Source organism: Aeromonas sp. FDAARGOS 1410 (assembly GCF_019048745.1).
In the GTDB taxonomy this organism is placed as follows: domain Bacteria; phylum Pseudomonadota; class Gammaproteobacteria; order Enterobacterales; family Aeromonadaceae; genus Aeromonas; species Aeromonas jandaei.
Genome location: NZ_CP077401.1, coordinates 650172 through 707138, shown reverse-complemented (window position 1 = coordinate 707138; position 56967 = coordinate 650172). Strand labels below are relative to the sequence as shown.

Sequence of the window (56967 nt, the reverse complement as noted above, 5' to 3'; positions counted from 1 at the left end):
AGCGGGCCGTCATCGGCCGGAATATCGTGCTTGAGACCGCCCACCAGCGCCTTGGCCACCGGCTGCGGCACCGAGGTGACAAACTGCAGCCACCAGGCGGAGAGACGCGGACTCAGAAACGGGATGGGAATGATGGGACAGCGTTTGCCGATATGGGCGGCGAACTTCTGCAACTGCTGTTGATAGCTGAGCAGTTCTGGGCCGACCGCATTGAAGATGCGACCATCCACCTCGTCGGCTTCCACCAGCCCACCCAGATAGTGCAGCAGGTTGGACAGCGCAATCGGCGGCGTGCGCGAGCGCACCCATTTGGGCGTCACCATCAGCGGCAGGTTGAACACCAGATCCCGCATCACCTCGAACGCCGCCGAGCCCGGGCCGATGATAATGCCTGCGCGCAGCTCCACCGTCGGTACGCCGGATTCACGAAACAGCTCGCCACAGTGGCGGCGGGAGTTGAGATGGCGACTGTTGCACTGCTCCGGCTGGATTGCCCCGAGATAGATGATGCGGCGCACCCCGGCGGCGCGGGCGGCGGCAGCAAAGTTCTTCACTCCCTGCTGCTCCAGCCGGTGAAAATCGGCCCCCGCCCCCATGGCATGCACCAGATAAAAAACGGTATCGATGCCCGCCAGCGCAGGCAGCAGGGTGATGGGCTTGAGGCTGTCGGCGAGGCGAAACTCGACCCCCTCAGGCAAGCGGCAGGGACGGCGCGCCCCGGCAATCACCCTGTAGCCCAACGTTTGCAGGTGAGGCACCAGATAGGAGCCTATATAGCCCGCCGCCCCCATCACCAGACAGTTTCTCATCCTATCTCCCCTTTCCATTGTCGTCCCGGCCACCGGGCTGGCAACCTGAATGCCCATCATCCAGCCTCACCGTCACTTTGCAACATGGAACTAACAATTCTGCCTGTTAGTCCGATTTGGTGTTAATCCCGGTTCATTCTCTGGTCGATAACTGACCAGATGTATAGCGCCGAGGGCGAAGATATGCGCATCGATCACTACGACCTCCAAGGGGAGGTGCAATACCGGCAGCAACAGGCGCAAGCCCGCAAGGTGCGCAGACTGGGACCGGTCACGCCACAGGCCAATGGCGTCAACGGGACGGCCGCCACACCGTCATCCGGCGAGCAGCGAACTACCCTGATGCAAGCCAGTGCCCTGACGCTGCAAGCCAGCAGCCGGAGCAATACCCAGACTCCCCCGCAGACGACAGCCGCACCAGCCAAAGCGGAGGGGAGTAAATATCAGGAGGAGAACGGCGTTCCCAACGACGGGCTCGACAACCACCAGCGGCTTATCAAGCTGATGATCGAGGCGATGCTGGGCCACGAAATCGAGCTGCCGGATCCGATCAAACCGACCGACCAGAGCGCGGAGGGGGTGAACTCCCCGACGGGCGACGGCAGTCAACCCGCCGCCGAACCGGATCAACTGGTGGAAGTAACCGACAGCCTGCTGCAAAAGGAGCAGCTCAACGTAGTCGCCTCGGCCAGCATAGAGACTCAGGATGGCCAGAGCCTGCAACTTGATCTCGGTTTTGTACTGGACTGGCGCCAGCTCGATATCAGCAAGCGCCGCACTACCCTCAATGCCCTCAAGGATCCGCTGGTGCTCAGTCTGGATGGAAAAATCGCCGGCCTGACCGACGCCCGGGTCAAGTTCGACATTGATCAGGATGGCAAAGAGGATAGCCTGCCGGGCTTGAGTGAAGGCAGCGGCTTTGTGGCGCTGGATCGCAACGGCAACGGCACCATAGACGATGGCGGCGAGCTGTTCGGGGCCCGCTCCGGCAACGGTTTTGGCGAGCTGGCAACCCTGGATGAGGATGGCAACGGGGTGCTGGACGAGCGGGATAGCCAGTTCTCGGCGCTGCAGTTCTGGCAGCCGGAGCAATCCCCCATCGCCCTGGTGGAGCTGGGGATCGGCGCCATCCTGCTCCATCCCCTCGACACCCCCTTCAACCATCTGGGGGAAAGCGGCAATCAGGGGGTGCTGCGCCAGTCCGGTCTCTATGTGACCGAGCAGGGCAAGGGAGGCTGGGTGCAGCAGGTCGACCTGCGGGTCTGACCCCTGCACCCGCATGGCAAACCCGGTCGCTGACGAAGCGCGCCAGCGACCGCTTCACCATCAGCGACAAGAGCCTGACTCAGTTCAGCTCGGTGGGGTCGATGTCGAGGCTCCAGCGTACCCGCTTGGTCTCGGGCCACCCCTCCAGCTCCTTCACCGCCCAATCGAGCAGCTGGGCCAGTGGAGCCCGGTTCGGCCCCTGCACCAGCAACTGCATGCGGAACTTGCCCGCCTTGCGCTCCATAAAACCGCTGATGGGCCCGAGCACCTGAACATGGGGATAGCGGGCGCTGCGCAGGGTATCGGCGAGACGAGCGAGGAACAGCTGCACCTCGTCACGGCCGTTGGCCTCGGCCCGAAACAGTCCCTGATAGCTGAAAGGCGGCAGCCCCAGCAGGCGGCGCTCTTTCAGCGCCGTATCGGCGAAGTGGCCGTAACCGTTCTGGGTCAGATCCTGCAGCAGGGCGTGCTCCGGATGGTGGCTCTGCAGCACCACCAACCCGGGTTTGCTGGCACGACCGGCACGGCCCGCCACCTGGGTGTAGAGCTGGGCCAGCTTCTCGGCGGCGCGAAAATCGGCACTGAATAGCGCGCCATCCACATCCAGCAGTCCGACCAGCGTCACATCCGGGAAGTGGTGGCCCTTGGCCAGCATCTGGGTACCGATCAGGATCTTGTACTTGCCCGCCTTGATGTCACCGAGGTGGGTCTCCAACTCCCCCTTGCGACGGGTGTTGTCCCGATCGATACGCACCACCGGATATTGCGGGAACACGGTGCTAAGCAGCTGCTCCAGCTGTTCGGTGCCAACCCCGGAGCCGATCAGCTCGTTGCTGCCGCACTCGGGGCAGTGATGGGGCAGCGGGCGCACGCTGTCGCAGTGGTGGCAGTGCAGCCGTCGCCCGGCCTGATGCCAGGTGTACCAGGCATCGCAGCGCTCGCAGGCGGCGCTCCAGCCACACTGGTGGCAGATCAGGGCCGGGGCATAGCCGCGGCGGTTGAGAAACAGCATCACCTGGTTGCCCGCCGCCAGATGCTCCGCCATCAACTGCTCCAGCTGAGGGGAAAGCCCGGCCTGCAGTCGCACGTTCTTGATATCCAGGATCACCTGACGGGCGGTCTGGGCATTGCCGGCGCGGCGAGTCAGGGTGAGATGGTGATACTTGCCGCTGCGGGCGTTGTGCAATGTCTCCAGCGACGGGGTGGCCGAGCCAAGCAGGATGGGGATCCCGGCACGATGAGCCCGCATCACCGCCAGATCCCGCGCGTGGTAGCGAAAACCGTCCTGCTGCTTGAAGGAGCCGTCGTGCTCCTCGTCGATGATGATGATGCCGAGGTTGTGAAACGGGGTGAACACCGCAGAGCGGGTGCCGATCAGGATGGCAGCGCCGCCGTCGCGGCAGGCAAGCCAGGCATCGAGCCGCTCCCGATCGTTCATGGCCGAGTTCATCGCCACCACCGGCACGTTGAAGCGGCGCCGGAAGCGGTTGATGGTCTGCGGGGTGAGGCCGATCTCCGGCACCATCACCAGCGCCTGCTTGCCCGCCTTGAGCAGCGGCTCGAGGATGCTCAGGTAAACTTCGGTCTTGCCGGAACCTGTGATGCCGTCCAGCAGGAAGGCACCGAACTTGTCGCTCTGGCTGGTAACGGCAGAAACGGCCAGCGCCTGCTCGCCGTTGAGGCGCAGCCCCTCCCCCGGTTCAAAACGGGCAGCCCAGTCGCCGTCGTGACTCGGCTCCAGCGAGCGCTTCTCCAGCAGCCCCTTCTTCTCCAGCGCAGTGAGTGCGGCGCTCTGGATCTCCTCCTGCTTGAGGGCGGAGGGGGTCTGCGGCCCCTTGCGCAGCAGAGCGAGCGCCTGCTGCTGCTTGGCTGCCCGCTTGAGTTCATTGAGATCGATGGCCATGCCGGCCTCGGTGGCAAACCAGAACTCCAGCTCGCGATAGGCGGCCGGCTCCCCCTTGCGCACCAGCACCGGCAGGGCGTGCGGCAGCACCTCTCCCAACGGGTGCTGGTAGTAACTGGCGCTCCAGTTCATCAGCGCCAGAATGTCGGGCCCCAGCACGGGGGCGCTATCCAGCACCCGCTTGATGGGTTTGAGCTTGTTACGCGGCACCTGGCTGTCGGCCGGGTGCTCCACCACCAGCCCGACCAGGGTTTGCGGGCCGAAAGGGATCTCGACCCGACAACCGGGAGCAGGTAACGGCAGGGGGGAGAGATAGTCGAAATGACGGCGTAGCGGCACCGGTACAGCCACACGAACCAGATCCAGCGTTTGGGAAGAATTCACCAGAGGTTGCCTATTTTTTCTGCGAAGCCACTTGCCTGATCTCAGGCATTTCCTATATTATTCGCAGCCTTTGAAACTGTGTTCAACAATCGTGTGGTGTCCGACAAGAGATCGGATGGCGACACGGCCTATTACTTTGAGGTTGTCCATGAAAGCTGGTATCCATCCTGACTACGTAGCCATCACCGCCAAGTGCTCTTGCGGTAACGTCATCAACACTTTCTCTACCATCGGTAAAGATCTGAACCTGGACGTGTGCTCCGAGTGCCACCCGTTCTACACCGGCAAGCAGAAAGAAGTTTCTAGCGGCGGCCGCGTAGACAAGTTCAACAAGCGTTTCGGTGCGATGACTTCCAAGAAGTAATTCTACTTCTGACGAATTCTGAAAAAGACGCCTTATGGGCGTCTTTTTTGTTTCTGTGGTCTTCCAATCATTCACGTTTTTCGCCAGTCAGGCTCAGTGCCCACGCTCGCGCACCCTGCGCAGATAGACATATCCCTCCCCCGGACTCCCCCAGCGCGCCTTGCCCGCCAGATCATAAGCCCGATCCAGCAGTCTGACACTGTTGGGACCAATCCAGACATGCTGCACCAGCGTGCTGGCGCCACCGAAATCGGTAGCGCAGTGACCAACCCGGGTATGACCGGCATATTCACCGGATGGCGTGCGGCTCAACCAGATCTCGCAGCCACGACGCAGAGATAGTTGCTGGGGGGTGAGGCTATCGAGCAATTCCGGGTTGTGCCAGGCGCCGGCAAAGTCGGTGGCCCGCGGCATGGTCAGTTCGGCCATCAGAATGCGTCCGTCAGGACTGGGGGAGAAACGATAGATCCGCTGGCGGAAGGGGCGAACGGCCCGCAGGGTCAGATACTGCTCGGCATAGACCCAGCGATAGCCCTGATAGCCACGCCAGATCTCCACCAGACGCAGTTCAGCGCTGGTAAAGCGATCGTCGTATCGCGCCTGCTCCTGGCTCGAAAAATCACCGCTGAACCAGCTGAGCAGCGGCTCCATGCCGGAAATAGTGGCCCGGGACGATACTCCTGCCGATACCAGACAGGAGCAAAATAGCCCGAATACGGCCACCAGCAACTTTGTCATCGAATCCTTCCGAATCATCATAGTGGCGGCGATTATATGAGCGAAGCTGTTCAATAACAGCCATTACGATCAAATCATTGCCACTCTGGTGAAAAAACCTCGCAAGGATGCCCGCCCGATCACTAAACCCGGTATTTCGCGACCGCCTGATTCAGCAGCTTGGCCTGCTCGTTCAGCCCCTGACTGGATCTGGCATTCTCCGCCGCCATGGCGCTCGACTCCTGCGCAATGTCGCGGATGTTGTTGACGTTGCGATTCACCTCGTTGGCAACCAGGCTCTGCTCCTCGATCGCCGCCGCAATCTGGGTGCTCATATCCATGATGTGGGTAACATCCTGAGTGATCTGCTCCAGCAGCGCCCCCGCCACGTTGGCCTGATCGGAACTGCGACTCCCCTGCTCGCGGCAGGTCGCCATCACCTCGACGATACTGCCGGTCTGCTTCTGCAACGAGCTGATGATGCCGGCGATCTCCTGAGTCGATTTCTGGGTGCGAATGGCAAGGCTGCGCACCTCATCCGCCACCACCGCAAAACCGCGCCCCTGATCCCCCGCCCGTGCCGCCTCGATCGCCGCGTTGAGGGCCAACAGGTTGGTCTGCTCGGCAATACCGCGGATGACGTCCAGCACCGAGCCGATGGTCTCGCTCTCTCTTTGCAACTGACCAACCTCGCGGGATGAGTGCTCGAGATTGTCAGCCAGCAGACGGATCTGGTCGACGGTGTTCTCCACCGCACTGCGCCCCTCCATCGCCTTGTTGTTGGTCGCCTGGGCATTGTTGGCGGCCTGCTCGGTGTTGCGGGCGATCTCCTCTATGGTGGAGCCCATCTCGGTCGAGGCGGTGGCCACCATGTCGGTCTCCTGCAGCTGACGAGCCGCTCCCTCACTGGTACGTTTAACGTTGTCCGAGAGGTGATCTGCCGCCTCCGTCAGGGTATGCACGCTCTGTTTCACATCGCCAATCAGGTTGCGGAAGCCGCCCAGCATCACATCAAGATTCCCCGCCAGTTGAGCCATTTCATCGGCTCCCTGCAGCTCGATCTTGAGGCGCAGGTCATTATCCTGACGAATGCGATTGACGGTATCATTTACCCGGCTAATGGGACGATCGATACTGCGACCCAGCAGCACGCTCATGACACCTATCAGTACGATGATCACCCCGCCACACATCAACATCAGGGTATTGAGGCGAGCAGTCTGCTGATCCAGCTCACCGGCGATATGCTGGTCGACGGCAGAGAACACCTGCTCGGTCTGATGAACCAAGCCCCGCATCTGGTTGCGCAGCCCTTCATCCTCATTCAGCCCCAGCACCTGCATACCCTGCACCAATGCAACAAAGTCCTGCCGGTACTGTTCACTCGCCTGCTCCAGCTTGCCGCGGTCGGCTTCCGGCAAGGCGGCCAGACTCTGCTGAAAACTCTTGTGCAGAGTCTGGAAACGGTCGAGATACTGGACATCTGATCGCAGCATGAAGTCTTTCTCCGCCCGTCTCAGCTGCAGCATGGTGATGAGCAACCCCTGCTGATCCAGCTTTTTGAGGCCATCTTCCACTTCATGCACGGCAGTCCGCAGCTTGCCATAGAGCCCATCCTCCGGCCCAAGACCAATCTTCTGCTGCTGGGCAACCAGCTCCAGAAACGCCTTGCCGTAAGCCGCCATCTGCTGATCCAGCCTGGCCAGATCGGCATGCACCGCAGCCAGGTTGTCGTCACGGCCCAGGGTCTCGTCCAGCTGGTGGAACTGCGTCATGACCTCATTGAAATGGTTAACGAAGCTCAGATCCTTGCGCAGCAGGAAATCCTTCTCGGCCCGCCGCAAATTGAGCATGGCGATCTCCAGCCCGTCCACATTGCGCTGGGCTTGTGTCAGGCTGCGGGTAACCTGGCTCGAATAGATAAAGAGGCCGCTCAGTACCATCATGGCAATGGCAACCAGTACGGTATTCAGAATCAACTTATGACGGATCAGCACGATGCACCTCTCACCTGTACGGATGAACTGCATTGAGCTTATGCGGAAAACGTTATCCCTGTGGCTGTTCAAGGAATATTCATTGAAATGCCGGTCTCACTCCTTATACTGGATCCACCTGTTTCCAGCCGTGGATTTGACACTATGGAATACAACACTTCAGAACTGTGCGACATCTATCAGGACATGGTGGATGTGCTCGAACCCATGCTTTGCTCCTTCGGCGGCCGTGCCTCTTTCGGCGGCGTCATCACCACCGTCAAGTGCTTCGAATCGAACGGTCTCATCCGTGAACTCGTCAAAGAGAACGGCGTTGGCCGGGTGCTGCTGATCGATGGCGGTGGCTCCATGCGCCGCGCCCTGATCGACAGCGAAATCGCCACCACTGCCGCTGAAAACGAGTGGGAGGGGATTGTCTGCTACGGCTGCGTCCGCGAAGTCGATATCCTCGAAGATCTCGACATCGGCATTCAGGCGCTGGCGGCCATTCCGGTCGGCGCCGATAGCAAGGATGTGGGGGAAACGGATCTGCCGGTCAATTTTGGCGGAGTCACCTTCCTGCCTGACGATCATCTCTACGCCGATACCACAGGGGTGATCCTCTCCCCCGAGGCACTCGACATCGAGTAAGCCAGCAGCATGATGACGGGAGCAACTGCTCCCGTTTTTTATGCCCGCAATTTGCCGAAACCGGGACAAAAAAAGAGGGCCAGATAAACTGGCCCTTAACTGGAAGCAATGTGAGCAATGTCGTGCCTTCACAAGAAGTCCATCACGTTGGAACGGATGAGGCCTTTCCCGGAAAACAAGTTAACGATAATCATTCTCATTTAATTGAGCAAGCTTTATTTGCCAATCAGGCAAAAAAATTGGCCACCGCTAAGGGTGGCCAATTTCATCAGGCTTGTCGGACTGCGGATTGCAACCCGGGCAATCCTGCCTCTCCAACCAGCTTGCGACTGAGATAGCGCAGCAGCACGCCGTAGAGCGGCACGAACAAACCAAGGCTAATCAACAGCTTGAACACATAGTCCACGGTCGCGATCTCGACCCAGTGCTCCGCCATGAAGGGGTCTGTCGTGCGCCAGAAGGCCACACTGAAGAAGGCGATGGTATCGACCATGTTGCCAAACAGGGTGGAAGCAGCTGGCGCCACCCACCAGTGCTTGAGCAGACGCAGGCGGTTGAATACCACCACGTCCATAAACTGGCCCACCAGATAGGCCATAAAGCTGGCCAGCGCGATACGTGCCACAAACAGGTTGAATTCAGCCAGATGGCCAACCCCCTGGAAGCTCCCTTCAAAAAAGAGTACGGAGAGCGCATAAGAGATGGCCAGTGCCGGCAGCATCACGGTCTGGATAATCTTGCGCGCCAGACCGGCACCGAAGATCCGCACCGTCAGGTCGGTCGCCAGAAAGATAAACGGGAAGCTGAACGCGCCCCAGGTGGTGTGAAAACCGAAGACGGTGATGGGCAGCTGAACCAGATAGTTGCTGCTGGCAATAACGAGGATATGGAACAACGACAGGCGAACGAGCGCCGTTTGGTACTGCTCAGGGGTCAGATTCATCTTGTGACCTTTTTGGTTAATGGGGTTAGGGAACCCATATCGCCACCATTGGCGATAATCGAGGGGCGAGATTATACGCCCCAAAACCGATAGTTCAATCTTTATGCTGTCTGGCAAGCCAGAGCAGCGTCTCCCGATCTTCAGGACGTACCGCCTCCAACCAGCAGCCGCTGTAGTGCTCAAACTCCAGTCTGAACTGGCTCCCCTCGAAATCCAGCAACCAGCTATGGCGATCGGCACCGACATCCCGCTCCAGTGGATGCAGCTCCCACGCCTGCAGCAGCGCCCCGGCCAAGGCCGGAAAGGTGTCCCAGTCGAGAGCGGAGCACGCCAGCATTACAACTCCGGCATCGCTATCTATCTGTTTGATCTGCCATCTCATTCCAAATCTCTCAGCTGCTGCAGGAGAGCTCGCCACCGCAATACCATGCCGGTTGCGGGGTAGCGAGATCCTCATATTCGGGTTGTTCATCATAGGGGCGTTGCAAAGCGGCAAACAAGCGCTCGAACGGCTGCATATCGCCAGCCTCGGCAGCATCGATCACCTGCTGGGCCAGCGCATTGCGCAGCACATATTTGGGATTGATGGCATCCATCCGCGCCTTGCGCACGGCATCTTCGCTTTCTTCGCGCACCAGCCGCTCCCGGTAACGAGTCAACCACCCCTGCCACGCAGCGGGGTCGGCTAATAACACCAGCAAGGATGCCGGCCATGCCCCCTCTCCCGTCACCTCACCGAGACGGCGCAGGAACAGGTGGTAATCTACCTTATGGGCCGCCAACAATCGGAACAACTCTCGGAAAAGCGCCGGGTCATCCTCCTCCCACACCGCCAGCCCGAGTTTGGCCCGCATCAGTTCGGAGTAGTGCAGCATCAGCTGCTGTTCGTACTGGGCCAGCGCAGCAGCCAGCGCATCACCGTCTACATGGCCAGCCAACGCCTGCGCCAGCTTTTGCAGATTCCAGTAACCGACCGCCGGCTGCTGATCCAGCGCGTAACGACCCGCCGGATCCGAGTGGTTGCAGACAAAATCGGGCACATAGGCATCGATAAAGCCGTATGGCCCGTAATCCAGCGTCAGGCCGAGCAGCGACATGTTGTCGGTATTCATTACCCCGTGACAGAAGCCCGCCGCCTGCCATTTGGCAATCAGCCGCGCGGTGCGGCACACCACTTCGGCAAACAGTTCGGCACCACTCTCCTGTTCGGGGAAGTGGTGGCGCAGCAGATAATCGATGAGCGGCGGGATCTTCTCCCCCTGCCCGCTCCAGGCGAAATACTCGATATGGCCGAAGCGCAGATGACTGGGGGCGGTGCGCAGCACGGTCGCTCCCGTCTCCACCTGTTCGCGGTAAACGGGCTCCTGGCTGCCCACCAGCACCAGCGCCCGGGTGGTCGGTATGCCGAGGGCATGGAGCGTTTCGGAGGCCAGATACTCGCGAATGCTCGAGCGTAATACGGCGCGGCCATCGCCAAAACGGGAGAAAGGTGTCTTGCCCGCTCCCTTCAGATGGAGATCCCAGCGCTGGCCATCTAGCGCCTGTTGCTCACCCAGCAGCAGCGCCCGGCCATCGCCAAGCCGTGGGCTATAGCCGCCGAACTGATGGCCGGCATACACCTGCGCCACCGGCTGCATGCCGGGCAGCAATTTCCCTTCGCCACAGCAGGCGATCCAGTCAGACTCGCTGACGCCTCCCAACCCCAGCTCTGCCAGCAAAGCGCGGTTGAGGTGAAGTAGCCGGGGTTGTTGTAGCGGCTGGGGCACCACAGGTTCACAGGCCCAGGGCAGTTCGCTCGCAAAAGTGTTGATCAGCTTCATGGTTGTGCCATTCATCCCTGAGTATGCTCGTGTCACTCTTTATACTGCCGTCAGCAGGCTGTCCGCCAACCGGCAATCCTCATTTGTTCAATTCAAGGAGAAGAAGATGCAAAAGTGGCTATATGCCCTGCCCCTGCTGGCTCTGGCCTGGGTTCATCAGGTCAAGGCAGCCGATATCGAAGCGGGCAAGACCAAAGCGGCCGTCTGTGCCGCCTGTCACGGCGTGGAAGGCAAGGCGATGATCCCCAACTACCCCCATCTGGCCGGACAGAATGCCGCCTATCTGGTGAAACAGCTGAAGGCTTTCAAGGATGGCAGCCGCAAAGAGCCCCTGATGGTTCCCTTTATGGCACCGCTCACCGATGCGGATATGGAGAATCTGGCAGCCTATTACGCCAGCCTCAAGTAATCTGCTGCGCCCGACTGTCGGGCGCCTCCCAGTTGGCGAAGCATCCATTCGGCCGTGCTTCGCCAAGCTTGCTTACCGCCGGCAATAGTCGATGATCAGGTCCATAAAGGCTTCACCGAAACGTTCCAGCTTGCGGTGACCGACGCCGTTGACCGCCAGCATTTCCTCCTCGGTCATCGGCATCAATTGTGCCATCTCCACCAGAGTGGCATCGTTGAATACCACGTAGGGCGGCACCTCTTCATCTTCGGCAATCTGCTTGCGCAGGGCGCGCAGCTCCTTGAACAGCCGCTTGTCATAGTTGGCATTGTCGAGCAGACCGTTGCGCTTCTCCTTGCGGCTGGAGATAGGCTGCAAGCGGGGCACTGCCAGCGCCAGCTTCACCTCGCCACGCAGCACCGGACGGGCCGCTTCGGTCAGTTGCAACACCAAGTTGCGGGTAATGTTCTGGGTCAGTAGCCCCTTGTGGATCAGCTGTCGGATCACGCTCATCCAGTATTCGTGGCTCTGATCCTTGCCGATACCATAGGTCGAGAGCTTGTCGTGGCCGTGATCCTTGATGCGCTGGTTCAGCGACCCGCGCAACACCTCCACCACATAACCCACCCCGAAATTCTGTCCCACCCGCCAGACGCAGGAGAGCGCCTTCTGGGCATCTTCGGTGCCGTCATAGCTCTTGGGCGGATCGAGGCAGATATCGCAGTTGCCGCACGGCTTGTCGTTGTACTCGCCGAAGTAGTTGAGCAGCACCTGACGGCGGCAGGTCTGCGCCTCGGCAAAGGCCGCCATCACGTTGAGCTTGTACTGCTCCACCTGCAGCTGCTGAGGATTCTCGATGTTGTCGAGCAGGCGGCGCACCCGACCGATATCGGCAGGATCGTAGAGCAGCAACGCCTCGGCCGGGGTGCCATCACGACCGGCGCGACCGGTCTCCTGATAGTAGGATTCGATGTTCTTCGGGATGTCGTAGTGCACCACGAAGCGCACATTGGGCTTGTCGATGCCCATACCAAACGCCACCGTCGCCACCACTATCTCGATATCATCCTTGAGGAAGGCCTCCTGCGTCTGCTGACGCAGCTCGAGCGGCAGACCGGCATGGTAGGGTGCCGCCTTGCAGCCGTGACGGGATAGCCGCTCGGCCACCTCCTCCACCCGGTTGCGGCTGGAGCAGTAGACGATGCCGCAGTTGCCCTTCTGACTCTGGACGTAGCGCAGTAGCTGCTCGGCCGCCTTGAACTTCTCCACCAGGCTGTAGCGGATATTGGGGCGATCGAAGCTGGCAGTGTGGATAAAGGGATCGCTCAGTTCCAACCGGTGCAACATATCGCTGCGGGTCGCCTCATCGGCGGTGGCGGTCAACGCCACTACCGGCACCTGCGGGAACCACTGCTTGAGCCGGCCCAGCGCCGCATATTCCGGTCGGAAGTCATGGCCCCACTGGGAGACGCAGTGCGCCTCGTCGATGGCGAACAGCCCGAGCGGCAGCTCGGCCAGCCGGTCCATAAATTCGTGCTGCAGCAGTCGCTCGGGGGAGACATAGACCAGCTTGATCTCGCCGCGACGCATGGCAGCGAAGTTCTGGATCATCTCCTCCCGACTCAGGGCCGAGTTGATGTAGACCGCGGCCACGCCGTTGGCTCGCAGGCTGTCGACCTGATCCTTCATCAGTGAAATGAGGGGAGAGACCACCACCCCGAGCCCGGGTCGCAACAGTGCTGGGATCTGGTAACAGAGCGACTTGCCACCGCCGGTGGGCTTAAGCACCAGCGCATCGCGCCCCGCCACGATCTGCTCGATAATCTCGAGCTGACCCGGCCGGAACTGCTGATAGCCGAAGACCGCCTGCAGCAGGGCAAGCGGACTCTCTGGCTGAGGATCTGGCAGGGTTTCGGCAATCGCGGTCATGGGCTCTCCTTTGGGGTCGCCATTCTAAAGCAGCCGCCGCCCACAATAAACCTGCCATTGCGACTGTTAAAGAACTGTTGCAGACTGGCTGGAGCTTTTACTCTGCTTTGCAAACAGGAATCGGATTCAAGGAATGAAACAGATGCTCAAGAAGATGGCGCTCAGTGGCATTGCCAACCTGTTCGCCGAAAAGATGCCCTTCAACAAGCTGATCGGCATGCAGGTGACCCACTACGACTTCGACCGGGTGGAGCTGCGCATCAAGATGGAGGAGAAGCTGATCGGCAACCCCTTCCACAACATCCTGCACGGTGGCGTCACAGCAGCTCTGCTCGACGTGGCGGGCGGCATGATAGTCGCGGCCTCCTGCATCGACGATCTGGAGGATTTCTCCCCCAGTTATCTCAAGGAACGCTTCTCCCGCCTCGGCACCATAGATCTGCGGGTGGACTATCTGCGGCCGGGGCGCGGCAACGAGTTTATTGCCACCGCCCACATCATCCGGGCCGGCAGCAAGGTCGCGGTAGCCCGGATGGAGCTGCACAACGAAGAGGGCACCCATATCGCCTTTGGGACCGGCACCTATCTGGTGGGCTAAACGCCATTAATGCATAAAAAGCACTCTGCTAATCCACTTTTAATCATTAGATTCCCTACCCCCTCTGGCTAAAGCAGGTCCATACTCATAGTCGGGATTGTGTGCAGAGGGAGGATTGCAGGTGATGAGTGCGAAACTGGCCATCAAACCATCCAGAGCCTTGTTGACACAGCTCGAGTCCATGCTCGACGAGGTGCAGACACCCGAGTGTCGCCACTGGTTGGAACAGGAGCTTGAGGGGTATTCTCTCTCCTCACCCCTGCCTTGGTATCGCATCGTCCCCTGTCGGCAACGCGGTCACTTTCTGGACCTGAAGACTGGAAAATATTTGACCTGTCACATCAACAGTCAAACGCTAAGCCAACGCGATCTGGCCCAAATTCAGTTCATTTATGCCCGTGAACCCGCCGCCCACTATTTGCTGCAACGCAATTCCGGTATTGAGCCCTGGCCAGAACAGCTGCTGGAAGATTATCAGGAGCAGTTGATCCCCGGCCACCTATGCCTGCAAGCCTGGCATGAGCCCGTGATTTCATTACGTGAACAACTGATGGAGGGAATCGAACATTTTATTTGTGAGTACCCCAAACACGCGGCCTTGCTGCCCCAACACAGTTTAAAGGCTTTGCGGCATCAGCACTGGCATATCTGAACAAGCGCCTGGCGCGCAAGGAGGGCACCATAGACAAGAACCATAACGAGATTGCCACAATCTAGAGTGCCGGAGTCAGAATAGACTCCACCAATGGGCCACCAAGCGGTGGCCCTTTTAATATCCGTGGTTTTGCTTCGGCCCCGAATACAGCAAGTGAGATCACTTGGCCAATTTTCAGGTCGGCAGGTCGGCAGGTCGGCAGGTCGGCAGGTCGGCAGGTCGGCAGGTCGGCAGGTCGGCAGGTCGGCAGGTCGGCAGGTCGGCAGGTCGGCAGGTCGGCAGGTCGGCAGGTCGGCAGGTCGGCAGGTAAAGTGAAGCGAGAAAGCAGAAAGACGCAATGCAAAAAGGCCGCTCTATTGAGCGGCCTTTTCAAATTTGGTCGGTGTGAGAGGATTCGAACCTCCGACCCCTTCGTCCCGAACGAAGTGCGCTACCAAGCTGCGCTACACACCGATGTCTGCGGGACGGGAATTTACCGAAAGGGCCGACCCGACACAAGCCTTTTTTGCATTTAAAGGGAAAAAAAGTGCCGTTCGCTCAACTATTCAACACTCGTCGCCCCCGTTTACCGAAATGCAGCCGGATGGTGACATTCCGCTAACTCTGCCTCAAGGCAAGCGCAGCGACTCGGGGCCCAACAGACGGCGTTGCCAGTCAGCGACGGTGCCGTGCTCCAGCCAATCCGCCGCATGCTGACGCCAGTTGGGCGAGAGGGCCGGATTCTCCAGCAGCAACAACAGATCCGCTTCGTTACGTACCTGATTGAAGAGGATATCGGCGGTGCGCTTTACCGTCAGCTCCGGGTAAGGCCTGTCTACCAGCTCCATGGTCGCCTCGGGTGTAATCATCCCCTCCTCCAGCACCCGCAGCAGCCAGCCACAACGGCCATTCAGCTGCATCACCTGCGACATCTGACCATAGCCGAAACGCTGATTGAGCTTGAAGCAGGGCGATCTGGGCTGACTTATCTGGATGAGTGCCTCACCGAGTCGATAGACATCGCCAATGCAGGACTGCGTCTCGGTCAGCCCGACACCGGACAGGTTCTCGCCAAAGGCGGCGGGTTGCCAGGGAGTGCGGGGAGCAGGAAGACCCAGCGCAGTTTGCCAGGTCTGCCACCAGGGATAATGGTCAGCTGGATAGAAGTGGAGCGCCCGATCCGGGCCGCCGTGATGACGCTGATCGCTCTGCTCATCCTCTTCCAGACCGGCAAAGGTGCAACGAACCGGCACGGTCACCGACAGCTTGTGGATGGCAGAGACAAGGCCGGGCACCAGCTCGGTGCCGCGGCCGCTAAAAAGGGAGATCCGCATTCTCATCCTCCGGGTTGACGAGAGAGTGCGGATCTTAACACGAGGTCAGGCAACCGCCTGCATCTGGGTGGTCATGGCGATCTCGGCACGGCGACGTTTCTCTGCCTTGGCCATCAGATACCAGCTGCCAAAGGTAAACAGCGATACCGACAACAGGATCAGGCTGGCGACAGCATTGATCTCCGGTTTCACCCCGAGCCGCACCGCCGAGAAGACCTCCATCGGCAAGGTGGTCGAGCCCGGGCCGGAGACGAAGCTCGCCAGCACCAGATCATCAAGCGACAGGGCAAACGACATCATGCCACCTGCCGCCAGCGAGGGGGCGATCATCGGGATGGTGATCAGGAAGAACACCTTCCACGGTTTGGCCCCCAGATCCATTGCTGCCTCTTCGATGGAGAGATCCAGCTCGCGCAGGCGGGCCGACACCACGATCGCCACATAGGCGGTACAGAAGGTGGTGTGGGCGATCCAGATGGTCAGCATGCCCCGCTCGGCAGGCCACCCCACCAGCTGGGCCATCGCTACGAACAGCAGCAGCAGCGACAGACCGGTAATCACCTCGGGCATTACCAGCGGCGCCGTCACCATGCCGCCGAACAGGGTGCGGCCACGGAAGTGCGGGATCCGGGTCAGTACGAAAGCCGCCACCGTCCCCAGCGCTACTGCTGCAATCGCGGTATAGAAGGCGATCTCCAGCGAGCGCAGCACCGAACCGATCAGCTGCTTGTTGTCGAGCAGGCCAAAGTACCACTTGAGCGACCAGCCCCCCCATACCGTCACCAGCTTGGAGGCGTTGAAGGAGTAGATCACCATGATGACCATGGGCAGATAGATAAACAGCAGCCCCAGCCAGAGCATCAGCTTGGCAAAACCAAAACGTCTCATCATGCCTTGCCCTCCAGCTCTTTGGCCTGGTTACGGTTGAACAGAATAATGGGGATGATCAGCACCGCCAGCATCACAACCGCCAACGCGGAGGCTACTGGCCAGTCGCGGTTGTTGAAGAACTCCTGCCACAGCACCTTACCGATCATCAGTGTCTCCGGGCCACCCAGCAGTTCCGGGATAACAAACTCCCCCACCACCGGAATGAACACCAGCATGCAGCCGGCGATGATGCCGTTCTTGGAGAGCGGCACCGTGATCTGCCAGAAACGGGTCAGGTTGCGGGCTCCCAGATCGGATGCAGCTTCCAGCAGGCTCTGGTCATGCTTGACCAGATTGGCGTAGAGCGGCAGCACCATGAATGGCAGGTAGGAGTAAACGATGCCGATATAGACCGCCAGGTTGGTATTGAGGATCTGCAGCGGCTCGTGGATCAGACCGATGCTCAGCAAGAAACTGTTGAGCAGGCCGTTGTTGCTGAGAATGCCCATCCAGGCGTAGACCCGGATCAAAATCGCGGTCCAGGTCGGCATCATGATGAGCAGCAGCAGAACGGTCTGGGTCTCCTTGTTGGCCCGGGCGATGGAGTAGGCCATCGGATAGCCGATCAGCAGGCAGAGGATGGTGCTGATAAAGGCCATCTTGAGCGAACCAAGATAGGCGGCGATATAGAGCTCATCCTCCTGCAACATCAGGTAGTTGCCCATGTTGAGCAGGATAGTGAGCTGGTTGTCGGCCCAGCTCACCACGTCGGTGTACGGCGGGATCGCCACATCCGCTTCGGCAAAGCTGATCTTCAGCACGATGATGAAGGGCAGCAGGAAGAAGAGGAACAGCCAGAAGAAGGGGATGCCGATCACCAGCTGGCGACCCCACACATGCTTCAGTCGTCTCAATGCCTTCATGATTGCAGCACCACGCCGCTGTCATCTTCCCAGTAGAGGAACACCTGGTCATCCCAGGTTGGCCGTTTGCCGTGGCGTTCGGCATTGGCGATGAAAGCCTGAACGATTTTGCCCGAGGGCAGTTCGATGTGATAAACCGAGTGGCCGCCCAGATAGGCGATGTCGTAGACCTTGCCCTTGGTCCAGTTGAAGTCCGGATGCTCGATCTCCGCCGGTTTTTGCAGGCTCATCAGCAGTTTTTCCGGCCGCAGGGCGTAGGTCACCTTCTTGTTCTCGGCACGGGAGCTGATGCCGTGGCCCACATAGATGGGCTGCTCCAGATCGGCACAGGCGATGATGGCATGGTCCTGCTCATCCTCCACCAGCAGACCGTCGAACAGGTTGACGTTGCCGATGAACTCGCACACCAGCCGGCTGGCCGGGGTTTCGTAGATATCCATCGGGCTGCCGATCTGCTCGATGCAACCGAGGTGCATGATGGCGATCCGCTCGGCCATGGTCATCGCCTCTTCCTGATCGTGGGTCACCATGACGCAGGTAACCCCGACCCGTTCGATGATCTCGACCAGCTCCAGCTGCATCTGGGAGCGCAGCTTCTTGTCGAGCGCCCCCATGGGTTCATCCAGCAGCAGCAGCTTGGGGCGTTTGGCCAGCGAACGGGCCAGAGCCACCCGCTGGCGCTGGCCACCTGAAAGCTGGTGCGGCTTGCGGCGGGCATACTGGGTCATCTGCACCAGCTTGAGCATCTCCTCCACCCGGGCATCGATCTCCGCCTTGGGCAGGCCATCCTGCTTGAGGCCGAAGGCGATGTTTTGCGCCACCGTCATATGGGGGAACAGGGCATAGGACTGGAACATCATGTTGATGGGACGCTCGTAGGGCGGCATGTCGGTGATATCGACGCCATCGAGATAGAGCCGCCCCTCGGTCGGACGTTCGAAACCGGCCAGCATCCGCAACAGGGTCGACTTGCCGGAGCCGGAGCCACCGAGCAGGGCGAAGATCTCCCCCTTGTTGATGTTGAGCGATACGTTATCGACAGCCAGCGTTTCATCGAACTGCTTGCTTACCCGATCAATCTTGACCAGCACTTCTTTACGCTGCTGGCTGCCCTCGAGGGCTTTCTTGTAGGCACTGGAGGCTATCGCCATTACCAAACTCCCCAACGTGATATCGACCTCGCGGCCGATCCATAAAAGCAATTTGGCGCCCCCGAACGGGCACCAAGGTTAAGTTCCGGACTTGACCTTGCTCCAACTCCGGGTCATCAGCCGCTGGATTGCACGAGGATGTTCCTGAGAGACATAGAGTCGTGCCAGCACCGGCTGAGGTGGATAAACAGATTGATCATCGCGCACCTTCTCATCCATGAACGCCGCCGCCCTGGCATTGGGATTCGCATAGCCCACATAGTTGCTGACCTTGGCGATCACTTCGGGCTGGAGGACGTAGTTGATGAGGGCGTGCGCCTCTTTGACATTGGTGGCATCGGCCGGGATCGCCATCATGTCAAACCAGAGATTGCCCCCCTCCTTCGGGATGCTGTAGGCAATCTTCACCCCCTTGCCGGCCTCGTTGGCCCGCGCGGCGGCCTGCAAAATGTCGCCGGAAAAACCCGCCGCCACGCAGATGTCGCCGTTGGCGAGATCACCGATGTACTTGGAGGAGTGGAAGTAGGCGACATAGGGGCGCACCTTGAGCAGCTGCTCTTCGGCCCGCTTGATGTCCGCCGGCTCGTGGCTGTTGGGGTCGAGCCCCAGATAGTTGAGGGCGGCAGGGATCATCTCGTCGGCGGAGTCGAGGAAGGCGACGCCGCAACGGGAGAGCTTCGCCATGTTTTCCGGTTCGAAAATAACCGCCCAGGAGTCGATCTTGTCGACCCCCAACACGGCCTTGATCTTGTCGACGTTGTAGCCGATGCCGTTGGTACCCCACAGATAGGGCACGGCGTATTGATGGCCCGGATCCACCTTGTCGAGCTGGCTGAGCAGCACCGGATCCAGGTTGGCCATATTGGGCAGCAGGGATTTGTCCAGCTTCTGGAACGCTCCTGCTTTTATCTGTTTGGCCAGAAAGTTGTTGGAGGGCACCACCAGATCATAACCGGTACGCCCCGTCAGCAACTTCCCCTCCAGGGTCTCGTTGGAATCGAACACGTCATAGACGGTCTTGATCCCGGTCGCCTGCTGGAAATCGCTGAGGGTGGTCTCGCCGATATAATCAGACCAGTTGTAGAAATGGAGCTCAGTTGCGGCCTGAACGCCACTTGCCAACCCCATGGTCAGGGCAATGGTTGCCAATCTGGTTGTATGCACGATGTCAGTTCTCCTGTGTTTAGTGGTTGACCGTCTACGCATCCTCTCGCGCGGCCCATCCCGAAAGATGGCATCACTACCCTCCCGGCCGAACTGCGGACCGGGAGGGGCACTCGTCACTTACTTGCCGGACTTGATCTTGGTCCAGCTGCGCGTCATCACACGCTGCACCTTGGCCGGCAGATCCGGGAAGGTGTAAATCTTCTGCATGGTCTCTTCATTCGGATAGATACCCGGGTCGTTGCGGATCTCCGCATTGACCAGCGGGGTCGCCGCCTTGTTGCCATTCGGGAATTTCACCATGTTGGTGATGTTGGCGATCACCTCGGGCTTCATCAGGTAGTTGATAAAGACGTGGGCGGATTCGACGTTCTGGGCATCGGCCGGGATGGCGATCATGTCAAAGAAGCTGCCCGCCCCCTCTTTCGGGATGGTGTAGGTCAGCGACACGCCGTTGTTGGCCTCCGCCGCCCGCGCCTTCGACTGCTGCAAGTCACCGGAGTAACCGACTGCCACGCAGAGGTTGCCGTTGGCCAGATCCGAGATGTACTTGGAGGAGTGGAAATAGGCAGTATAGGGACGGATGGAGAGGAACAGCGCCTCGGCCTTCTTCAGCTCATCCGGCTTCTGGCTATCCGGCTTGAAGCCCAGATATTGCAGGGCGGCCGGCAGCATTTCGGTCGGCGAGTCGAGGAAGGAGACACCGCACTCCTTCAGCTTGGCCATGTTCTCCGGCTTGAACACCAGGTCCCAGGAGTTGACCGGCGCATCGGCCCCCAGCACCGCCTTCACCTTCTCGGGGTTGTAGGCATAGCCGATGGTGCCCCACATGTAGGGGATGGAGTACTGGTTGCCAGGGTCACTCGGTTCGAGCGCCTTGAGCAGGGCCGGGTCCATGTTTTGCCAGTTGGGAAGCTTGGACTTGTCCAGTTTCTGGAACACGCCCGCCTTGATCTGCTTGGCCAGGAAGGGGTTGGACGGCACGACGATGTCATAGCCCGATTTGCCGGCCAGCAACTTGGCCTCCAGCACCTCGTTACTGTCGAACACGTCATACACCACCTTGATGCCCGTCTCTTTCTGGAAGTTATCCAGGGTATCCGGCGCGATGTAGTCGCTCCAGTTGTAGACGTGCAACACCTTCTCGTCGGCCATTGCTCCGGCACTTGCCATGACCAGAGCCACAGAGGCAGCGATCACTCCCGTTTTGAAAGACATCATCCTTGTCTCCTAAGCAAATTGTATGCGCATGCCAACCTGCCCGGCCGCACCTCAACCCTTCAGCTTGGCGGCTGTCAGATCCAGACTGAGCCTGGCGAGCTTGACCAATTCATCAACCTGTTCCTCGGTGATGACCAAGGGGGGCGATATGATCATGGTATCGCCTACCGCCCTCATCACCAAGCCATTGTTAAAGCAGAACTCCCGGCAGGTCATCCCCGCATTTGCGTGGGCTGGAAAACGCTGGTTGGTCTGTTTGTCCTGCACTATTTCCAGTGCGGCAACCAGTCCGCGGCCACGGGTTTCCCCTACCAGCGGATGGTCGGCCAGCTCCGCCCAGCGGCGCTGCAAATAGGGGCCGATGGTATCATGGACGCGCTTAACTATGCTCTCCTTTTGCATAAGCTGGATATTGGCAACCGCCACCGCGCAGGAGACCGGGTGACCCGAATAGGTGAAGCCGTGGTTGAACTCGCCCCCCTCCTCCACCAATACCCTGGCGACCCGGTCGCTCACCATGACGGCGCCGAGTGGCAGGTAGCCCGAGGTGATCCCCTTGGCCAGACACATCAGATCCGGCTTGATGCCAAACCCTTCGCTGGCAAACCAGTGGCCGGTGCGGCCAAAGCCGCAGATCACCTCGTCGGCGATGAGCAGGATGCCGTAGTGATCACAGATGCGCTGGATCTCGGGCCAGTAGCTGTCGGGCGGAATGATGACGCCGCCCGCTCCCTGGATCGGCTCGCCGATAAAGGCAGCCACCTTGTCCACCCCCAGCTCCAGAATCTTCTGCTCCAGCTGGCGAGCACGCTCCAGTCCGAATTCGTGGGCACTCATCCCCTGCCCTTCACCGAAGTGATAGGGCTGGTCGATATGGACTATGCCGGGAATGGGCAGGTTGCCCTGCTGATGCATCCCCTTCATGCCGCCCAGACTCGCCCCCGCCACGGTGGAGCCGTGGTAGGCGTTGTGGCGGCTGATGATCACCTGCTTCTCCGGCTGCCCCTTGCTGGCCCAGTAGTGGCGCACCATCCGCAGCACAGTGTCGTTGCACTCGGAACCGGAGCCGGTAAAGAATACGTGATTGAGATGGGACGGCGTCACTTCGGCCAGCAGAGTGGCCAGCTCGATCACCGGCGGGTGCGCGGTCTGGAAAAAGAGGTTGTAGTAGGGAAGCTGCTCCATCTGTCTGGCCGCGGCATCCACCAGCTCCTGCCGGCCATAACCCATGTTGACGCACCAGAGTCCCGCCATGCCGTCCAGAATGCGCTTGCCTTCGGAGTCTTCCAGATAGACGCCACTGGCCCTGGTGATGATACGGCTGCCCTTCTTGTTCAGGGCCTGAAAGTCGGTAAAGGGGTGCAGGTGGTGGCTGGCATCCTGTTGCTGCCACTCACGGGTAGTCTGTTGCATTGTTAGCTCCTCGGTTCCTTCGATTTAGCTGGTTCTATTCGTCACATCATCAGGAGGGCTGCCACTCCCGCAGCGACTGCCACTTTCGGGCGACCTGCAGCTGCGGCGCGGCTTGCTCCTCGCGTTCTTAATTCGAGCCAAAACTGTTATCAACCATGCAACCAGAGCGGTGGCGAGCCAACTTTCGCTCACAACCATCCGCGGGGGGAGGCACTCCTCCATCCCGTATTACCGGTTACAGGCAGGGGAGGCAGCCTGCCTCCCCGGTGCGGACGATGCGTGGCCGGCACGCATCCGGGTCAGACGTTCAGCAGCAGGAACTCGCGCTCCCAGCGGCTGATCACCCCGAAGTAGGTCTCGTACTCTTTGCGTTTGACCGCCACAAAGGCACGGGTAAAGCGCTCGCCCAACATCTCCTTGATGGGGTCGCACTGCTCCAGATGGCTGAGGGCCTCCTCCAGCGAACGGGGCAGGCTGTAGGGCAGCTCATAGGCGCTCGATTTCATCTCCGGCAGCGGCTCCAGCTTCTCCATCATGCCGAGATAGCCGCACGCCAGAGTGGCGGCCAGCGCCAGATAGGGGTTGGCATCGGCACCGGCGAAGCGGTTCTCCACCCGGCGGGCACTGGGGTCGGAGAAGGGCACGCGCAGGCCGCAGGTGCGGTTTTCCACCCCCCACTGGACGTTGCGCGGCGCGCTCTCGCCGAAGGTGAGGCGGCGGTAGGAGTTGACGTTGGGAGCCAGCAGGGCGGTCACCGCCGGCGTGTACTTCTGCAGACCGGCGATGAAGTGCATGAACAGCTCTGAGTTGCCACCATCCGGAGTACCGAACAGGTTGTGGCCGTTCATATCCTCCAGACTCTGGTGGATGTGCATGGCGGAGCCCGGCTCGTTGCTCATCGGCTTGGCCATGAAGGTGGCGTAGATGCCGTGGCGGTGGGCCGCCTCACGCATGGTGCGCTTGAACAGGAACACCTGATCGGCCAGATCGATGGCATCCCCGTGCAGGAAGTTGATCTCCATCTGGGCGGCGCCTGATTCGTGGATCAGGGTATCCACCTCCAGCTCCTGCGCCTCGCAGTAGTCATACATGTCTTCGAAGATGGGGTCGAATTCGTTGACCGCATCGATACTGAACGACTGGCGGGCGGTCTCCGGGCGACCGTTGCGGCCGACCGGCGGCATCAGCGGATAGTCGGGGTCTTCGTTGCGGGTGACCAGATAGAACTCCAGCTCGGGCGCCACCACAGGTTTCCACCCCTGCTTCTCGTAAAATGACAGAACGCGACGCAGCACAGAGCGCGGCGCGATATCGATCAGCTTGCCGTTGACGTCGAAACAGTCGTGGATCACCTGGGCAGTCGGCTCCAGCGCCCAGGGGACAAAGCGGATGGTATTGGGGTCGGGATAGAGCTGCATGTCCCGCTCCAGCGGGTCGATCATGCTGTCGTCATCCGGATACTCACCTGTCACTGTCTGGGTGAAGATCACCTCGGGCAGTCGCATGCCCCCTTCGCGCAAAAACTTGTTGGCTGGAATGATCTTGCCCCGGGCGTTGCCGGTGAAATCCGGGAACAGACACTCCACTTCCGTGATGCGATTGCTCTCCATCCAGCCCTTGATACTGTCCATGTTAAACCCCGACTCTACGGTTGCCATTGGCAAGGGTGTCTAATATATGGAACACCCTTGTTATAAAATTGTAATCAACACCACCATAAAAGCCCGCCATGAAGGGCAATGTCAAGGGTGTGTGTTTAAAAAACTATAAATAACGGCGCATATAATGACCAATGCGGCACCAAATACTAAACACTCGTGGCCTCGCCTCTCGCCAGTGCAAAGCCGGTGCCAACCGGCCAGAACCAGATGTCAGATCCCGTCAGATCAGCCGCTAAAGAGGCCATTTTTTTGCAAAGGCGCACAATCCGTATCCTATTTGCTTTGCTTGGCTGCTTTTTTTTGGTACAAGGCCCGCCCTGATTTGCACTCTCTTGCATGAAAACGGTGCAAATCGGGATACAAGGGCTTGGTCTGCAGGCAGACAGCCCCCATAAACAGGGATAATTGGGTTAGTAAACTGACTGGTAGTAAATCGTATGTGTGATTTCATGACTGAAGACCAACTGGCCTTTTACAAGGGACAGATCGAGCGCCAGATCCTCGAACTCGAAGATCGCCTCAACTCCCAGGCCAGCCAGGCCATCGCCACCGACACCAACGAGATGGCCGATGAAATTGACCGTGCCAGCATCGAGGAAGCCCGCCGTCTGGAGCTGAACCGCATCGAGCACGACAAGCTGCACCTGCGCAAACTGCGCGGCGCGCTGAAGCGCATCAGCGAAGGGGATTTCGGTTACTGCGAATCTTGCGGCGACGAGATCTCTCTCAAGCGTCTGCATGCCCGTCCGGAGTCCCGTTTCTGCGTCGAGTGCCAGAGCACCAAGGAATTCAACGATACCCACGTGTTCCGCCGCGTCGCCTGATCCCTCTCCGGGAAATCACTCTCCTCTGGCAGCAATAGGCGGTCGACAAGCGAGGGCCAACGCCCGAATCTTGCACACCGCGCCGCAGCAAGAGGGTGAAAAGTTCTGTTAGACTCCGGGCACGTCCCGGACTCTACAGGAGAACAGAGAGTGAAATGGCTCATCAAACTGTGTTTGTGCCTGCCGCTGCTGGCACAAGCACAGGTTCTGACGGTCAAGGTGCCCAGTCGCCCCGTCAACAATCTCGATCAGGAGTACCAGTACAAGCTGCTGGAACTGGCCCTGACCCACTCCGGCACCCCCTTTCGCATCCAGCCCGTCGAGCTTGATCTCAACCAGTTCACCCTGCAGCAGCAGCTGAGCAAGGGCAAGACCATCAATGTCTTCTGGATGGGCACCTCCAGCGCGCTCGAATCCTCCCTGCTGGCCGTCCCCATTCCGCTGTTTCGCGGTCTGGAAGGGCTGCGCCTCTCCTTTATCCACGCTGATGCCCAGGAGAAGTTCAACCAGATCAATACCCTGGCTGATTTGAGACAGATGAAAGCGGCGCAAGGAGTCGGTTGGGCCGACAACAAGATTCTGGAAAGTGCCGGCATCCCGACCTACTCCGGTCGCTTCAGCACCCTGTTTCGCCTCATCAACGACGGCGACAAGGTCGATTTCTTTCCGCGCGCCATGGTGGAGATCTTCGCCGAGCGCAGCGAGCTGGTGGCGCAATACCCCAACCTCGCCATCGAGCAGCATCTGCTGATCCGCTACCCCTTCGCCCAGTTCTTCTTCGTCAGCCCCGAGTACCCCGAGCTGGCCAAGGCGATCCAGACCGGCCTTGAGCGGGCCTATGCCGACGGCAGCTTCCTGCAGTTCTTCCGTGAAAACCCGAAGATCCGCGAAGCGCTGGCCAGCGCCAATCTCGACCAGCGGGTCACCATCCAGCTGCCCAACCCCGATATGACGCCGTTGCTCAAGAGCATTCCGGCACAATATTGGGAATACCCTCCGCAGGGATAAGCTGCCAGCCGCCCCGTCAGGGGCGGTGCTGTTTTTGCCCCTATCAATGCTGATGCAGCCGGACTCCCCGCTTGGGGTCGGACCAGCGCCAGTGACAGCCGCTGACGGGTGCAGAGCTGCGCCTATGGCGGGATCCGGCTAGCTATAAGTTAAAATTGGGCCATAAAGGGAAAACCCATAAATTAAATTTATAGTGATGCCAAAGCCCGCCGGGCAGACGGTCAGCACGGTGCACAGGCCCGCCAGAGCCATCGCCCGATCCACACCATCTCACTTGCCTCCCCCCCTTGCCGCTATCTGATCAGAACGCGGCAAGGGTCGATGTTGCCATCTGGCATTGGTCGCGCGCTTCCGCCATCATGCTTGCGATGCCGCGCCCGTTTACCGGGGGTGGCCAGAGCAGCAAAACCAGAGCGTGCGCCAGGGAGGTGCCATGAAGGGAATCGAAGAGTGGTTTGAGGAGTACGGCCAGAGCCATCGCCATCCGGCCAACGTCGCCATCCACAAGCTGGCAGTGCCGGGCATCTATCTCTGCTCGCTGGGACTGCTCTGGAGCCTGCCCGCCGGGCCGCTGCCAGCGGGGCTCAACTGGGCGGCGGTGGCCGCCATTCCGGTACTGGCCTTCTACCTGCAGCTGTCGTTTGCCCTGTTCGTCGGGATGGCGGGGCTGACCGCGCTCGGGCTGGCCTGCTGCCACCAGTGGCAGGGGCCGCTGCTGTGGCCCGCGCTGTTTATCTTCGTGCTGCTCTGGATAGCCCAGTTTGTCGGCCACAGGATCGAGGGCAAGCGCCCCTCCTTCCTCGCCGACCTGCAATTTCTGCTGATAGGCCCCGCCTGGGTGCTTGCCAGCCTCTATCGTCGCCTGGGCATTCCCTATTGAGGGAGGCTGGGCCAACAGGAGAGACCATGTCATACCGCCACACTCTTAATTCACCTCTGCGCCGCGCCCTGCCCCTGCTGCTGGGCGCCCTGTTCGCCGGCCCGGCGCTGGCCGACAAGGCTGATACCGTCGGCGAGGTGAGTACCGCCTTCAAGCTGTTCGGCCCCAACCACAAGATCCTGGTGGAGGCGTTCGACGATCCCCGCATCGACGGTGTCGCCTGCTATCTGGCGCGCCCCAAGACCGGCGGGGTCAAGGGCGGGCTCGGGCTGGCGGAAGATCCCTCCCACGCCTCCCTCTCATGCCACCAGATTGGCCCCATCACCCTGCCGGCGAAGCTGAAAGCGGGGGAAGAGGTGTTCGACGTCAGCACCTCGCTGGTGTTCAAGGAGCAGAAGGTGGTGCGCTTTTACGACCAGAAGCGCAATGCGCTGGTTTACCTGACCTACAGCACCAAGCTGGTGGATGGTTCGTACAAGAGTGCAGTCAGCGCCGTACCCATCATGCCGTGGGGACAATAACCAGCCGGTTTGTCCGGTGATAGTTGACTCGCTTTGTTGTAATTTAACTACAAATCATCTGCGGAGAGCACACCATGAAAGTCGCCGTATTCAGCACCAAGAGCTATGACAAAGAGCATTTCACCCAGGCCAACAGCCGCTTCGGCTTTGAACTGGAGTTCTTCGATGTGCGGCTGGAGGCCAAGACGGCCCGACTGGCCCACGGCTTCCCGGTGGTGTGCCTGTTCGTTAATGACGACGCCGACCGCGAGGTGCTGACCGAGCTGGCAGCCAACGGCACCAGGGTGATCGCCCTGCGCTGTGCCGGTTACAACAATGTGGATCTGGCCGCCGCCAGGGAGCTGGGCATGAAGGTGGTGCGAGTGCCCGCCTACTCCCCCGAGGCAGTGGCCGAGCACGCGGTCGGCATGATGATGTGCCTCAACCGCCGCATCCACAAAGCCTATCAGCGCACCCGCGACGCCAACTTCTCGCTGGAGGGGCTGGTCGGCTTCAACATGCACGGCCGCACCGCCGGCATCATCGGCACCGGCAAGATCGGCATCGCCACCCTGCGTATCCTCAAGGGGTTCGGCATGCGCCTGCTGGTGAACGACCCTTACCAGAATCCGGCTGCCATCGAGCTGGGGGCCGAGTATGTGGATCTCGACACCCTGTTCCGCCAGTCCGACGTCATCAGCCTGCACTGCCCGCTGTTTAAGGAGAATTACCACCTGCTCAATCAGGAGGCGTTCGCCAAGATGAAGGACGGGGTGATGATCATCAACACCAGCCGCGGCGGCCTGCTCGACTCCAACGCCGCCATCGAGGCGCTCAAGACTTCCCGCATCGGCGCGCTGGGGCTGGACGTCTACGAAGAGGAAGAGGATCTCTTCTTCTCCGACAAGTCCAACGAGGTGATCACCGATGACGTGTTCCGCCGCCTGTCCGCCTGCCACAACGTGCTGTTCACCGGTCATCAGGCCTTCCTGACCCGCGAGGCGCTGCACGCCATCGCCGACACCACCCTCGGCAACATTCAGGCTATCGAGAGTCAGGGCCGCAGCGACAACGAGGTCGAGTAACCCCCGCGCGCTATTGCAGCGCCTCATCTCTGCACGCCGGGTTGTGAGACCCGGCGCCATCGGGTAGGCTAGCTCCCCTTTTTTCCAAGGAGCTGACTGCCCATGTTTATCGGATTTGATTACGGTACCTCCAACTGTGCCGTGGCCGTGATGGAACAGGGCAGCCCGCGGCTGCTCAATCTCGGCCCCTCCCGCTACCTCCCCTCCACCCTGCACGCACCGCACCGGGACGCCATCGCCGGTCTGCTGGCCGAAGGGTTGGCCGACAGCCAGCAGGCGGCCTATCTCAAGCTGCGCGGCCCCGTGGTGACCCGGGCCCAGGCGGTGCGCCGCCAGATGCGCGAAGAGGGGCTGATCGACGAGCTGAGCTTTGGCGGTGCCGCGCTGGAGCGCTATCTGGAGGAGCCGGACGAGGGCTACTACATCAAGTCGCCGAAATCCTTCCTCGGCGCCTACGGCCTCAAGGCCCCCCAGATCGCCCTGTTCGAAGATATCGTCTGCGCCATGATGCTCCATGTCCGCCAGCAGGCGGAGCAGCAGCTCGGCGCCCCGATCCGTCAGGCGGTGATCGGCCGTCCGGTCAACTTTCAGGGCTTGGCTGGCGAAGAGAGCAACCGTCAGGCCATCGCCATTCTGAGCGAGGCGGCCCGCATCGCCGGCTTCGAGCAGGTGGAGTTTCTCTACGAACCGGTGGCGGCCGGTTTTGAATTCGAGGCCCGCCTCACCGAAGACGCCGTGGTGCTGGTGGTGGATATCGGCGGCGGTACCACCGACTGTTCCATGCTGCGGATGGGCCCGAGCTACCGCGACCGGCTCGATCGCACCGACGATCTGCTCGGCCACAGCGGCCAGCGGATCGGCGGCAACGACTTCGACATCCGCCTGACGGTAGAGGGGATGATGCCGCTGCTCGGCATGCACGAGGTGCTCAAAACCGGCAAGCCGCTGCCCCACCCGCTGTTCTGGGATGCAGCCGCCATCAACGACGTCAGCGCCCAGAGCCGTTTCTACAGTCTCGATACCGCCCGCCAACTGCAGGATCTGCAGCTCGACAGCCAGCCCGGCAGCAAGCTGGGGCGCCTTGCCAACCTGCGGGCCCACAAGCTGAGCCACCAGCTGGTCTGGCGCGCCGAGCAGGGCAAGATCGCCCTCTCGGAGCAGGAGAGCAGCCGCCACTCCCTGAGCGAGCTGGAAAAAGGGCTGGAGGCAGAGCTGACCCGCGAGCAGCTGGCCGGTGCCTCGGCCCTGCTGCTGGAGAAGATTGGCGAGCTGATGGATGAGGCGATCGCCGCCGCCGGCGTGCAACCCGATCGCATCTTCGTCACCGGCGGTAGCGCCCGCTCGCCGCTGATCGCCAGCTTTATCCGCCAGAAGCTGCCGACCATCCCGCTCGAGGGTGGCGATGACTTCGGCTCGGTGGCCGCCGGTCTGGCCCGTTATGCCGAGCGGATCTTCGCAACCAAGCCCTGAATGGGGCTAAATCGCCAGAGTGTTGCCATTTAACGACACTCTGGCGACAAAGGGGCGACAGAAGCGGTCGGTCGCCCCAGCTTCCGCCCTGCTACGGGGCAAGCAAACAGGCTATGCTTGCGCCTCCCATCAACCGGAGCCCCGCCATGTCCAGATTGTCACTCCTGCTCATCCCCCTCTTCCTGCTCGCCGGCTGCAGTTCAGCCCCCTTTGTCCGGCAGGATCTGCAACATCACCACTGGGTATTGAGCAAGCTGGATGGCGAACCGGTTGCCGCCTTGCGCGACAATCCGCCCGACTTCGAGATCGGCGAGCACTTCACCGTCAACGGCATCGCCGGCTGCAACCGCTACTTCGGTCAGGGCCATATGAAAGGGGACAAGTTCTGGGTCACCAGTCTGGGCAGCACCGAGATGGCCTGCATGCCCCCGCTCGACACCATAGAGCAGGCCGTATTGACCACTCTGACCGAGGGGGCGACCCTGAGCGGCTCCAGCCAAGACCTGGTACTGCAGGGCAAACAGCACCGTTTGGAATACACCCTGCGCGACTGGGTGCTCTAGGGCTCACAAACCGGCATTACAAACAGGAACATGTTGCCCGGCTGTGGCACAATATGAGGCAGTGTTCGCAATGGAGGCTGCCTCAGCCATGTCGATGGATCGTCTGTTTGACAAGATCAAACAACTCCCCACCATTCCCAAGCTGCTGCACGAGTTGATGCAGAGCTTCAACGACGAGAATGCCCGCATCGACGAGATTGCGGCCAAGATCGCCATGGATCAGGTGATCAGCGTCAAGGTGCTGCGGATGGCCAACTCGGCCGCCCTGCGCCGTGGCAACGAAGTGACCTCCATCGATCAGGCGGTGATCCGCCTCGGCTTCAACCGGTTGCGCTCCATCGTGGTCGCCTCCGGCATCATCGGCAGCTTCAAGGCCCCCCCCAGCTTCGACAAGAACAAGTTCTGGACCGAGACCTTTCAGGTCGCCACCATCGCCAAGACGCTGGCGCAGGAGGCCAGGGTGCTCGACCCCGAGACCGCCTTTACCTGCGCCCTCATCCACAACATCGGCGAGCTGCTGATCCAGAGCACCCTGCCGGAAGAGGCGGAGCTCATCAATCTGGCGATCCAGAAGGGGAGCAGCCGGGTCGAGGCCCAGCGCGAGATGCTGGGCTATGACTATGCCCAGCTCGGTGCCGAGCTGGCGCGGCGCTGGAACCTGTCGGAGAGCTTCGTTGACGCCATCTCCCAGCAGCTGGATCCCCTCTCCCACGATCCGGTCAGCAAGGAGGCGGTACTGATCCGTCTGGCAGTCTTCATCTCCTTCGCCTGGAACGCCGGGGTGCCTGCCCAGGCCATCATCGCCCGCTTCCCCAAACCGCTCGCCGATCAGCTGGGACTGGATCCCAAGTCGCTGGCCGGCCAGCTCGAAACACTGCATGAACAGGGTAATGCCCTCGCCGATCTTCTGACTCAATAAGCATCATGACCCATCCGTTTCTGTTTCATCCCCAGGTGGCGCCCTGGTTCAAAGAGAGTGCCGATGCCCTGCAACTGACCCTGTTCAGCGAGCTGGATGCCCCCATCCGCGAGGTGTGGCTGCGCCACGAGCCGGACAACGAGGAGTACCTGATCCCGATGACGGCGATCTCGACTCGCGACCGGCTGCAGGTATGGCAGGTGAACCTGCCGCTTGGCAAGGGGCAGGATATCCACCTCTACTGCTTCAAGTGCCTGACCGACGAGGAGCAGTGGTGGCTGCACGGCGCCGGCGTCAGCGCCGCCATGCCGCCGCGCGAGCAGCATTTTCGCTTCAACAGCCTGCACCAGCCACCAGCCTGGGTGCAGGATCAGGTGTTCTACCAGATCTTCCCCGACCGCTTCTGCAACGGCGATCCGTCCCTCAGCGTCAAGCATCACGAGTACGAGTACCGTGGCAAGGCGGTCATCAGCAAGGCGTGGGGCGAGCCGGTCAGTCGCCACGAAGAGGGGCACGGTGCCTGCGAATTCTATGGCGGCGATCTGGCGGGGATCGATGCCAAGCTGCACTATCTGCAATCCCTCGGGGTGACGGCGCTCTACCTCAACCCCATTTTCGATTCGCCGAGCAACCACAAGTACGACACCCAGGACTACTTCAAGGTGGATGCCCACCTCGGCAGCAACGAGCAGTTCGCCGAGCTGACCCGCAATCTGCACCAGCGCGGCATGAAGATCATTCTGGATGCAGTGGTCAATCACACCTCGACCCAGCACCCTTGGTTCTGCCCGCCACTCGGCGCCCAGAGCAACCCGGATTCGCCGTGGCGCAGCTTCTACACCTTTGACAACGAAGGGGATTACGTCAGCTGGAAGGGCATTCGCAGCCTGCCCAAGCTCGACTTCTCCTGCGAGAAGGTGCAGGACGCCGTCTACCGCGCTGACGATGCCATCCTGCGCTACTGGATGCGCGCCCCCTACCAGATCGACGGCTGGCGCTTCGACGTCATCCACATGCTGGGTGAGCGCGGCACCGCCGAGGGCAACAGCGGCCACGTGCGCGCCATTCGCGGCGCGGTGAAGCAGGAGAACCCGGACGCCTACGTGCTGGGCGAGCACTTCTTCGAGGCGAGCCAGTGGCTGCAGGGGGATCAGGAGGACGGCGCCATGAACTACTACGGCTTCGCCCATCCGATCCGCGCCTTCCTGGCCGGCAAGGATATCGCCTACCACCCCATCAAGATCAGCGCCGAAGAGCTGGATCGCTGGCTCAAGCTGGCGCGGGCCCACATCCCGTTCAAGAACCAGCTGGCCCAGTTCAACCTGCTGGACAGCCACGATACCGCCCGCTTCCTCCACCTGCTGGGCGAGGACAAGCAGCGAATGCGCCTCGCGGCCACATTGCTGCTCACCTATATCGGCGTGCCATCCATCTACTACGGCGATGAAGTGGGGCTCTCTGGCGGCAACGACCCTGACTGCCGCCGCTGCTTCCCGTGGGAGACCACCGCCTGGGATCACGTGCTGCACGACCACTATCGCCGGCTGATCCAGATCCGCCGCCAGCGCCCCTCCCTGCGCCGTGGCGATATCCAGACCCTCTATGCCGGCCCCCACAGCTATGTGTTTGCCCGCACCCTGCAAAGCGATCAAGTGGTGGTGGCCTGCAACCGCCACCCGAGCGAGCCGCGCACCATCAGCCTGCCCCTGTGGCAGACCGCGAGCCCCGCCAGCCGCTTCACCGACGCCTTCAACGGCGAGAAGTTCGAAGTGGTGCAGGGGGAGCTGCAGCTGACCATTCCGGCCAACTCGGCCCGGGTGCTGCTCTCCAGTTGAGGGGCGTTATCTCGCCAATAAAAAAACCGGAGCCTGTGGCTCCGGTTTTTTTATATGCCATAGCTGGCCGGCAGTGGCCTTGTGCAGAGCACCTGCGAACCAGGCTGAGCGTCAGTAGTTGATGCTGACGTAGGGCACTTCCGGCACCTGCCACAGCTGTTTGAGATAGACGGTGAGCACGAAGAAGAAGTTGGCCAGCAGGTTGGCGAAGCGGTAGAGGATGGGGTCGAAGCTGACGCCACTCTCCTCGAGGCGCACCAGCAGTCGCACCACCTTCTTGCTGCCACAGCGGCAAAGATGCAGGGTCGGGATCGGCTGCGGCCCTTGCGGCAGCACAAAACCGGTGACCCGACCCCGGCTCGCCTCGTTGTAGTGGTCGTAACGGGCCTTGAGCCACTCAAGGTCTGTATCGAAGATCCCCAGCTTGCCGCGCACCGAACCGTTGAGGTTGTAAATGAGGCGCTGCAACGCCGCGAGATCCACCAACATGGGCGCAATATCGGCATCCGGCGCAAGGTGTGACAGCACGGCACCGACCTGGCAGCAGAGCTCGTCGGTGGCGATTTCAAAATCACACTTGAGCGAGGTTTCGAAGATGAAGGGGTAGCAAAGCTCGCGCTTGTCTCGGGGCTTTTTCGGGTTCATTGGCTGGTCGCATCGGGAAAAAGGCCAGTTTGCCAGCCCCCGCAGGAGCTGGCAAACGGCCGGTCAGGAGTTAATCAATCCCGATGGCAAGCACTCAGGCACTCTTGCCGCTGCTGGCAGGGTCGGTCGCGGGCTGGAACTGGCTCAGCATCCGCAATGCCTGCAGCATGCGTTCGTTGAAGCTGGTGAAGCTGCTGACCTGCGCCGGATCAGTCTGACCACGCGCAGCCAGCACGGCCGGGGTCAGCGCCTGCTGCTGGGACTCCGGCAGCACGGCATCGGCCTGCTTCTGCACCTCGTCCAGCTTGGGCAGATAATCGGCAAACGGCTTGAGCAGATCCTGCAGGGAGCTGGCTCCCTGATAGGTCTGGCTCAGCTTGACGCTCTGCTTGAGCTTGAGCGAATAGGACGCCAGCTGGGTGTCATCCAGCTTCAGGTCGCCCGCCTTCTTCAGCACATCGTCCAGATTACCGGAGAAAAAGTCGCCGGCCAGACCGTCGATCCCCTTGACCAGCTTGCCGATGGAGTCCATCTCCTCCTTGCTGAGATCACCCTCCAGCGAAAAGCTGAAGCTCTGGCTCGATTTGAGACTGAACTGGCTGCCGCTGTCGCTCTTCTGGGAGCGGGTCTGCCAGTTGTCGTTAAAGCGCAGCACCACCTTGTCGCCATCCTTGGTCTGGATCTCCAGCGAACCCTGCTGGCGACTGGCCATCTCGGCCTGCCCCATATCGGTAGTGGAGACCTTGCCAAAGAACTCCTTCTCGAACTCGTCGAGCCCTTTCTGGATCAGCTTGTAGCTCTGATCCATGCCGGTCTTGATATCGCCGTTGTCAGCCCAGTCACCCAGCAGCTTGCGCGCGTCACCAAAGCCCTTGTCCACCCCTTTGCGGGCCTGCTCCATCATGCCGGTCAGGGCATCATCCGACTTGCCGTCGGCGCGGGCCGCACCCAGCCGTCCGGTGACAAACTGCAGCACGTTGTCCGCCACCGACTGGAAGTCGAACAGGGTATCCGGGGTAACCTCTTCCGGCTGCTCCTGGGTCTTGGGCGCCTGATAACTCTGCCCGTTGATCTCCAGCGCAAACTGCAGCGCCTGCTGGATCAGCACCTGTGCCCATTTCGGGGGCTTGTGCAAGGAGACCTCATCCTCGCGGTTGAGCTGTTTTGACTCCGCCTGTTGCGGCGATTTGGGAGAAACACCCACTCCCTTGGGTTGGGCTGCGCCCACGCCGTCGATATGCATAATGTGTCCTCCCACCATGCCTGTAGATCCGGTATCGGCCTGACTGAACACTTCTTGACCATAAAATGCTGGACAATCTGCGGCTGGCTTTTAAAATCGGGCCCCTTTGGGTGGTCTGTTGCCATCCCGCGATTTCGACCCGGCCCGGCCGGTGTGCACATGAGGTATCTATGACCCAGTCCCAACAGCCTTCTGCGGATGCTCCGGCGCCAAGAACCCCGGCCGACTATCAGGCCCAGCTCGATGAGAAGAGCGCGCGCCTCACCGGGCTGTTTGCCAGCTTCAACCCTCCCGCGCTGGAGGTGCACAGCTCACCGGCGGAGTACTACCGGATGCGCGCCGAATTTCGCATCTGGCACGAGGGGGACGACCTCTTCCACTGCATGTATGCCCCGGCGACCAAAGAGATTATCCGGGTCGACCACTTCCCCACTGCCAGCCGCCTCATCAACCAGCTGATGCCGGTGCTGCTGGAGGGGCTGCGCCCCCATCAGGTGCTGCGCCGCAAGCTGTTCCAGATTGACTACCTCTCCACCCAGTCCGGCCAGATCATCGTCAGCCTGCTCTACCATCGCAAGCTGGAAAACGAGTGGCAGCAGGCCGCCGAGGCGCTGCAGGCCGATCTGCGCGCCAAAGGTTTCGAACTGCAGCTGATTGGCCGCGCCCACAAGCAGAAGATTTGTCTGGGCGATGATTTTGTCATCGAGCAGCTCAACGTGGCCGATCGCCAGCTCATCTACAAGCAGGTGGAGAACAGCTTCACCCAGCCCAACGCCGCCATCAACGAGCAGATGCTGGGCTGGGCGCTGGAAGTCACCAAGGGGAGCGAAGGGGATCTGCTGGAGCTCTACTGCGGCAACGGCAACTTCTCCATTGCGCTGGCGCAGAACTTCCGCAAGGTGCTGGCCACCGAGATCGCCAAGCCGAGCGTGGACTCCGCCCAGTTCAATATCGCGGCCAACGGCGTCGACAACCTGATCATCCTGCGCATGTCGGCCGAGGAGTTCACTATGGCGATGCGCGGCGAGCGGGAGTTCAACCGCCTCAAGGGGGTCGATCTCGGCGCTTACCAGTGCAACACCATCTTCGTCGACCCGCCCCGCGCCGGTCTCGACGATGCCACCGTCAAGCTGGTGCAGGAGTACGACAACATCCTCTACATCTCCTGCAACCCCGAGACTCTGCAAGCCAACATGGCCGTGCTGGGCGAAACCCACGAGATCGCCCGCTTCGCCCTGTTCGACCAGTTCCCCTGGACCCATCACATGGAAGCCGGGGTCTATCTGCGCCGCAAGGCTGGTTGATTCCAAGGGATAAAAAAAACAGGGCCGGATGGCCCTGTTTTTTTATGGCGTATCCGGCCATTACCGCAGCCGGAAGTGGCTCACTATCTCCCTGAGCCGGTCGTAGGTCTGCTGCATCGAACCTGAACTGGCGACCGTCGCCTCCCCGTTGTGGGTCAGCTGGCGGATCACCTCGGCGATGGCGCTCATGTTGCGGTTGATCTCCTCCGCCACTGCGCTCTGCTGTTCGGCCGCCGTGGCGATGTGACTGATGAGATCGTTGATCTCCACCACCTCTCCCGCCATCAGATCCAGCGATTCGTTGACCCTGGTAGTGTTCTCGGCCGCCCCCTGACAGCTCTGCTTGGTGTTCTCCATCGCCTCCACCACGGTGCGGCTGCCCCGTTGCAGGCTGGCCAGCATGGTCTGGATCTCCGCCGTGCTCTGCTGGGTGCGGGCGGCAAGGGAGCGTACCTCGTCGGCCACCACCGCAAAGCCACGCCCCTGCTCGCCGGCACGAGCCGCCTCGATAGCAGCGTTGAGGGCCAACAGGTTGGTCTGCTCGGCAATGCTGCCGATCACCCCCAGCACGGAGCCTATCTGCTGCACATCCTGCTGCATCGCCTCGATGGAGCGGGCCGTCTCCTCCACCTCGTCCACCAGCGCCATCACGCTGGCCATCGCCTGATCCACCACTTGCCGGGACTGGCTCGCCAGTTGCTGGCTCTGGCCGGTGAGTTGGGCGGTGCTGGCTGCACTTTCCGACACCGAGACTGCGGTGCGGCTCATCTCGTTGATGGCAGTCACCACCTGTTCGGTCTCGCGCACATGATCCGCCAGCAGGGACTGGGCTGCGCCAGTCTGGCTGGCCAATCCGGCAATGCCGCTATTGAGCTGACCGCTCGCCTCCTGCACCTCGCCCATCATCTCCTGCAGCCGCTCGATAAAGCGGTTGATGCCGGCTGAAATCTGGCCCAGATCATCGGTACTGGTCACCGCCAGCCGGCGGGTGAGATCACCACTGCCGCGAGAGAGCTCCAGTACCAGATCCCGCAGCGAGAGGATGGGGCGATAAGCCACGTTGAGCGCCAGTATGGCGAGCACCATCACCACCACGGCGACACCGAGCAGCGCCATGATGATCTGGCCGTTGAGTGCCCGGGTCATCGCCTGGATGTAGTCGAGGTCGATGTAGCCGGTCAGGGTCCAGCTGTTGCCGCGAATATCCAGCTGATTGGGGCGCGCTTCGCTCTCCCCCTGCGGTTTGCTGCTGTAGAGCTCATTGCCCTGGCCGTCGGCCAGCGAGAAGTAGCGCCCCTCGCCGCTCATCTTCGCCAGCAGGCTCTTGAACTCGCTCATGTCGAGGTAGTAGAGATAGGCCGAATCGGCACCACGCGGTACCAGTATGGTGACAACCGGCTTGCCATCCACCTGTTGCAGCGGACTAACGGTGATCTGGTTGTTGGCGGCGGGGATCAGCTTGCGCAGCGCATCGACCTTGGCCGTATCGTTGATGACACCGCTCACATCGAAGGCCATGTCGCCGATCACCTTGACGATGTTGTGAAAGCCGGTCTCTTGCAGGGTCTTCTTGACGTTGGTCACCCCGAAGTTGAGGTTGGCTGCCAGCAGGATTTTTTGATTGATGTCGCTGGCCAGCTTCTCTTTGACCAGAGTGATCTGTTCATTGATGTTCTTGGTCGCCTGGGTGCGGATGTAGGCGCTGATGAAGTGATTGACGCTGAACCAGGCGGTACCGATGGTGACCAGAATGGCCAGCAGCAACAGGACGTAAATCTTGACCTTGAATGGCATGGGATCCCTCCAGAAGAGAGGGCTGGCACTGCCAACCCTCCCTGCCAATCGTTATTTCTTCTTGGCGTACTTCATGGAGTCCAATGCCACCGCCAGAATGATGATGCCGCCCTTGATGATGAACTGCCAGTAAGGGCTGACGCCGATATAGGTCAAACCATAGTTGATCAGGGTGAAGATAAGTACGCCGGTGATCACACCTGCGACAGTTCCCACCCCGCCGGCAAACGACACCCCGCCCACCACGCAGGCGGCGATGGCGTCCAGCTCGTACATGAAGCCGAGGTTGTTGGTGGCACTACCGATCCGGCCCGCTTCCAGCATGCCGCCGAAGGCGTAGAAGACCCCCGCCAACGCATAGATCATCACCAGATTGACTGCCACATTGACGCCGGATACCTTGGCCGCTTCCGGGTTGCCGCCGATGGCGAAGATGTTCTTGCCAAAGCGGGTCTTGTTCCACAGCACCCAGACAAAGACGCTGGCGATGGCCGCGTAGAAGGTGAGGTACGAGAGTTTGAAGCCGCCGATCCGGATAAAGCCCTGGGCGAAGCTGGAGAAGCGGGGGTCAAAACCGGCCACCGGCGAAGCGCCCACCGAGTCAAAGTAGAGGGAGTTGATACCGTAGACGATGATCATGGTCCCCAAGGTGGTGATAAAGGGGGTCACGTTCAGATAGGCGACGATAAGACCGTTGACCAGACCAATCAGGGCACCCACCACGCACACCAGCAGGATCACCGCAGGAATGGGCACCTCCCCCAGCGTCGGGAACACCTTGTTGACGTTGGTCAGCGCCTGCAGCATGGTCGCCGCAATCAGCGCTGCCAGACCGACCTGACGACCGGCCGACAGATCCGTACCCTGGGTGATGATGATGCCTGCCACCCCCAGCGCGATGATGACCCGCACCGAGGACTGGGTCAGGATGTTGCTGAAGTTGGTGAGACTCAGGAAGGAGGGTTCCTTGATCACGATGATCATGAGCAGCACCAGCAGCACCACGTAGATGCCGTTCTCCTTGAGCGCCCGCATCAGATTGAAATTTTTAGCCGACTCCATAAATGTCTTCCTGTCTCTAGAGGTACAGAGATGCCAGGCGCAGTATCTCGCTCTGGTCAGTTTCTTTGGTGTTGACGATCCCGGCGACCCGGCCATTGCTCATGACCATGATGCGGTCGGTGATGCCGAGCAGTTCGGGCATTTCAGAGGAGATGATGATGATCCCCTTCTCCTTCTTCGCCAGCTCCAGAATGAGCTGATAGATCTCGAACTTGGCCCCCACGTCGATGCCGCGGGTCGGTTCGTCCAGCATCAGGATCTCCGGCTGGGTCAACAGCCAGCGGCCGATGATCACCTTCTGCTGGTTGCCCCCGGAGAGGGAGCCGATCTGGGTCTGCTGGGTCGGCGTCTTGACCCGCATGGAGTCGATGACCCACTGGGTATCGCTCTTCATCTTGTTGTCGCTGAGCAGCCCCATGGAGCCCTTGTAGTTGTCCATGTTGGCGATCAGGGAGTTGAAGGCGATGTCGAGCCGCGAATAGATACCGGTAGAGCGGCGCTCCTCGGTCACCAGCGCAAAGCCGTTGCGGATCGCTTCGTGGGCGTTGTGGTTGGCCACCTCTTTGCCATGCAGCTTGATGCTGCCCTGGCTGCGATCGCGAATGCCGAACAGGGTCTCGACGATGTCGGTGCGCTTGGCCCCGACCAACCCGGCGACACCGAGGATCTCACCCTTGTGCAGGTTGAAGGTGATGTCCTGAATGGAGGGCTGGTTCTTCGCCGTCAGATGCTCAACCTCGAGGATCACCTCTTTCGGCTGGTTGGTTTTTTCCGGGAAGCGCTGGGTTAGCTCGCGGCCGACCATCATGCCGATGATCTGATCCATAGTCATGCCCTTGAGCGGCTGGGTTGCCACCCACTGGCCATCCCGCAATATGGTGATCTCGTCACAGAGCTGGAAGATCTCTTCCATCTTGTGGGAGATGTAGACGATGCCGCACCCCTTCTCCTTCAGCTTGTTGATGATCTTGAAGAGGTGACTCACCTCTTTCTCGGTCAGCGAGGAGGTAGGCTCGTCCATGATGACGATCTTGGCATCGTAGGAGAACGCCTTGGCGATCTCGACCATCTGCATCTGGGAGACGGAGAGGGTCGCCACCTTGACCCGCGGGTCGATGTCGATATCCAGCTCCTCGAAGATGCGTTTGGTGTCTTCGTACATCTTGCCGTGGTCGATGAACCACCCTTTGGTCGGGTAGCGGCCGAGCCACATGTTGTCCATTACCGAGCGCTGCAGCACCAGGTTGAGCTCCTGATGCACCATGGAAACGCCGTTCTCCAGCGCCTCTTTGGAGGAGGTAAAGTTGATCTCCTGCCCCTTGAAGAAGATCTTGCCCTGATCCTTCTCGTAGATGCCGAACAGGCACTTGAGCAGTGTCGATTTTCCCGCTCCGTTCTCGCCCATCAACGCATGCACAGAATGAGGACGGACCCGTAAATTGACATTATCGAGTGCCTTGACGCCAGGAAAGCTCTTACTGACGTCAATCATCTCCAACAGCCATTCTGATTGTTGCTGTGTTGTCATATCAGCCATCACATCTGGTTGAAAAAAGGGCAAGGGGATCTCCCTTGCCCTGGAGGAGGGAATTATTCGAATTGGGACAGGTTGTCTTTATCTACGCCGACGTAGGGAACACGCACGACCTTGTTGACGATGTTCCACTTGGTGCCTTCGCCAGCCGCTTTGCCTTCAGCCAGGTTCTTGGTCAACTCGTAGGTCGCCTTGGCCTGGTTGGCCGCATCGTTCAGCACGGTACCGGCCATGGCACCGCTCTTCACCAGCGCCAGCGCTTCAGGCAGCGCATCGACACCGAATACCGGAATGGCAGTCTTGCCCTGTGCTTTCAGTGACTCGACAGCGCCCATCGCCATGCCGTCGTTGTTGGCAATGACCACTTCGATCTTGTTGGCGTTGGGGCCGGAGATCCAGGCGTCCATCTTGTCCTTGGCCATGGCGGTATCCCACATACCGGTATCCATGTGCAGCTGCTGGGTCTTGATGCCGCCGTCATTCAGGGTCTTGATGACGTAAGTGGTGCGCGCTTCGGCATCCGGGTGGCCCGGCTCCCCTTTCAGCAACACATACTGGATGACGCCATCCTTGTTCAGATCCCAGGCCGGATTGGCTTTCCAGTGTTTGGCAATCAGGTGACCCTGGATGATGCCTGACTCCTTGGAGTCGGTACCTACGTAGTAGGCCTTGTCGTAGCTGGCCAGATCGGCAGCACTCGGTTCCTTGTTGTAGAAGACCACCGGAATATCTTCGCCACGGGCCTTTTCAATCACCACGGGAGCGGCAGCCGGGTCAACCAGGTTGATGGCCAGCGCCTTCACGCCCTTGGCCAGCAGCACGTCGATCTGGTCGTTCTGCTTGGACTGGTCGTTCTGGGAGTCGTTCATCAGCAGCTCAACCCCGGGGTTGGCAGCCGCTTCCTTCTCGATCGCCTTGCGTACCACCGCCATGAAGTTGTCGTCATATTTGTAGACGGTCACCCCGATGCGGGTTTCAGCGTGGGCAGCAGTGGCACCAGCCATCAGGCCCAGCAGCAGGGCAGCAACGGTCGTCATTTTTTTCATTGTGTGTGCTCCGATGTATCTATCCATGAGTTGTAGGGTGGCGAGCTATTGAGCAATCGCCCTTCAATGTAATCAATTTGTTGTCATTTCTTCTGTGATCATGACGACAAAATGAAAACGATTACACTCTGTTACATTGAATCTTTTTCTTATTTTTCAAAAACATAAATTCGAGCGTTAATTTTTGGACTCAATCTATTCCGCAGCATTGAGGCTAGTCGCTAACAGGCTGTTGTCAAAAAGCTCAGCCAAGGGTGCAGTGCCAGCGATAGCGACGGGCAGTCAGCTGATACTCGGGGCGCACGCTCTGGCTCCAGGAGTCATCCCCGCCCACTCCCATGTGAGCACCATCGAGGCAGACCCACAGCCCCTCCTCTGCCACCAGATCGCTCTGGTGACGGGCAGTGGCCAGTTGCTGCTGGCTAAAGCGACTGACGCTGAAATGGAAGGCACCACTCACACACAGTCCACCCAGCTGCAGCTCGCGGGTATCGCAGCGCAAGCCGTTGTCGGTCGGGAAGACGTAAGGGGTGTGCATGGCCTCCAGCGGCAAGCTCCAGCGACCCAGATCGGCGCCCAGCAGGCGATCCGGATAGTTTTCGTGGGGGCCGCGTCCCAGCCACTGAACCTGCTCAACCGGCTGCGCCAGATGGATTAGCAGACCGATCCGCGGCAGCGAAGGCAGCGCCTGCGCCAGCTCGCACTCGATGTCGAGACTCATGGTGCCATCGTCAGCAAAACGGTGGTGCCAATGACTCAGCAGTTGCAACTGCTCCTGATGGAAATAGCCGTGAGTCACCCTCAGCTCACTGCCGCCAATCACCACGCCCAGACAGCGGTGCTGCCACTGCTCGAGGCCACAGACCTGCCAGCGGGCAATCCAGGAGTTGGGGTCGGCGTGATCTGCTTCGCTGGTGCCGATGTCGTTGTCGAGCGGCGCGCGGTAGAAGTGATCCGTGATCGGCGTCAGCAGCTTCTCCTGCCCCGATTTCAGCCAGCTGGTGATGCGGCCGCTCTGCTTATCGAGCCGCCACTGACTGTTAGCAGTGGTGACCAGCCAGCAGTCGGCCTGCTCCACCATAGCCGCAGGTCTGACTGGTGCAGGTAGCGCCAGCGGTGACGGCAGCATGAATTGCTGGCGCGCCACCTCGTGCCCGGCCGCAGACCAGGGGGTGGCATCCGACTGGAAGATGGCCAGATCGAGCCAGGCCAGCGAGCCCGCCGCAAAGGCGGGCAGCGTCCCGGTCAGGGTCAACTCGACCGCCTCTTGCGCTGCCAGCGCGAGAGACACCTCCCCCTCCAGCACCACTTGGCCGTTTTCGCGCAGCTGCCAGCCGAGCCGCTCGTTGTCGGTGGTACGGAACAGGTATTCGCTCTCGATCCGCACTCGCAGCGGGGTGTGCTCAAGCAGAGTGAAGCGGAACGGCTGCTGGGCGCGCTTTGCCTCGAACAGCGCGGGATGGGGAGTGCGATCCGGGAACAGCAGGCCATTGCAGCAGAACTGGCGATCGTTTTGCACATCGCCAAAATCGCCGCCATAGCCCCAGTAATGGCGACCATCGGCGGTGTATTTATCGAGCCCCTGATCGACCCAATCCCAGACAAACCCGCCCTGCAGGCGTGGATGGTCGCGAAACGCCTGCCAATAGTGGGCGTAGCCTCCCAGACTGTTGCCCATGGCATGAGCATATTCGCAGAGGATCAGCGGCCGGCGCTCCTCGGGTAGGCCAATCCACTTGGCCAGCGCCCACTTGGGCACCGCCGGGAAGGGTTGATCCTGATGGGTTCTGGCATACATGGGACAGATGATGTCGGTCGCCGGGGTATCGGCCCCGCCCCCCTCATACTGCACCGGACGGCTCGGGTCGCTGCGCTTGATCCAGCCATACATGGCATCGTGGGCCGGGCCATAACCCGACTCGTTGCCGAGCGACCAGATGATGATCGAGGGGTGGTTGAAATCCCGCGCAACCATCCGGGTCGCCCGCTCCAGAAAAGCGTTGCTCCAGGCGGGGTCCCGCGCCAACCGCCCCATGGGGGTCATGCCGTGGGTCTCCAGATTCGCCTCATCCACCACATAGAGGCCGAGCCGATCGCAGAGGCGATAGAAGTCGGGGTGATTGGGATAGTGGGAGCAGCGCACCGCATTGAAGTTGTGGCACTTCATCAGCAGCAGGTCCCGCTCCATGGTGGCGCGATCAATGGCATAGCCTTTGGCGGGGTGGTGTTCGTGACGGTTGGCACCGCGAATAAGCAGCGGCTGACCATTGACCCGCAGCAGACCGCCACGGATCTCCACTCTCCGAAAGCCCACATCATAGGCTTCGCTCTCGATGGCTTGGCCCTGCTCGTCGAGCAGGGTCAGGGTCAGGCGATAGAGGTGAGACGTCTCGGCGCTCCACTTGTGTGGCGCAGCCACGTCGAGCCACAGCTCGGCGCGATCGTCGTAAGCTCCTTTTTCATCAATCGCTTGGGTACCGATAGGCTGGCGCAGGGTCGCAACCCGCTCGCTGCCGTCATAGAGATTGGCCTCCACCGAGAGGCCGGCTGCATTGGCCGCCTGCAGTGCAATCTTGAGGCGGCCATCCCGATAACAGGCGTCCAGCTCGGGGGTAACCCGGATATCAATCAGATGACGGGCCGGTTTGTGCAACAGGCTGACGGAGCGGAAGATCCCAGACAGCCACCACATATCCTGATCTTCCAGATAGGAGCCGTCGGACCAGCGCAACACCAGCACCGCCAGCCGGTTGCGACCGGCCTGCAGATATGGGGTCAGATCGAATTCGGCGGGCAACCGGCTGTCCTGAGAGTAACCGACCCAGCGACCGTTGCAGAACAGGTGGAAGGCACTGCTCACCCCGTCGAAGATGATCCGGCTCTGGCCGCTGACCAGCCAGTCGGCAGGAAGTTCGAACTCGCGGGAGTAGCAACCGGTGGGGTTCTCTGCCGGCACTCGCGGTGGATCGCAGGGAAAGGGGTACTTGATGTTGGTGTAGATGGGGCCATCGGTAAGTGGCCACACAGCCGGATAGGCAGCATCCAGCTGCCAGTTGCCCGGCACAGTAATGGGGCAGGCATCCGCCAGATCCTGTGCCAGCCAGCTCTCGGGCACCAGCTCGGGAGCGGCAAAGAAGGAGAAGCACCACTCGCCATCCAGTGAACGGCGTGAGGGTGAAAGGAGGTCGTCTCTGGCATCCGCTTCGCTACGCCAGCTGAACATGGGGGTATGGGCAGCCAAGCGGTTTACCGAAGTAATCGCCTGAGTCTGCCAATCCTGACGCGCCACTATCTCCCTGAGCATTCCCCTTCTCCCTGATGACTGGAAAACGTATTCCAGTCTAGAGAAGTGTGGCCAGGGGATCGGCGATCTCGCTCACACAGATGTAAACGATTACACTAATTTTGTTAAGTAAAGCGGAGTAAAAACCATTAAAAACAGGTAAAACAATAAAAGCTCGGGAAATGAGCTGCAAACGGCCCCTATCCAGCGCGAACTGGCGCTACCGAGTGACGATTGATCAAGGTCGGTGTATAGATGCGGTTCTGCTGTGCCTCGCTCTCCCCTGCCGCCAGCTGCAACGCCAGCTTGGCTGCCTGGCTCGCCATCAACTCGATGGGGTACCGCATGGTGGAGAGCTTGGGCCTCAGGTATCTGGCGTAGATGATGTCATCGAAGCCCACCACCGAGACCTCCTCCGGCACCCGCAGCCCATTGTCAGCCAGCACCGAGATGGCTCCGGCCGCCATGGCATCGTTGTAGGCCACCACGGCGGTCACCTTGAGCCCCTTGGCCAACAGGTTGAGCATGGCGCGCTCGCCCCCCTCCTCGTTCGGCGTGCCGCTCTCGATAAGCTCCGGATCCGCCGCCAGACCAGCCTCCGCCAATCCATCCTGATACCCCTGCAGCCGCAAGGTGGCATCTTCGATGGCGTGATCCGAGCTGATAAAGGCGATGTGGCGGTGGCCCAGCTCGATCAGATGACGGGTTGCCGTGGCTGCCCCCAGCCGATTGTTGAGGGCGATGCAGCGCCCCTTGATAGCAGGAATATCGCGATTGATAAGCACCATGCCGGGCACCCGCATGGCGTAGTCGCAGAGCTCTTCGTCGCTGAGCGCCTTGCTGTGCACCACCAGCGCCTCGCAGCGCTTGCCGATCAGCAGCTCGATCGCCTCGCGCTCCTGGCGCGCCTTGTGAAAACCGTTACCCATCAACAGGTGGAGATTCTGCTCGACGGCGACGCCGGAGACCCCCTTCACCAGAGCCCCGAAGAAGGGATCAGCCACATCACCCACCACGACGCCCATGGTATCGCAGGTCTGGCTGACCAGCGCCCGCGCGTTGGCGTTGGGGGTATAGCCCAGCTCCGCCATCGCCTTCTGGACGGCGGCGCGGGAGGCTGCACTGGCCTTGGGCGAGTTGTTCATCACCCGTGAAACCGTTGCCACCGACACATTGGCCAAACGGGCGACATCCTTGATGGTACTCATGCTGTTTTCACTTATTTCACTCTGCGACAGATTGACCATTATACCCACCAACCCCATTGAAAACAGGGGATAACGCACGATCTGCCAGAGAGCCGCTCACAAAAACAGTGTAATCGTTTACACTATTTTGCAAGCAAGTTCACAGTTTGCAAGCCAACCCCTCGGCTAGACTGCTTGCAGCGTCATTTTCAGTGGAGAGCAAGATGAAGGTTCTGGTCACCGGCGGCTGCGGATATATCGGCAGCCACACCTCTCTGGCCCTGCAAGCCGCAGGCATGACCCCGGTCGTGGTGGACAACCTCTGCAACAGCAAGCGCAGCGTGTTGACTCGAGTCGCGGCTATCAGCGGCCAGCAACCCGTGTTCTATCAAGGGGATATTCGCAATGCCGCCCTGCTGGACCGGATCTTCGCCGAACAGCAGATCGACGCGGTGATCCACTTTGCCGCCCTCAAGGCCGTCGGTGAGTCGACCCGCATTCCACTGGATTACTACGAGAACAACCTCGGCGGCACCCTCACCCTGCTGCAGGCGATGAAACGAGCCGGGGTGCACAATCTGGTGTTCAGCTCTTCAGCTACCGTCTACGGCGATCCCTCCACTCTGCCGATCCGCGAGGATTTCCCCCGCAGCGCGACCAACCCCTACGGGCGCTCCAAGCTGATCATCGAGGAGATCCTCGAGGATCTGCAGCTGGCCGAGCCCCACTGGAGCATGACCCTGCTGCGCTACTTCAATCCGGTCGGCGCCCACGAGTCGGGCACCATGGGGGAAGATCCCCAAGGCATTCCCAACAATCTGATGCCCTATATCACTCAGGTCGCCATCGGCCGTCGCGACTGCCTGTCTGTCTTTGGAAACGATTACCCAACTGTTGATGGCACCGGCGTGCGCGACTACATCCACGTGATGGATCTCGCCGAGGGGCACGTCAAGGCTCTGCAACACTGCGCCGGCAAGGGTGGCGTGCACACCTACAACCTGGGCACAGGTCAGGGCCAGAGCGTATTGCAGCTGGTCGCCGCTTTCTCTGCTGCCTGCGGCAAGCCGCTGCCATTTCGCATCGAGCCGCGTCGCCCGGGCGATATCGCCGCCTGCTGGGCCGATCCGGCCAAGGCCGAGCGCGAGCTGGGCTGGCAGGCAACCCGGGACATAGACGCCATGTGCGCCGACAGCTGGCGCTGGCAATCCGCCAATCCGAACGGTTACGAGGAGTAGGCCTGCCTGCTCCCTGTTAATAGACGACCTTATTTTTCAATACCTTATTCAGGAGAGATGATGTTCAACCCCGTCGATCATCCCCATCGCCGCTTCAACCCGCTGACCGGCCAGTATGTGCTGGTCTCCCCCCACCGGGCCAAACGCCCCTGGCAGGGGCAGGTGGAGAAGGTGAGTCAGGCCCCCAAACAGGCCCACGATCCCGACTGCTTCCTCTGCGCAGGCAACACCCGGGTCACCGGCGACATCAACCCCGATTACAAGGGCACCTTCGTCTTTACCAACGACTTCGCCGCCCTGATGCAGGATACCCCGGCCGCCGATAGTGCCAACGATCCCCTGTTGAAGCTGGAAGCCGCCCGCGGCACCAGCCGGGTCATCTGCTTCTCGCCGGATCACGGCAAGACCCTGCCAGAGCTGCCGCTGCCCGCCATCGAGGGGGTGATCACCACCTGGATGGATCAGGTCGCCGAGCTGTCAGCCCAGTGGGAATGGGTGCAGGTATTTGAAAACAAAGGCGCCGTCATGGGCTGCTCCAACCCGCACCCCCACGGCCAGATCTGGGGCAGCGACTTCCTGCCCAACGAGATCGCCCGCGAAGAGCAGCACCAGCGCGACTGGCTGGCCGAGCATGGCCGCCCCATGCTGCTGGAGTATGTGGAGCGGGAGCTGGCGGATCGCTCGCGCATCGTGGTGGAGACCGAGCACTGGCTCGCCGTCGTCCCCTTCTGGGCCGCCTGGCCGTTCGAAACCCTGCTGCTGCCCAAGGCGCACGTCCCCTCCATGCTCAACCTGACCAAGGCCCAGCAACAGGATCTGGCGGTGGCGCTCAAGGAGCTCACCAGCCGCTACGACAACCTGTTCGAGTGCAGCTTCCCCTACTCCATGGGCTGGCACTTTGCGCCGCCCAAATCGGATTGCCCCGAGGCGTGGCAGTTGCATGCCCACTTCTATCCGCCCCTGCTGCGCTCCGCCACCGTGCGCAAATTCATGGTCGGCTTCGAGATGCTGGCCGAAACCCAGCGCGACCTTACCCCCGAGCAAGCCGCCGAGCGGCTGCGCGCTCTAAGCCCCATTCACTACAACCAGACCAATCAAACCAATGAGGAGGCCCTATGACCCCGAGCCAACGCGTCAGCACCGTTTTTGCCGAGCAATTTGCCAAAGCGCCCGATCTGCTGGTGCGCGCCCCCGGCCGCGTCAACCTCATCGGTGAACATACCGACTACAACGATGGCTTCGTGCTGCCCTGCGCCATCGACTACGAGACCTGCGTCGCAATCGGCCTGCGCGATGACCGGCAAGTACAGGTGATCGCCGCCGACTACGACAACCAGCGCGACCAGTTCGACCTCGACCAGCCCATCGAGCACCACCCCAGCCAGCGCTGGAGTGACTACATCCGCGGCGTGGTGAAATATTTGCAGGAGCGCGGTTATGCCCTGCGCGGCCTCGATCTGGTGGTCTCCGGCAACGTGCCGCAGGGGGCGGGGCTCTCCTCCTCCGCCTCACTGGAAGTGGCCATTGGTCAGGCCTTCAAGGAGGCGCTGGGGCTCGCCATCAGTCAGGCCGAGATCGCCCTCAACGGTCAGCAGGCGGAGAACCTGTTCGTCGGCTGCAACTGCGGCATCATGGATCAGATGATCTCCGCCAGCGGCAAAACCGACCACGCCCTGCTGCTCGACTGCCGCTCGCTGGAGACCCGCCTCATCCCCATGCCCACCGATCTGGCGGTACTGATCGTCAACTCCAATGTGCGCCGTGGTCTGGTGGACAGCGAATACAACACCCGTCGCCAGCAGTGCGAAGCGGCCGCCCGCCACTACGGAGTCAAGGCACTGCGCGATCTCGATCTGGCGGCTCTCGAAGCGGGCAAGGCCGGACTGGATGAGGTCTGCTACCGCCGTGCCCGCCACGTGGTAGGCGACAATACCCGCACCCTGGCCGCCGCCGATGCGCTGGCGCAAGGGGATCTGGTTCGTCTCGGCGAGCTGATGGCCGATTCACACGCCGCCATGCGCGATGACTTCGAAATCACAGTGCCCGCCATCGACGGTCTGGTGGAGATCATCAAGGCCAGGCTCGGCACCGAAGGCGGCGTACGGATGACTGGCGGCGGCTTCGGCGGCTGCGTGGTCGCCCTGCTGCGCCCCGAGAAGGTGGCCGAGGTGATCGCCGCGGTTGAAGGCGAGTATCCGACCCGCTTCGGCCTCAAGGCTGACTGCTACGTCTGCTCTGCCAGCGCCGGAGCAGGCAAGCTATGAGCAGAGCCATGACGCCATTCGAACTGGAAAACGAGGAGGGGCTGCGCCTGCGCGGCCTCGACTTCGGCGCCACCCTCACCTCCCTCACCCTGCCGGTGGCGGGCAAACGGCGCGAAGTGCTGCTGGGTTGTGCCGACGACACCTATCCCAACCAACAGGTGTGGCTGGGCGCGGTGGCGGGACGTTTTGCCAACCGCATCGGCGGCGCCGAACTGCTACGCGATGGCGAGCGCTGGTCGCTGGATGCCAATCAGGCACCCAACTGCCTGCATGGCGGGCAGGCGGGGTTTCATCGCCAGCAGTGGCACATCAAGGAGCTGGAAGCGGATCGGGTCAAGCTGGCGTTGCTCTCCCGAGCGGGGGATCAGGGCTTTCCCGGCAATCTGCGGGTAACCCTGGAGTACCGGCTGGAGCAGAGCGATCTGGTGGTGGATTTTATCGCCTGCACGGATGCCGCTACGCCGGTCAGCCTCACCAGCCATGCCTACTTCAATCTCGATGACGACCCTGACGGCGGCGATGTGCGTGACCACCTCATCAGCATCAATGCCGACCACTTCCTGCCGACCGACCCAAGCGGTTTGCCGATCGCCATCACCCCGGTGGAGGGGCCATTCGATCTGCGCCAAGAGCGCCTTGTCGGGCTGGATTGGCTGAGCCATCCCCAGCAGCAACAGGCCAAGGGATACGACCACGCCTTTGTGCTCAACGGCCCGGCGCAGGAGTGGGCTGCTCGCGTGGTATCGGGTGACAGACAGCTGGCGATGGAGGTCTACACCAACCAGCCCTCGCTGCAGTTATACAGCGGCAACTGGCTGGCCAATACCCCGAATCGCCAGGGTCTGGCGCACCGGGATCACGACGGCTTCTGTCTGGAGGCGCAGCAACTACCCGACAGTCCGAACCGGCCCGAGCTGGGCGACCCCTGGCTGGTGCCGGGCGAGCGCTATCATCACCAGACTCGCTACCGCTTTATCCGCGACTGACTTAAAGGTTTCATAATTTTTCCGTAGCAGCGCCAGCCACATTCGAGCAAGATAAGCCGCCCCGAGACCCTTCCGGGGCGTTTTTGCATCAACGTAGCAAGGATTCTGTTCGATGACTGACACCTATAGCCTGCTGGTCGCCTTTATTCTGGGCGTTGTCGAGGGGCTGACCGAGTTCCTCCCCGTCTCTTCAACCGGCCACATGATCATCGTCGGCCATCTGCTGGGCTTTGAAGGGCCCAAGGCCGCTACCTTCGAAGTGGTGATCCAGCTTGGTTCGATTCTCGCGGTGGTTGCCGTCTTCTGGCGCCGCCTGTTTGGTTTGATTGGCATCCACTTCGGCCAGAAGCCGGAACCGGGCCACGCCACCCTGTCGCTGATCCACGTCATCCTCGGCATGATGCCCGCCATCGTGGTCGGTCTGGCCATCCACAGCTGGATCAAGGCCAACCTGTTTGGCCCGCAGACCGTGATGTATGCGCTGGTAGCAGGCGGTATCCTGCTGATCATCGCCGAGAAGTTCCGCCCGGCAGTTCGCTCCGAAACCCTGGATGACATCAGCTACAAGCAGGCATTCGGTATCGGCCTGTTCCAGTGTCTGGCGCTGTGGCCCGGCTTCTCACGCTCCGGCGCCACCATCAGCGGCGGCATGCTGATGGGGATCAGCCGCCATGCAGCGGCCGAGTTCTCCTTCATCATGGCGGTACCCATGATGATGGCGGCCAGTACGCTCGATCTCTACAAGAGCCGCGACTTCCTCTCCATGGCCGACTTCCCGATGTTTGCGGTGGGCTTTATCACCGCCTTCGTGGTCGCCATGATCGCCATCAAGAGCTTCCTGGCGCTGATCCGCCGCCTCGACTTCATCCCGTTCGCCATCTACCGCTTTATCGTGGCATTCGCCGTCTATCTGCTGTTTGTCGCCTGACCCTCAGCCAGCAATCAAATGACAAAAGGGACCGCAAGGTCCCTTTTTTATTGTCCAAGCCCCTCAGTAGAGGTGCTGACTGATGCCATTGAGCAGCCGCGACAGCCCCTTGGTGAACTGCACCGGCGCATCCTGCACCGTATAGCAGAGGCAGCCGTCCGGCGTGTGCGGGCTGTGGGCGTGGCTGGCATCGCGCCAGATAAAATCCCCGGCCTGATAGAGGGTGTCGCCATCCTGAATATTGCCCGCCAGCAGCAGGGTCAGCTCGTAACCCTGATGGGTGTGCTCGGGGATACGGCCACCCGCCTCGATGTGGAGCAGGCTGGCGCGAGCCCCCATCTCGTCCAGTGGCAAACTCTGCTGACGAATGGCCCCGATATGGCGCCACTTGGGCGAGCGGTAACGGGTCAGCACCCGCGGCAAGCGGTAAGCGTGACCGGCCACCTCGAGCTCGGCAGGCTGGACTCGGGGCAGATCGATAACGGGTGCGGCAACCGGTTCGGGCTGCGCCAGAATATCCGCCAGCATGGCGTCGAATCCGGCGTCCAGTCCCACTTCATCCCGGGAGGCCAGCTCGGGCTCTGCTGGCGAGGCAAGATATTGCTGCGCCAGCTCCTCTTCGAATGCCTTCAGTCGGGCAGCACAATCGGGGCAGAGCTCGCAGTGAGCGGAAAGTCCGACGGCCAGCGGCAGAGGGAGCTCATCGGCAGCAAAGGCGCGCAGCATAGGGTCGGTTGGATGGGCTTTAATCATGGCCTTGCTCCACTTGCTCTTTCAGTTTCTGTAGCGCCAGTCTGAGGCGGGACTTGATAGTACCGAGCGGCACGCCAAGGCGCTCCGCCAGCTCCTGCTGGGAAAACTCCTGCAGATAGATGCCACGCACCACCTGCTGTTGCGGCTCAGGCAGGGTGCCGAGGTAGTGGGCCATTTGGCGGGTCAGCACGGCATCCTCGCCTCCGCTCAGATGCTCCTCTTCGGCCTGAAACTCCAGCACCGGCCACAGCTCCTCGGCGCATAGATCCTCCTTGCTGGCGCGACGGCGGCGCAGCAGATCGAAGCACTGGTTGCGCATCACTGTGTAGATCCAGGTGGTCGGCGCCCCCTTCTCGGGGTGGTAGAGGCGCGCCTTCTGCCACACCAGCAGCATGGTCTCCTGTACCAGCTCCATGGCGTTGGCCTCGCTGCCGAGATGGCGCAGCCCGTAGCTGCGAATGCGCGGCGCAAAGTGTTGGAACAGGCGGGCAAACGCGGCCTTGTCGGCCTGCTCTGCCACCCTGATCAGCAGAGATTTGAGGTCGCCATCCGGGTTATCCATCACGGGCGAAGTCCTGCGTATGGTCGAGTGTGGTTGGCCAGTATATGCCATTGCGCCATCCCTTTGGTGTGCTGTCGAAGGTGCTGTGGTAATGACTGGTACGGCCCTGCGGCGCTGGCGGATCAGCAGGTCAGGAAAAAATCAGTGGCTGGCCACCAGCACCCCTTTGAGCAGGGCAATGGCAGGCTGATTGTCGGCAGCGGCCAGCAGCAGCTGCTTCTGCTCGGGGGGGATCGGCAGCACCTCCAGCCAGCGCTGGGCCACCCAGTTGCCATCGTCCCAGCGGGGCGCGGGATAGAGGGCGGCATAGTCGGGATAGTCGGCAAACACCTCCCGCAGCGCATCGGCCAGTGGCAGCTGATCGGGATGGAGCCGCCGGGGCGGCCATGCCGGCAGCGGGCTCACCTCACCGATGCGCAGGCCATCGGGCTCATGCCACAGATCCTCTATCTGCACCCGCTCCACCCCCTGCACCGTGATCCCCAGCATGCCGTCCGGCAGCCGGTCGAAGTCGATGACCTTGACCCGGGTGGCGATGGGCAGCATGTTGCGCAAGGCGTCGGGCTGGCGCGGATCCACCATGCAGAGGGCAAAGCCCGCCTCCCCCGCTTCGGCCACCATCCGCAGGTATCTGGGCTCGAAGATCCGCAGCGGCATGATGCCGCCGGGCAGCAGGTGGGCTGATAGGGGAAACAGTGCCAGTCGCATCACAAACTCCTTGCTGGGTTACGACTCTAGGTACGTGCAACAGCCAGCGGGAGATCAGTGTCGGGAAAAACCCTTAACAATCAGGGGAAATAGCCTGGACAAGGCGCTTCGATATGCAGTAGAAATGGATAAGCACCGTAATTTCCGTCCAATATTCTGGAATATGGCGCCAAACGCAGTGAAATATCCGCCCGACAGCGAGCGGCGGGTCATCCCTATAGTTTTCTCGAGCCGATGCGGGTAAAATTCACGCCCTTATATATCAGTCATTTTTCGACGCGCAACCTTGGTGGTCAGTTATGAAAGAGCATATTCATCATCTACTTGAACAAACGGTAGCCAATCTCAAGTCAGCAGGCGTCCTGCCGGCGGACCTGGAAGCCCGCGTGCAAGTAGACCGATGCAAGGAAAAAGCTCACGGTGACCTGGCCACCAACCTGGCCATGCTGCTGGCCAAGCCGGCCCGCAAGAATCCCCGTGAGCTGGCGGCTGCCATCATCGAGCACCTGCCTGCCTCCGACCTGATCGCCAAGGTCGAGATCGCCGGCCCCGGCTTCATCAACTTCTTCTTCGACCAGCGCTGGCTGGCCGGTCAGGTCGAGGCCATGGTGACCTCTGCCAACGCCAACGTGAAGTTGCCGACCCCGCAGACCGTGGTGGTGGACTACTCCGCCCCCAACGTGGCCAAAGAGATGGCCGTGCACCATATCCGCTCCACCGTACTCGGTGACGTAGCCGCTCGTGCGCTGGAGTTCCTCGGCCACAAGGTGGTGCGTGCCAACCACATCGGTGACTGGGGTACCCAGTTCGGCATGCTGATCGCCTATCTGGAGAAGATGGCCAACGAGAACGCCTCCGACATGGAGCTGCGCGACCTGGAAGCCTTCTACACCCAGGCCAAGCGTTGCTACGACGAAGACGAAGCCTTCGCCGAGCGCGCCCGTAACTACGTGGTGAAACTGCAGGGTGGCGACGAGTACTGCCGTACCATGTGGAAGAAGCTGGTCGACATGACCATGGAGCAGAACCAGCGCAACTACGACCGCCTGAATGTCTCCCTGACCAACAAGGACATCATGGGCGAGTCCATGTACAACGACATGCTGCCGGAGATCGTTGCTGACCTGAAAGCCAAGGGGCTGGCGGTCGAGAGCGAAGGCGCCACCGTTGTCTTCCTGGACGAGTTCAAGAACAAGGATGGCGAGGCCATGGGCGTCATCATCCAGAAGAGCGATGGCGGTTTCCTCTACACCACCACCGACATCGCCTGTGCCAAATATCGTTACGAAACCCTGGGCGCCGACCGGGTGATGTACTTCATCGACTCCCGTCAGCACCAGCACCTGATGCAGGCCTGGACCATCACCCGCAAGGCGGGTTATGTGCCGGAATCCGTGCCGCTCGAGCACCACGCCTTTGGCATGATGCTGGGCAAGGATGGTCGTCCCTACAAGACCCGCTCCGGTGGCACCGTCAAGCTGGTCGACCTGCTGAACGAAGCGGAAGAGCGCGCCGCCGCCCTGCTGGAGAGCCGCAACAGCGACCTCTCCGCCGAAGAGAAGGCCGAAGTGGTGCACGCCATCGCCATGGGTGCGGTCAAGTATGCGGATCTCTCCAAGAACCGCACCACCGACTATATCTTCGACTGGGATCTGATGCTCTCCTTTGAAGGCAACACAGCTCCTTACCTGCAATACGCCTACACCCGTATTCAGTCCATCTTCCGCAAGGCCGGCGTCGATGCCGCTACCCTGACCGGCAATGTGACCCTGAACGAGGAAGCGGAAGAGACCCTGGCCCAGAAGCTGATCCAGTTCTCCGACGCGGTCAACGGCGTGGCGGACAAGGGGATGCCGCACCTGCTCTGTACCTATCTGTACGAGCTCTCCGGCAACTTCATGACCTTCTACGAAGCCTGCCCGATCAACAAGGATGGCGTGGACGAAGCGACCCGTCAGAGCCGTCTGCTGCTGTGTGCTGCCACCGCCAAGGTGCTCAAGCTGGGCCTCGGCGTACTGGGTATCTACACCCTGGAGCGCATGTAATAGATGGCGACCCGGGATTATGTCGGCAACCGTCCGCGACGTCGCGCGGGCGGTCGCAACACCAAGAAAGCGGCTCCGCGCCGCTTTCCTGTTATCCCGGCCCTGCTGGCCGGGGCGCTGCTGGCTGGCTTTGGCGGCTTCCTCTACATGATCAATGGCAAGGGCCACGATGCCCCGACCATCGAAGAGCAGGTCAAAGCCAACAAGCCCAAACCGCAGAACAACGGGTTGCCTCAGGAGAAGTGGAGCTACATCGAACGGCTTGAGAACAAGCAGGTCGATATCATAGAGCCGCCGACCCAGCCGGGCGTTCTGCCGCCGCCTCCTGCCGATACCATGACCCTGCAACCGGAGAAGCTGCCGCAGCCGGTACCGACCGATATTCCCCAGCCGGGAACACCGATCGGCCAGCCCAAGCCCTATCAGCCCAATCCGGCGACCACCCCCTCCACCTCCGGTGCACCGGTTGCCAGCGCCCAGGAGCAGGTGATCGACCGCAAGGCCGAGCGTGAGCGGATGGAGCGGGAGATCCGTGCCGAGCTGGAGCGTGAGCGAGCCGCTGCCGCCAAAGCCCAACCGGCAGCCCAACCTGCCCAGACCGCAGCTGCCGACAGCGGCCGCTATATGATGCAGTGTGCCGCCCTGCGCTCGCAGGATTCTGCTGAGTCGCTCAAGGCACGCATCGCCTTCACCGCCGGCCTCTCCTCCAGCCTGCAGGTGATCAATGGCGCCAACGGCACCGTCTACAAGGTGATGGTCGGCCCCTTCAACGGCAAGGCGGCCGCCGACGCGGCCAACCGCAAGCTGCAGAGCTCAGGCATCAGCGGCTGCATTCCCAAGAAAGGGTAAGCGCCCGTTTTACCATGAGGGGCCAGGTGGCAACACCCGGCCCCTCTTCTTTGGGCTCCCTTCGCCCCCATAGCCCCATCTCGCGCTTGTCCCGACCGATTACAGGCTTGAAAAGCCGTTTTGCCATCCCCATCTTTTCTTCCATGCACAGTCAGGCCGTCATTCGGCTCAAGCGAGGTAAGTAAAGTGACTACCATAGTTTCAGTTCGCCGCAACGGTCAGGTCGTCATCGGTGGCGATGGCCAGGTTTCTCTTGGCAACACCGTCATGAAGGGCAACGCCCGCAAGGTTCATCGCCTCTACAACGGCAAGGTACTGGCAGGTTTTGCCGGT

Annotated in this window: 51 protein-coding genes and 1 tRNA gene (2 of these 52 running past the window's edge); 24 read left to right on the top strand and 28 right to left on the bottom strand. The window is 60.9% G+C overall.

Annotation, left to right across the window (positions count from 1 at the left end; genetic code table 11):
- On the bottom strand, positions 1 to 809 hold the 5' portion of the coding sequence (locus I6L40_RS03285) for a DUF2867 domain-containing protein (protein ID WP_071913994.1). The gene continues 625 nt to the left of window position 1, outside the view; only the first 809 of its 1434 coding nucleotides appear in the window; the start codon lies at positions 807 to 809; the stop codon falls past the left edge of the window.
- 159 nt (positions 810 to 968) lie between these two features.
- Here I6L40_RS03285 and I6L40_RS03280 point away from each other — a divergent pair, with 159 nt between their 5' ends.
- A complete protein-coding gene (locus tag I6L40_RS03280) occupies positions 969 to 2075 on the top strand; it encodes a hypothetical protein (RefSeq protein ID WP_071913992.1) in 1107 nt (368 codons plus the stop codon).
- A 79-nt stretch (positions 2076 to 2154) separates the two neighbouring features.
- On the opposite strand, the gene priA is transcribed toward I6L40_RS03280, so the two are convergent.
- A complete protein-coding gene (priA, locus tag I6L40_RS03275) occupies positions 2155 to 4362 on the bottom strand; it encodes a primosomal protein N' (RefSeq protein WP_083593507.1) in 2208 nt (735 codons plus the stop codon).
- Positions 4363 to 4510: 148 nt separating this feature from the next.
- On the opposite strand from priA, the gene rpmE reads away from it, so the two are divergent.
- Complete coding sequence (gene rpmE, locus I6L40_RS03270; protein WP_033115620.1) at positions 4511 to 4726, top strand: 50S ribosomal protein L31; 216 nt, start codon at positions 4511 to 4513, stop codon at positions 4724 to 4726.
- Between the two features lie 93 nt (positions 4727 to 4819).
- Here the strand turns inward: rpmE and I6L40_RS03265 are convergent, their stop codons facing one another.
- On the bottom strand, positions 4820 to 5464 hold the full coding sequence (locus tag I6L40_RS03265; RefSeq protein ID WP_071913991.1) for a chromophore lyase CpcT/CpeT: 645 nt from the start codon (positions 5462 to 5464) through the stop codon (positions 4820 to 4822).
- 122 nt (positions 5465 to 5586) lie between these two features.
- Positions 5587 to 7440, bottom strand: a complete 1854-nt coding sequence (locus I6L40_RS03260) for a methyl-accepting chemotaxis protein (protein WP_216994991.1) — start codon at positions 7438 to 7440, stop codon at positions 5587 to 5589.
- Between the two features lie 144 nt (positions 7441 to 7584).
- Between I6L40_RS03260 and rraA the strand changes: the two genes are divergently transcribed.
- On the top strand, positions 7585 to 8070 hold the full coding sequence (gene rraA / locus I6L40_RS03255) for a ribonuclease E activity regulator RraA (RefSeq protein WP_021138460.1): 486 nt from the start codon (positions 7585 to 7587) through the stop codon (positions 8068 to 8070).
- A 268-nt stretch (positions 8071 to 8338) separates the two neighbouring features.
- Here the strand turns inward: rraA and I6L40_RS03250 are convergent, their stop codons facing one another.
- From I6L40_RS03250 to I6L40_RS03240, 3 genes are all read right to left on the bottom strand, one after another.
- Positions 8339 to 9013, bottom strand: coding sequence for a 7-cyano-7-deazaguanine/7-aminomethyl-7-deazaguanine transporter (locus I6L40_RS03250; RefSeq protein ID WP_216994990.1), 675 nt, complete (start codon positions 9011 to 9013; stop codon positions 8339 to 8341).
- A gap of 94 nt (positions 9014 to 9107) precedes the next feature.
- Entirely contained in the window at positions 9108 to 9395 is a 288-nt protein-coding gene (locus tag I6L40_RS03245) for a DUF3630 family protein (protein ID WP_216994989.1), read from the bottom strand.
- A gap of 10 nt (positions 9396 to 9405) precedes the next feature.
- On the bottom strand, positions 9406 to 10833 hold the full coding sequence (locus I6L40_RS03240; protein WP_216994988.1) for a YdiU family protein: 1428 nt from the start codon (positions 10831 to 10833) through the stop codon (positions 9406 to 9408).
- A gap of 106 nt (positions 10834 to 10939) precedes the next feature.
- On the opposite strand from I6L40_RS03240, the gene I6L40_RS03235 reads away from it, so the two are divergent.
- Positions 10940 to 11242: a cytochrome c gene (locus I6L40_RS03235; protein WP_042029510.1), complete on the top strand. Its 303-nt coding sequence runs from the start codon at positions 10940 to 10942 to the stop codon at positions 11240 to 11242.
- Between the two features lie 72 nt (positions 11243 to 11314).
- Here the strand turns inward: I6L40_RS03235 and recQ are convergent, their stop codons facing one another.
- A complete protein-coding gene (gene recQ / locus I6L40_RS03230) occupies positions 11315 to 13150 on the bottom strand; it encodes an ATP-dependent DNA helicase RecQ (RefSeq protein WP_216994987.1) in 1836 nt (611 codons plus the stop codon).
- A 133-nt stretch (positions 13151 to 13283) separates the two neighbouring features.
- On the opposite strand from recQ, the gene I6L40_RS03225 reads away from it, so the two are divergent.
- Together I6L40_RS03225 and I6L40_RS03220 are read left to right on the top strand one after the other, a co-directional pair.
- Positions 13284 to 13748, top strand: a complete 465-nt coding sequence (locus I6L40_RS03225; protein ID WP_182926811.1) for a thioesterase family protein — start codon at positions 13284 to 13286, stop codon at positions 13746 to 13748.
- Between the two features lie 124 nt (positions 13749 to 13872).
- Positions 13873 to 14400, top strand: coding sequence for a hypothetical protein (locus I6L40_RS03220; RefSeq protein ID WP_033115627.1), 528 nt, complete (start codon positions 13873 to 13875; stop codon positions 14398 to 14400).
- 379 nt (positions 14401 to 14779) lie between these two features.
- Here the strand turns inward: I6L40_RS03220 and I6L40_RS03215 are convergent.
- From I6L40_RS03215 to I6L40_RS03175, 9 genes are all read right to left on the bottom strand, one after another.
- Positions 14780 to 14856 (bottom strand) — tRNA-Pro (locus tag I6L40_RS03215).
- A gap of 155 nt (positions 14857 to 15011) precedes the next feature.
- Positions 15012 to 15716, bottom strand: coding sequence for an MOSC domain-containing protein (locus I6L40_RS03210; RefSeq protein WP_216994986.1), 705 nt, complete (start codon positions 15714 to 15716; stop codon positions 15012 to 15014).
- Between the two features lie 45 nt (positions 15717 to 15761).
- Complete coding sequence (locus I6L40_RS03205; protein ID WP_041209795.1) at positions 15762 to 16604, bottom strand: ABC transporter permease subunit; 843 nt, start codon at positions 16602 to 16604, stop codon at positions 15762 to 15764.
- Positions 16604 to 17509, bottom strand: coding sequence for an ABC transporter permease subunit (locus I6L40_RS03200; protein ID WP_042029512.1), 906 nt, complete (start codon positions 17507 to 17509; stop codon positions 16604 to 16606). Before I6L40_RS03200 ends, I6L40_RS03205 begins: the two co-directional genes overlap by 1 nt.
- Positions 17506 to 18660: a polyamine ABC transporter ATP-binding protein gene (gene potA / locus I6L40_RS03195; RefSeq protein ID WP_042029514.1), complete on the bottom strand. Its 1155-nt coding sequence runs from the start codon at positions 18658 to 18660 to the stop codon at positions 17506 to 17508. The genes I6L40_RS03200 and potA overlap by 4 nt, the downstream gene beginning before the upstream one ends.
- A gap of 78 nt (positions 18661 to 18738) precedes the next feature.
- Complete coding sequence (locus I6L40_RS03190) at positions 18739 to 19824, bottom strand: polyamine ABC transporter substrate-binding protein (RefSeq protein ID WP_198505522.1); 1086 nt, start codon at positions 19822 to 19824, stop codon at positions 18739 to 18741.
- Positions 19825 to 19944: 120 nt separating this feature from the next.
- On the bottom strand, positions 19945 to 21042 hold the full coding sequence (locus tag I6L40_RS03185) for a polyamine ABC transporter substrate-binding protein (protein ID WP_216995406.1): 1098 nt from the start codon (positions 21040 to 21042) through the stop codon (positions 19945 to 19947).
- Between the two features lie 54 nt (positions 21043 to 21096).
- Positions 21097 to 22458 carry an aspartate aminotransferase family protein gene (locus I6L40_RS03180; protein WP_216994985.1) on the bottom strand — a complete coding sequence of 454 codons (1362 nt, stop codon included), beginning with the start codon at positions 22456 to 22458 and terminating at the stop codon, positions 21097 to 21099.
- 299 nt (positions 22459 to 22757) lie between these two features.
- Positions 22758 to 24089 carry a glutamine synthetase family protein gene (locus I6L40_RS03175; RefSeq protein WP_216994984.1) on the bottom strand — a complete coding sequence of 444 codons (1332 nt, stop codon included), beginning with the start codon at positions 24087 to 24089 and terminating at the stop codon, positions 22758 to 22760.
- Between the two features lie 467 nt (positions 24090 to 24556).
- Between I6L40_RS03175 and I6L40_RS03170 the strand changes: the two genes are divergently transcribed.
- The 9 genes from I6L40_RS03170 (at position 24557) to malZ (ending at position 33203) form a co-directional block, all read left to right on the top strand.
- Positions 24557 to 24943 (top strand): TraR/DksA C4-type zinc finger protein, encoded by a 387-nt coding sequence (locus I6L40_RS03170; protein ID WP_033115635.1) that lies wholly within the window; start codon positions 24557 to 24559, stop codon positions 24941 to 24943.
- Positions 24944 to 25093: 150 nt separating this feature from the next.
- A complete protein-coding gene (locus I6L40_RS03165; RefSeq protein WP_216994983.1) occupies positions 25094 to 25951 on the top strand; it encodes a hypothetical protein in 858 nt (285 codons plus the stop codon).
- Positions 25952 to 26384: 433 nt separating this feature from the next.
- On the top strand, positions 26385 to 26831 hold the full coding sequence (locus tag I6L40_RS03160) for a DUF962 domain-containing protein (RefSeq protein WP_216994982.1): 447 nt from the start codon (positions 26385 to 26387) through the stop codon (positions 26829 to 26831).
- Positions 26832 to 26857: 26 nt separating this feature from the next.
- Positions 26858 to 27352 carry a CreA family protein gene (locus tag I6L40_RS03155; RefSeq protein WP_041209750.1) on the top strand — a complete coding sequence of 165 codons (495 nt, stop codon included), beginning with the start codon at positions 26858 to 26860 and terminating at the stop codon, positions 27350 to 27352.
- Between the two features lie 74 nt (positions 27353 to 27426).
- Positions 27427 to 28416, top strand: a complete 990-nt coding sequence (locus I6L40_RS03150; RefSeq protein ID WP_041209751.1) for a 2-hydroxyacid dehydrogenase — start codon at positions 27427 to 27429, stop codon at positions 28414 to 28416.
- A gap of 102 nt (positions 28417 to 28518) precedes the next feature.
- Positions 28519 to 29886 (top strand): molecular chaperone, encoded by a 1368-nt coding sequence (gene yegD, locus I6L40_RS03145; protein WP_043850624.1) that lies wholly within the window; start codon positions 28519 to 28521, stop codon positions 29884 to 29886.
- Positions 29887 to 30032: 146 nt separating this feature from the next.
- Complete coding sequence (locus I6L40_RS03140; protein ID WP_201962845.1) at positions 30033 to 30449, top strand: META domain-containing protein; 417 nt, start codon at positions 30033 to 30035, stop codon at positions 30447 to 30449.
- Positions 30450 to 30519: 70 nt separating this feature from the next.
- The gene (locus I6L40_RS03135; protein ID WP_040069699.1) at positions 30520 to 31368 is read left to right on the top strand and encodes an HDOD domain-containing protein; all 849 of its coding nucleotides are present in this window, start codon (positions 30520 to 30522) and stop codon (positions 31366 to 31368) included.
- 5 nt (positions 31369 to 31373) lie between these two features.
- Entirely contained in the window at positions 31374 to 33203 is a 1830-nt protein-coding gene (malZ, locus tag I6L40_RS03130; RefSeq protein WP_040069700.1) for a maltodextrin glucosidase, read from the top strand.
- Positions 33204 to 33314: 111 nt separating this feature from the next.
- Here malZ and I6L40_RS03125 read toward each other — a convergent pair whose 3' ends face one another.
- Positions 33315 to 33848, bottom strand: a complete 534-nt coding sequence (locus I6L40_RS03125; RefSeq protein ID WP_071913960.1) for an ATP--cob(I)alamin adenosyltransferase — start codon at positions 33846 to 33848, stop codon at positions 33315 to 33317.
- Positions 33849 to 33942: 94 nt separating this feature from the next.
- On the bottom strand, positions 33943 to 35091 hold the full coding sequence (locus I6L40_RS03120; RefSeq protein WP_071913958.1) for a DUF5610 domain-containing protein: 1149 nt from the start codon (positions 35089 to 35091) through the stop codon (positions 33943 to 33945).
- Between the two features lie 170 nt (positions 35092 to 35261).
- On the opposite strand from I6L40_RS03120, the gene trmA reads away from it, so the two are divergent.
- Positions 35262 to 36395: a tRNA (uridine(54)-C5)-methyltransferase TrmA gene (gene trmA, locus I6L40_RS03115; protein WP_071913956.1), complete on the top strand. Its 1134-nt coding sequence runs from the start codon at positions 35262 to 35264 to the stop codon at positions 36393 to 36395.
- A 60-nt stretch (positions 36396 to 36455) separates the two neighbouring features.
- On the opposite strand, the gene I6L40_RS03110 is transcribed toward trmA, so the two are convergent.
- From I6L40_RS03110 to I6L40_RS03085, 6 genes are all read right to left on the bottom strand, one after another.
- Entirely contained in the window at positions 36456 to 38189 is a 1734-nt protein-coding gene (locus I6L40_RS03110; protein ID WP_071913954.1) for a methyl-accepting chemotaxis protein, read from the bottom strand.
- Between the two features lie 51 nt (positions 38190 to 38240).
- A complete protein-coding gene (gene mglC, locus I6L40_RS03105; RefSeq protein ID WP_040069707.1) occupies positions 38241 to 39251 on the bottom strand; it encodes a galactose/methyl galactoside ABC transporter permease MglC in 1011 nt (336 codons plus the stop codon).
- Between the two features lie 16 nt (positions 39252 to 39267).
- On the bottom strand, positions 39268 to 40788 hold the full coding sequence (mglA, locus tag I6L40_RS03100) for a galactose/methyl galactoside ABC transporter ATP-binding protein MglA (RefSeq protein ID WP_216994981.1): 1521 nt from the start codon (positions 40786 to 40788) through the stop codon (positions 39268 to 39270).
- Positions 40789 to 40841: 53 nt separating this feature from the next.
- The gene (mglB, locus tag I6L40_RS03095) at positions 40842 to 41831 is read right to left on the bottom strand and encodes a galactose/glucose ABC transporter substrate-binding protein MglB (protein ID WP_041209758.1); all 990 of its coding nucleotides are present in this window, start codon (positions 41829 to 41831) and stop codon (positions 40842 to 40844) included.
- A 244-nt stretch (positions 41832 to 42075) separates the two neighbouring features.
- Positions 42076 to 45135 (bottom strand): beta-galactosidase, encoded by a 3060-nt coding sequence (locus tag I6L40_RS03090; protein ID WP_216994980.1) that lies wholly within the window; start codon positions 45133 to 45135, stop codon positions 42076 to 42078.
- A 179-nt stretch (positions 45136 to 45314) separates the two neighbouring features.
- Entirely contained in the window at positions 45315 to 46322 is a 1008-nt protein-coding gene (locus I6L40_RS03085; protein ID WP_071913947.1) for a substrate-binding domain-containing protein, read from the bottom strand.
- A gap of 203 nt (positions 46323 to 46525) precedes the next feature.
- Between I6L40_RS03085 and galE the strand changes: the two genes are divergently transcribed.
- From galE to bacA, 5 genes are all read left to right on the top strand, one after another.
- Positions 46526 to 47539, top strand: coding sequence for a UDP-glucose 4-epimerase GalE (galE, locus tag I6L40_RS03080; RefSeq protein WP_216994979.1), 1014 nt, complete (start codon positions 46526 to 46528; stop codon positions 47537 to 47539).
- Positions 47540 to 47599: 60 nt separating this feature from the next.
- Positions 47600 to 48658: a UDP-glucose--hexose-1-phosphate uridylyltransferase gene (locus I6L40_RS03075; protein WP_216994978.1), complete on the top strand. Its 1059-nt coding sequence runs from the start codon at positions 47600 to 47602 to the stop codon at positions 48656 to 48658.
- Complete coding sequence (galK, locus tag I6L40_RS03070) at positions 48655 to 49803, top strand: galactokinase (RefSeq protein ID WP_216994977.1); 1149 nt, start codon at positions 48655 to 48657, stop codon at positions 49801 to 49803. Before I6L40_RS03075 ends, galK begins: the two co-directional genes overlap by 4 nt.
- The gene (gene galM / locus I6L40_RS03065; protein WP_216994976.1) at positions 49800 to 50789 is read left to right on the top strand and encodes a galactose-1-epimerase; all 990 of its coding nucleotides are present in this window, start codon (positions 49800 to 49802) and stop codon (positions 50787 to 50789) included. The genes galK and galM overlap by 4 nt, the downstream gene beginning before the upstream one ends.
- A gap of 112 nt (positions 50790 to 50901) precedes the next feature.
- Positions 50902 to 51717, top strand: coding sequence for an undecaprenyl-diphosphate phosphatase (bacA, locus tag I6L40_RS03060; protein ID WP_071913937.1), 816 nt, complete (start codon positions 50902 to 50904; stop codon positions 51715 to 51717).
- A gap of 63 nt (positions 51718 to 51780) precedes the next feature.
- Here bacA and I6L40_RS03055 read toward each other — a convergent pair whose 3' ends face one another.
- The 3 genes from I6L40_RS03055 to I6L40_RS03045 form a co-directional block, all read right to left on the bottom strand.
- Positions 51781 to 52470, bottom strand: coding sequence for a ChrR family anti-sigma-E factor (locus I6L40_RS03055; protein WP_216994975.1), 690 nt, complete (start codon positions 52468 to 52470; stop codon positions 51781 to 51783).
- Positions 52463 to 53032: a sigma-70 family RNA polymerase sigma factor gene (locus tag I6L40_RS03050; RefSeq protein ID WP_041209767.1), complete on the bottom strand. Its 570-nt coding sequence runs from the start codon at positions 53030 to 53032 to the stop codon at positions 52463 to 52465. The genes I6L40_RS03055 and I6L40_RS03050 overlap by 8 nt, the downstream gene beginning before the upstream one ends.
- A gap of 141 nt (positions 53033 to 53173) precedes the next feature.
- Positions 53174 to 53740, bottom strand: a complete 567-nt coding sequence (locus I6L40_RS03045; protein WP_216994974.1) for an LON peptidase substrate-binding domain-containing protein — start codon at positions 53738 to 53740, stop codon at positions 53174 to 53176.
- Positions 53741 to 54039: 299 nt separating this feature from the next.
- On the opposite strand from I6L40_RS03045, the gene argS reads away from it, so the two are divergent.
- The 3 genes from argS to hslV all read left to right on the top strand — a co-directional run.
- Positions 54040 to 55785 carry an arginine--tRNA ligase gene (argS, locus tag I6L40_RS03040; RefSeq protein WP_042029550.1) on the top strand — a complete coding sequence of 582 codons (1746 nt, stop codon included), beginning with the start codon at positions 54040 to 54042 and terminating at the stop codon, positions 55783 to 55785.
- A 3-nt stretch (positions 55786 to 55788) separates the two neighbouring features.
- A complete protein-coding gene (locus I6L40_RS03035) occupies positions 55789 to 56634 on the top strand; it encodes an SPOR domain-containing protein (RefSeq protein ID WP_108572117.1) in 846 nt (281 codons plus the stop codon).
- 186 nt (positions 56635 to 56820) lie between these two features.
- Positions 56821 to 56967, top strand: the beginning of a protein-coding gene (gene hslV, locus I6L40_RS03030) for an ATP-dependent protease subunit HslV (protein ID WP_216994973.1). 387 nt of this gene lie beyond the right edge of the window; 147 of the gene's 534 nt are visible here — the first part of the coding sequence; the start codon lies at positions 56821 to 56823; its stop codon lies beyond the right edge, outside the window.

What these genes read in the sequence shown, in the direction of transcription:
- I6L40_RS03280 (WP_071913992.1), top strand. Translation starts at nt 969, where the DNA reads ATGTATAGCGCCGAGGGCGAAGATATGCGCATCGATCACTACGACCTC.
- rpmE (WP_033115620.1), top strand. Translation starts at nt 4,511, where the DNA reads ATGAAAGCTGGTATCCATCCTGACTACGTAGCCATCACCGCCAAGTGC.
- I6L40_RS03265 (WP_071913991.1), bottom strand. Translation starts at nt 5,464, where the DNA reads ATGACAAAGTTGCTGGTGGCCGTATTCGGGCTATTTTGCTCCTGTCTG.
- rraA (WP_021138460.1), top strand. Translation starts at nt 7,585, where the DNA reads ATGGAATACAACACTTCAGAACTGTGCGACATCTATCAGGACATGGTG.
- I6L40_RS03250 (WP_216994990.1), bottom strand. Translation starts at nt 9,013, where the DNA reads ATGAATCTGACCCCTGAGCAGTACCAAACGGCGCTCGTTCGCCTGTCG.
- I6L40_RS03245 (WP_216994989.1), bottom strand. Translation starts at nt 9,395, where the DNA reads ATGAGATGGCAGATCAAACAGATAGATAGCGATGCCGGAGTTGTAATG.
- I6L40_RS03240 (WP_216994988.1), bottom strand. Translation starts at nt 10,833, where the DNA reads ATGAAGCTGATCAACACTTTTGCGAGCGAACTGCCCTGGGCCTGTGAA.
- I6L40_RS03235 (WP_042029510.1), top strand. Translation starts at nt 10,940, where the DNA reads ATGCAAAAGTGGCTATATGCCCTGCCCCTGCTGGCTCTGGCCTGGGTT.
- recQ (WP_216994987.1), bottom strand. Translation starts at nt 13,150, where the DNA reads ATGACCGCGATTGCCGAAACCCTGCCAGATCCTCAGCCAGAGAGTCCG.
- I6L40_RS03225 (WP_182926811.1), top strand. Translation starts at nt 13,284, where the DNA reads ATGAAACAGATGCTCAAGAAGATGGCGCTCAGTGGCATTGCCAACCTG.
- I6L40_RS03220 (WP_033115627.1), top strand. Translation starts at nt 13,873, where the DNA reads ATGAGTGCGAAACTGGCCATCAAACCATCCAGAGCCTTGTTGACACAG.
- I6L40_RS03210 (WP_216994986.1), bottom strand. Translation starts at nt 15,716, where the DNA reads ATGCGGATCTCCCTTTTTAGCGGCCGCGGCACCGAGCTGGTGCCCGGC.
- I6L40_RS03205 (WP_041209795.1), bottom strand. Translation starts at nt 16,604, where the DNA reads ATGAGACGTTTTGGTTTTGCCAAGCTGATGCTCTGGCTGGGGCTGCTG.
- I6L40_RS03200 (WP_042029512.1), bottom strand. Translation starts at nt 17,509, where the DNA reads ATGAAGGCATTGAGACGACTGAAGCATGTGTGGGGTCGCCAGCTGGTG.
- potA (WP_042029514.1), bottom strand. Translation starts at nt 18,660, where the DNA reads ATGGCGATAGCCTCCAGTGCCTACAAGAAAGCCCTCGAGGGCAGCCAG.
- I6L40_RS03185 (WP_216995406.1), bottom strand. Translation starts at nt 21,042, where the DNA reads ATGTCTTTCAAAACGGGAGTGATCGCTGCCTCTGTGGCTCTGGTCATG.
- I6L40_RS03180 (WP_216994985.1), bottom strand. Translation starts at nt 22,458, where the DNA reads ATGCAACAGACTACCCGTGAGTGGCAGCAACAGGATGCCAGCCACCAC.
- I6L40_RS03175 (WP_216994984.1), bottom strand. Translation starts at nt 24,089, where the DNA reads ATGGACAGTATCAAGGGCTGGATGGAGAGCAATCGCATCACGGAAGTG.
- I6L40_RS03170 (WP_033115635.1), top strand. Translation starts at nt 24,557, where the DNA reads ATGTGTGATTTCATGACTGAAGACCAACTGGCCTTTTACAAGGGACAG.
- I6L40_RS03160 (WP_216994982.1), top strand. Translation starts at nt 26,385, where the DNA reads ATGAAGGGAATCGAAGAGTGGTTTGAGGAGTACGGCCAGAGCCATCGC.
- I6L40_RS03155 (WP_041209750.1), top strand. Translation starts at nt 26,858, where the DNA reads ATGTCATACCGCCACACTCTTAATTCACCTCTGCGCCGCGCCCTGCCC.
- I6L40_RS03150 (WP_041209751.1), top strand. Translation starts at nt 27,427, where the DNA reads ATGAAAGTCGCCGTATTCAGCACCAAGAGCTATGACAAAGAGCATTTC.
- yegD (WP_043850624.1), top strand. Translation starts at nt 28,519, where the DNA reads ATGTTTATCGGATTTGATTACGGTACCTCCAACTGTGCCGTGGCCGTG.
- I6L40_RS03140 (WP_201962845.1), top strand. Translation starts at nt 30,033, where the DNA reads ATGTCCAGATTGTCACTCCTGCTCATCCCCCTCTTCCTGCTCGCCGGC.
- I6L40_RS03135 (WP_040069699.1), top strand. Translation starts at nt 30,520, where the DNA reads ATGGAGGCTGCCTCAGCCATGTCGATGGATCGTCTGTTTGACAAGATC.
- malZ (WP_040069700.1), top strand. Translation starts at nt 31,374, where the DNA reads ATGACCCATCCGTTTCTGTTTCATCCCCAGGTGGCGCCCTGGTTCAAA.
- I6L40_RS03125 (WP_071913960.1), bottom strand. Translation starts at nt 33,848, where the DNA reads ATGAACCCGAAAAAGCCCCGAGACAAGCGCGAGCTTTGCTACCCCTTC.
- I6L40_RS03120 (WP_071913958.1), bottom strand. Translation starts at nt 35,091, where the DNA reads ATGCATATCGACGGCGTGGGCGCAGCCCAACCCAAGGGAGTGGGTGTT.
- trmA (WP_071913956.1), top strand. Translation starts at nt 35,262, where the DNA reads ATGACCCAGTCCCAACAGCCTTCTGCGGATGCTCCGGCGCCAAGAACC.
- I6L40_RS03110 (WP_071913954.1), bottom strand. Translation starts at nt 38,189, where the DNA reads ATGCCATTCAAGGTCAAGATTTACGTCCTGTTGCTGCTGGCCATTCTG.
- mglC (WP_040069707.1), bottom strand. Translation starts at nt 39,251, where the DNA reads ATGGAGTCGGCTAAAAATTTCAATCTGATGCGGGCGCTCAAGGAGAAC.
- mglA (WP_216994981.1), bottom strand. Translation starts at nt 40,788, where the DNA reads ATGGCTGATATGACAACACAGCAACAATCAGAATGGCTGTTGGAGATG.
- mglB (WP_041209758.1), bottom strand. Translation starts at nt 41,831, where the DNA reads ATGAAAAAAATGACGACCGTTGCTGCCCTGCTGCTGGGCCTGATGGCT.
- I6L40_RS03090 (WP_216994980.1), bottom strand. Translation starts at nt 45,135, where the DNA reads ATGCTCAGGGAGATAGTGGCGCGTCAGGATTGGCAGACTCAGGCGATT.
- I6L40_RS03085 (WP_071913947.1), bottom strand. Translation starts at nt 46,322, where the DNA reads ATGAGTACCATCAAGGATGTCGCCCGTTTGGCCAATGTGTCGGTGGCA.
- galE (WP_216994979.1), top strand. Translation starts at nt 46,526, where the DNA reads ATGAAGGTTCTGGTCACCGGCGGCTGCGGATATATCGGCAGCCACACC.
- I6L40_RS03075 (WP_216994978.1), top strand. Translation starts at nt 47,600, where the DNA reads ATGTTCAACCCCGTCGATCATCCCCATCGCCGCTTCAACCCGCTGACC.
- galK (WP_216994977.1), top strand. Translation starts at nt 48,655, where the DNA reads ATGACCCCGAGCCAACGCGTCAGCACCGTTTTTGCCGAGCAATTTGCC.
- galM (WP_216994976.1), top strand. Translation starts at nt 49,800, where the DNA reads ATGAGCAGAGCCATGACGCCATTCGAACTGGAAAACGAGGAGGGGCTG.
- bacA (WP_071913937.1), top strand. Translation starts at nt 50,902, where the DNA reads ATGACTGACACCTATAGCCTGCTGGTCGCCTTTATTCTGGGCGTTGTC.
- I6L40_RS03055 (WP_216994975.1), bottom strand. Translation starts at nt 52,470, where the DNA reads ATGATTAAAGCCCATCCAACCGACCCTATGCTGCGCGCCTTTGCTGCC.
- I6L40_RS03050 (WP_041209767.1), bottom strand. Translation starts at nt 53,032, where the DNA reads ATGGATAACCCGGATGGCGACCTCAAATCTCTGCTGATCAGGGTGGCA.
- I6L40_RS03045 (WP_216994974.1), bottom strand. Translation starts at nt 53,740, where the DNA reads ATGCGACTGGCACTGTTTCCCCTATCAGCCCACCTGCTGCCCGGCGGC.
- argS (WP_042029550.1), top strand. Translation starts at nt 54,040, where the DNA reads ATGAAAGAGCATATTCATCATCTACTTGAACAAACGGTAGCCAATCTC.
- I6L40_RS03035 (WP_108572117.1), top strand. Translation starts at nt 55,789, where the DNA reads ATGGCGACCCGGGATTATGTCGGCAACCGTCCGCGACGTCGCGCGGGC.